This window comes from Catenulispora sp. GP43, from assembly GCF_041260665.1.
In the GTDB taxonomy this organism is placed as follows: Bacteria; Actinomycetota; Actinomycetes; order Streptomycetales; family Catenulisporaceae; genus Catenulispora.
Genome location: NZ_JBGCCT010000022.1, coordinates 1 through 56,368, shown reverse-complemented (window position 1 = coordinate 56,368; position 56,368 = coordinate 1). Strand labels below are relative to the sequence as shown.

The 56,368-nt window shown below is 69.3% G+C and carries 53 protein-coding genes and 3 pseudogenes (1 of these 56 cut by a window edge); 23 read left to right on the top strand and 33 right to left on the bottom strand.

Annotation, left to right across the window (positions count from 1 at the left end):
• The 3 genes and pseudogenes from ABH926_RS35675 to ABH926_RS35665 form a co-directional block, all read right to left on the bottom strand.
• Positions 1–90 carry the start of a type III PLP-dependent enzyme gene (locus tag ABH926_RS35675; protein ID WP_370370375.1) on the bottom strand. Its footprint begins 1,155 nt before the window's first position, so 90 of the gene's 1,245 nt are visible here — the first part of the coding sequence; its start codon is at positions 88–90; its stop codon lies beyond the left edge, outside the window.
• Positions 87–1,622: an AMP-binding protein gene (locus tag ABH926_RS35670; RefSeq protein WP_370370445.1), complete on the bottom strand. Its 1,536-nt coding sequence runs from the start codon at positions 1,620–1,622 to the stop codon at positions 87–89. The genes ABH926_RS35675 and ABH926_RS35670 overlap by 4 nt, the downstream gene beginning before the upstream one ends.
• A 450-nt stretch (positions 1,623–2,072) precedes the next feature.
• A pseudogene (locus ABH926_RS35665) lies at positions 2,073–3,146 on the bottom strand (AMP-binding protein); the annotation flags it as partial.
• 76 nt (positions 3,147–3,222) lie between these two features.
• On the opposite strand from ABH926_RS35665, the gene ABH926_RS35660 reads away from it, so the two are divergent.
• Positions 3,223–3,474, top strand: coding sequence for an acyl carrier protein (locus tag ABH926_RS35660; protein ID WP_370370374.1), 252 nt, complete (start codon positions 3,223–3,225; stop codon positions 3,472–3,474).
• Here the strand turns inward: ABH926_RS35660 and ABH926_RS35655 are convergent.
• The 5 genes and pseudogenes from ABH926_RS35655 to ABH926_RS35635 all read right to left on the bottom strand — a co-directional run bounded on the left by ABH926_RS35655 (position 3,457) and on the right by ABH926_RS35635 (position 9,556).
• Complete coding sequence (locus tag ABH926_RS35655; RefSeq protein WP_370370373.1) at positions 3,457–4,434, bottom strand: ACP S-malonyltransferase; 978 nt, start codon at positions 4,432–4,434, stop codon at positions 3,457–3,459. The genes ABH926_RS35660 and ABH926_RS35655 overlap by 18 nt on opposite strands.
• The gene (locus ABH926_RS35650) at positions 4,431–5,342 is read right to left on the bottom strand and encodes a proline iminopeptidase-family hydrolase (protein WP_370370372.1); all 912 of its coding nucleotides are present in this window, start codon (positions 5,340–5,342) and stop codon (positions 4,431–4,433) included. The genes ABH926_RS35655 and ABH926_RS35650 overlap by 4 nt, the downstream gene beginning before the upstream one ends.
• 296 nt (positions 5,343–5,638) lie before the next feature.
• Positions 5,639–5,833 (bottom strand): annotated as a pseudogene (locus tag ABH926_RS35645) (thioesterase II family protein); the annotation flags it as partial.
• Between the two features lie 32 nt (positions 5,834–5,865).
• Entirely contained in the window at positions 5,866–9,009 is a 3,144-nt protein-coding gene (locus ABH926_RS35640) for an amino acid adenylation domain-containing protein (RefSeq protein WP_370370371.1), read from the bottom strand.
• A gap of 130 nt (positions 9,010–9,139) precedes the next feature.
• Positions 9,140–9,556 carry a hypothetical protein gene (locus ABH926_RS35635; RefSeq protein WP_370370370.1) on the bottom strand — a complete coding sequence of 139 codons (417 nt, stop codon included), beginning with the start codon at positions 9,554–9,556 and terminating at the stop codon, positions 9,140–9,142.
• A 483-nt stretch (positions 9,557–10,039) separates the two neighbouring features.
• Here ABH926_RS35635 and nhaA point away from each other — a divergent pair, with 483 nt between their 5' ends.
• On the top strand, positions 10,040–11,971 hold the full coding sequence (nhaA, locus tag ABH926_RS35630; RefSeq protein ID WP_370370369.1) for a Na+/H+ antiporter NhaA: 1,932 nt from the start codon (positions 10,040–10,042) through the stop codon (positions 11,969–11,971).
• A 199-nt stretch (positions 11,972–12,170) separates the two neighbouring features.
• Here the strand turns inward: nhaA and ABH926_RS35625 are convergent, their stop codons facing one another.
• Genes ABH926_RS35625 through ABH926_RS35615 form a run of 3 tightly spaced genes read right to left on the bottom strand, consistent with a single transcriptional unit; the run spans position 12,171 to position 13,464 of the window.
• Positions 12,171–12,368 carry a hypothetical protein gene (locus ABH926_RS35625; protein WP_370370368.1) on the bottom strand — a complete coding sequence of 66 codons (198 nt, stop codon included), beginning with the start codon at positions 12,366–12,368 and terminating at the stop codon, positions 12,171–12,173.
• Positions 12,361–13,056 (bottom strand): winged helix-turn-helix transcriptional regulator, encoded by a 696-nt coding sequence (locus tag ABH926_RS35620; protein WP_370370367.1) that lies wholly within the window; start codon positions 13,054–13,056, stop codon positions 12,361–12,363. The genes ABH926_RS35625 and ABH926_RS35620 overlap by 8 nt, the downstream gene beginning before the upstream one ends.
• A 45-nt stretch (positions 13,057–13,101) precedes the next feature.
• Positions 13,102–13,464 carry a nuclear transport factor 2 family protein gene (locus tag ABH926_RS35615; RefSeq protein WP_370370366.1) on the bottom strand — a complete coding sequence of 121 codons (363 nt, stop codon included), beginning with the start codon at positions 13,462–13,464 and terminating at the stop codon, positions 13,102–13,104.
• A 131-nt stretch (positions 13,465–13,595) separates the two neighbouring features.
• On the opposite strand from ABH926_RS35615, the gene ABH926_RS35610 reads away from it, so the two are divergent.
• A complete protein-coding gene (locus ABH926_RS35610; protein WP_370370365.1) occupies positions 13,596–13,982 on the top strand; it encodes a YciI family protein in 387 nt (128 codons plus the stop codon).
• Between the two features lie 5 nt (positions 13,983–13,987).
• Complete coding sequence (locus ABH926_RS35605) at positions 13,988–14,134, top strand: hypothetical protein (RefSeq protein ID WP_370370364.1); 147 nt, start codon at positions 13,988–13,990, stop codon at positions 14,132–14,134.
• A gap of 77 nt (positions 14,135–14,211) precedes the next feature.
• On the opposite strand, the gene ABH926_RS35600 is transcribed toward ABH926_RS35605, so the two are convergent.
• The 5 genes from ABH926_RS35600 to ABH926_RS35580 all read right to left on the bottom strand — a co-directional run bounded on the left by ABH926_RS35600 (position 14,212) and on the right by ABH926_RS35580 (position 18,099).
• Positions 14,212–14,820, bottom strand: a complete 609-nt coding sequence (locus ABH926_RS35600; RefSeq protein WP_370370363.1) for a hypothetical protein — start codon at positions 14,818–14,820, stop codon at positions 14,212–14,214.
• A 44-nt stretch (positions 14,821–14,864) separates the two neighbouring features.
• Positions 14,865–15,224, bottom strand: a complete 360-nt coding sequence (locus ABH926_RS35595) for a hypothetical protein (protein ID WP_370370362.1) — start codon at positions 15,222–15,224, stop codon at positions 14,865–14,867.
• Positions 15,225–15,341: 117 nt separating this feature from the next.
• Entirely contained in the window at positions 15,342–16,064 is a 723-nt protein-coding gene (locus ABH926_RS35590; protein WP_370370444.1) for a response regulator, read from the bottom strand.
• A 131-nt stretch (positions 16,065–16,195) separates the two neighbouring features.
• Complete coding sequence (locus ABH926_RS35585; RefSeq protein WP_370370361.1) at positions 16,196–16,540, bottom strand: hypothetical protein; 345 nt, start codon at positions 16,538–16,540, stop codon at positions 16,196–16,198.
• A 92-nt stretch (positions 16,541–16,632) separates the two neighbouring features.
• Positions 16,633–18,099: a hypothetical protein gene (locus ABH926_RS35580; RefSeq protein WP_370370360.1), complete on the bottom strand. Its 1,467-nt coding sequence runs from the start codon at positions 18,097–18,099 to the stop codon at positions 16,633–16,635.
• A gap of 124 nt (positions 18,100–18,223) precedes the next feature.
• Here ABH926_RS35580 and ABH926_RS35575 point away from each other — a divergent pair, with 124 nt between their 5' ends.
• A complete protein-coding gene (locus ABH926_RS35575) occupies positions 18,224–18,463 on the top strand; it encodes a hypothetical protein (RefSeq protein WP_370370359.1) in 240 nt (79 codons plus the stop codon).
• 62 nt (positions 18,464–18,525) lie between these two features.
• On the opposite strand, the gene ABH926_RS35570 is transcribed toward ABH926_RS35575, so the two are convergent.
• Together ABH926_RS35570 and ABH926_RS35565 are read right to left on the bottom strand one after the other, a co-directional pair.
• Positions 18,526–19,347: an SDR family NAD(P)-dependent oxidoreductase gene (locus tag ABH926_RS35570; protein ID WP_370370358.1), complete on the bottom strand. Its 822-nt coding sequence runs from the start codon at positions 19,345–19,347 to the stop codon at positions 18,526–18,528.
• A 413-nt stretch (positions 19,348–19,760) separates the two neighbouring features.
• Positions 19,761–20,435 carry a hypothetical protein gene (locus ABH926_RS35565; protein WP_370370357.1) on the bottom strand — a complete coding sequence of 225 codons (675 nt, stop codon included), beginning with the start codon at positions 20,433–20,435 and terminating at the stop codon, positions 19,761–19,763.
• Positions 20,436–20,751: 316 nt separating this feature from the next.
• Between ABH926_RS35565 and ABH926_RS35560 the strand changes: the two genes are divergently transcribed.
• A complete protein-coding gene (locus ABH926_RS35560; protein ID WP_370370356.1) occupies positions 20,752–22,290 on the top strand; it encodes a Na+/H+ antiporter in 1,539 nt (512 codons plus the stop codon).
• 55 nt (positions 22,291–22,345) lie between these two features.
• Here the strand turns inward: ABH926_RS35560 and kdpC are convergent, their stop codons facing one another.
• Genes kdpC through kdpF form a run of 4 tightly spaced genes read right to left on the bottom strand, consistent with a single transcriptional unit; the run spans position 22,346 to position 26,898 of the window.
• On the bottom strand, positions 22,346–22,990 hold the full coding sequence (kdpC, locus tag ABH926_RS35555) for a K(+)-transporting ATPase subunit C (RefSeq protein WP_370370355.1): 645 nt from the start codon (positions 22,988–22,990) through the stop codon (positions 22,346–22,348).
• 13 nt (positions 22,991–23,003) lie between these two features.
• A complete protein-coding gene (kdpB, locus tag ABH926_RS35550) occupies positions 23,004–25,124 on the bottom strand; it encodes a potassium-transporting ATPase subunit KdpB (protein ID WP_370370354.1) in 2,121 nt (706 codons plus the stop codon).
• A complete protein-coding gene (kdpA, locus tag ABH926_RS35545) occupies positions 25,124–26,809 on the bottom strand; it encodes a potassium-transporting ATPase subunit KdpA (RefSeq protein WP_370370353.1) in 1,686 nt (561 codons plus the stop codon). The genes kdpB and kdpA overlap by 1 nt, the downstream gene beginning before the upstream one ends.
• On the bottom strand, positions 26,809–26,898 hold the full coding sequence (gene kdpF / locus ABH926_RS35540; RefSeq protein ID WP_370370352.1) for a K(+)-transporting ATPase subunit F: 90 nt from the start codon (positions 26,896–26,898) through the stop codon (positions 26,809–26,811). The genes kdpA and kdpF overlap by 1 nt, the downstream gene beginning before the upstream one ends.
• Before the next feature lie 259 nt (positions 26,899–27,157).
• Here kdpF and ABH926_RS35535 point away from each other — a divergent pair, with 259 nt between their 5' ends.
• Positions 27,158–29,737, top strand: a complete 2,580-nt coding sequence (locus ABH926_RS35535; protein WP_370370351.1) for an ATP-binding protein — start codon at positions 27,158–27,160, stop codon at positions 29,735–29,737.
• Positions 29,738–29,820: 83 nt separating this feature from the next.
• Positions 29,821–30,579 (top strand): DUF4118 domain-containing protein, encoded by a 759-nt coding sequence (locus ABH926_RS35530; RefSeq protein ID WP_370370350.1) that lies wholly within the window; start codon positions 29,821–29,823, stop codon positions 30,577–30,579.
• Between the two features lie 669 nt (positions 30,580–31,248).
• Here the strand turns inward: ABH926_RS35530 and ABH926_RS35525 are convergent.
• The 5 genes and pseudogenes from ABH926_RS35525 to ABH926_RS35505 form a co-directional block, all read right to left on the bottom strand.
• A pseudogene (locus ABH926_RS35525) lies at positions 31,249–31,437 on the bottom strand (Fe-Mn family superoxide dismutase); the annotation flags it as partial.
• 111 nt (positions 31,438–31,548) lie between these two features.
• The gene (locus ABH926_RS35520) at positions 31,549–32,079 is read right to left on the bottom strand and encodes a DUF4232 domain-containing protein (RefSeq protein ID WP_370370349.1); all 531 of its coding nucleotides are present in this window, start codon (positions 32,077–32,079) and stop codon (positions 31,549–31,551) included.
• Between the two features lie 33 nt (positions 32,080–32,112).
• On the bottom strand, positions 32,113–32,550 hold the full coding sequence (locus ABH926_RS35515) for a hypothetical protein (RefSeq protein WP_370370348.1): 438 nt from the start codon (positions 32,548–32,550) through the stop codon (positions 32,113–32,115).
• 69 nt (positions 32,551–32,619) lie between these two features.
• Complete coding sequence (locus ABH926_RS35510; protein WP_370370347.1) at positions 32,620–33,318, bottom strand: hypothetical protein; 699 nt, start codon at positions 33,316–33,318, stop codon at positions 32,620–32,622.
• Positions 33,319–33,402: 84 nt separating this feature from the next.
• Positions 33,403–33,813, bottom strand: a complete 411-nt coding sequence (locus ABH926_RS35505) for a peptidoglycan-binding protein (RefSeq protein WP_370370346.1) — start codon at positions 33,811–33,813, stop codon at positions 33,403–33,405.
• Positions 33,814–34,142: 329 nt separating this feature from the next.
• On the opposite strand from ABH926_RS35505, the gene ABH926_RS35500 reads away from it, so the two are divergent.
• Together ABH926_RS35500 and ABH926_RS35495 are read left to right on the top strand one after the other, a co-directional pair.
• The gene (locus tag ABH926_RS35500) at positions 34,143–34,556 is read left to right on the top strand and encodes a peptidoglycan-binding protein (protein WP_370370345.1); all 414 of its coding nucleotides are present in this window, start codon (positions 34,143–34,145) and stop codon (positions 34,554–34,556) included.
• Between the two features lie 8 nt (positions 34,557–34,564).
• Positions 34,565–38,665: a hypothetical protein gene (locus ABH926_RS35495; protein WP_370370344.1), complete on the top strand. Its 4,101-nt coding sequence runs from the start codon at positions 34,565–34,567 to the stop codon at positions 38,663–38,665.
• Between the two features lie 121 nt (positions 38,666–38,786).
• Here the strand turns inward: ABH926_RS35495 and ABH926_RS35490 are convergent, their stop codons facing one another.
• From ABH926_RS35490 to ABH926_RS35475, 4 genes are all read right to left on the bottom strand, one after another.
• A complete protein-coding gene (locus tag ABH926_RS35490) occupies positions 38,787–41,741 on the bottom strand; it encodes a BTAD domain-containing putative transcriptional regulator (RefSeq protein ID WP_370370343.1) in 2,955 nt (984 codons plus the stop codon).
• A 653-nt stretch (positions 41,742–42,394) separates the two neighbouring features.
• A complete protein-coding gene (locus ABH926_RS35485) occupies positions 42,395–42,763 on the bottom strand; it encodes a nuclear transport factor 2 family protein (protein WP_370370342.1) in 369 nt (122 codons plus the stop codon).
• 34 nt (positions 42,764–42,797) lie between these two features.
• Positions 42,798–43,073 (bottom strand): hypothetical protein, encoded by a 276-nt coding sequence (locus tag ABH926_RS35480; protein WP_370370341.1) that lies wholly within the window; start codon positions 43,071–43,073, stop codon positions 42,798–42,800.
• Positions 43,074–43,138: 65 nt separating this feature from the next.
• A complete protein-coding gene (locus ABH926_RS35475; protein ID WP_370370340.1) occupies positions 43,139–45,826 on the bottom strand; it encodes a LuxR C-terminal-related transcriptional regulator in 2,688 nt (895 codons plus the stop codon).
• Between the two features lie 184 nt (positions 45,827–46,010).
• Between ABH926_RS35475 and ABH926_RS35470 the strand changes: the two genes are divergently transcribed.
• The 13 genes from ABH926_RS35470 to ABH926_RS35410 all read left to right on the top strand — a co-directional run bounded on the left by ABH926_RS35470 (position 46,011) and on the right by ABH926_RS35410 (position 55,645).
• A complete protein-coding gene (locus ABH926_RS35470) occupies positions 46,011–47,627 on the top strand; it encodes a PQQ-binding-like beta-propeller repeat protein (protein WP_370370339.1) in 1,617 nt (538 codons plus the stop codon).
• A gap of 19 nt (positions 47,628–47,646) precedes the next feature.
• Complete coding sequence (locus tag ABH926_RS35465) at positions 47,647–48,660, top strand: hypothetical protein (RefSeq protein WP_370370338.1); 1,014 nt, start codon at positions 47,647–47,649, stop codon at positions 48,658–48,660.
• A gap of 53 nt (positions 48,661–48,713) precedes the next feature.
• A complete protein-coding gene (locus ABH926_RS35460) occupies positions 48,714–49,202 on the top strand; it encodes a nuclear transport factor 2 family protein (RefSeq protein WP_370370337.1) in 489 nt (162 codons plus the stop codon).
• Between the two features lie 75 nt (positions 49,203–49,277).
• Positions 49,278–50,252: an amidohydrolase family protein gene (locus ABH926_RS35455; protein WP_370370336.1), complete on the top strand. Its 975-nt coding sequence runs from the start codon at positions 49,278–49,280 to the stop codon at positions 50,250–50,252.
• Between the two features lie 38 nt (positions 50,253–50,290).
• Positions 50,291–51,562 (top strand): LuxR C-terminal-related transcriptional regulator, encoded by a 1,272-nt coding sequence (locus ABH926_RS35450; protein ID WP_370370335.1) that lies wholly within the window; start codon positions 50,291–50,293, stop codon positions 51,560–51,562.
• A gap of 81 nt (positions 51,563–51,643) precedes the next feature.
• Complete coding sequence (locus ABH926_RS35445) at positions 51,644–51,883, top strand: hypothetical protein (protein WP_370370334.1); 240 nt, start codon at positions 51,644–51,646, stop codon at positions 51,881–51,883.
• Positions 51,884–52,186: 303 nt separating this feature from the next.
• Complete coding sequence (locus ABH926_RS35440) at positions 52,187–52,678, top strand: RNA polymerase sigma factor (RefSeq protein WP_370370333.1); 492 nt, start codon at positions 52,187–52,189, stop codon at positions 52,676–52,678.
• Positions 52,679–52,737: 59 nt separating this feature from the next.
• Positions 52,738–53,289 carry a methylated-DNA--[protein]-cysteine S-methyltransferase gene (locus tag ABH926_RS35435; RefSeq protein WP_370370443.1) on the top strand — a complete coding sequence of 184 codons (552 nt, stop codon included), beginning with the start codon at positions 52,738–52,740 and terminating at the stop codon, positions 53,287–53,289.
• Positions 53,286–53,426 (top strand): hypothetical protein, encoded by a 141-nt coding sequence (locus ABH926_RS35430; RefSeq protein WP_370370450.1) that lies wholly within the window; start codon positions 53,286–53,288, stop codon positions 53,424–53,426. Before ABH926_RS35435 ends, ABH926_RS35430 begins: the two co-directional genes overlap by 4 nt.
• Positions 53,426–53,722, top strand: a complete 297-nt coding sequence (locus ABH926_RS35425; RefSeq protein WP_370370442.1) for an Ada metal-binding domain-containing protein — start codon at positions 53,426–53,428, stop codon at positions 53,720–53,722. Before ABH926_RS35430 ends, ABH926_RS35425 begins: the two co-directional genes overlap by 1 nt.
• Positions 53,710–54,225, top strand: coding sequence for a hypothetical protein (locus ABH926_RS35420; RefSeq protein ID WP_370370332.1), 516 nt, complete (start codon positions 53,710–53,712; stop codon positions 54,223–54,225). The genes ABH926_RS35425 and ABH926_RS35420 overlap by 13 nt, the downstream gene beginning before the upstream one ends.
• Positions 54,225–54,917: an alpha-ketoglutarate-dependent dioxygenase AlkB gene (locus ABH926_RS35415; protein WP_370370331.1), complete on the top strand. Its 693-nt coding sequence runs from the start codon at positions 54,225–54,227 to the stop codon at positions 54,915–54,917. Before ABH926_RS35420 ends, ABH926_RS35415 begins: the two co-directional genes overlap by 1 nt.
• A 278-nt stretch (positions 54,918–55,195) precedes the next feature.
• Positions 55,196–55,645 carry an ester cyclase gene (locus tag ABH926_RS35410; protein ID WP_370370330.1) on the top strand — a complete coding sequence of 150 codons (450 nt, stop codon included), beginning with the start codon at positions 55,196–55,198 and terminating at the stop codon, positions 55,643–55,645.
• 136 nt (positions 55,646–55,781) lie between these two features.
• Here ABH926_RS35410 and ABH926_RS35405 read toward each other — a convergent pair whose 3' ends face one another.
• Positions 55,782–56,144, bottom strand: a complete 363-nt coding sequence (locus ABH926_RS35405) for a GNAT family N-acetyltransferase (RefSeq protein WP_370370329.1) — start codon at positions 56,142–56,144, stop codon at positions 55,782–55,784.
• Between the two features lie 47 nt (positions 56,145–56,191).
• A partial coding sequence (locus ABH926_RS35400; protein WP_370370441.1) for a pirin-like C-terminal cupin domain-containing protein occupies positions 56,192–56,368 on the bottom strand: 177 nt, incomplete at its 5' end.

The window sequence follows — 56,368 nt, the reverse complement described above, 5'->3', positions numbered from 1 at the left end:
GTCGCGCGCCGTGGTCACCTCGTCGAGGTCGTAGACGTACAACGGGGTGCCATAGCGCTCAGCCAGCTCGGCAACGTCGGGCGCGGTCATCGGCGGGCCCGGTCCGCGGTCACGTGCGCCGCGTCGATCAGGCGGGCCAGTTCGGCGGTCGCGTTCTTTCCGTGCGCGGTCAACGGGAACTCGGCCACGACATGGCAGATCGCGGGCACCTTGGCCGGCTCCAGACGGCGCGCAAGTTCGCGGAGCACTGTGTGCCCGGGCAGGTCGGCTTCCACACACAGCGCAAGGTCGCGCTCCCCGTCCGGCGGGACCGCGCCGGCCGCGCGGACGCCGGGGATGTCCATCGCGGCGGCCTCGATCTCCAAGGTGCTCATCCGGATTCCCCTGCGTTTGAACATGTCGTCGCGGCGGCCCTCGAAGTAGAGGTAGCCGTCCTCGTCGAGGCGGCCGTAGTCGCCGGTGTGCAGCCGGGGCTCGCCGGTGGCCGGATCGCGGCGGAAGGCGCGGGCGGTCAGTTCCGCGGACCGCCAGTAGCCGGGCATCACGTGCCGGCCGGCCGCGACGATCTCCCCGGTCTGCCCGGGCGGCAGCTCGCGCCCGGCGTCGTCGAGGATCAGCACTCTGGTACCGGGCAGCGGCAGGCCCACCGAGTCGGGCCGTTGGTCGTCCTGGTCCGGGGGCATGATCGAGATGCGCTTGCACTCGGTCTGCCCGAACTGCCGCACCACGCGTGTCCCGGGGAACGCCGCCCGCAGCGCCTCCGTCGTGGACGCGGGCAGCGCGGCGCCGGTGTTGGTGAACAGGCGGACCGGGGCGCGGCCGGCGGACGGGTCCTCGCGGGCGGCGAGCGTGGTCAGCATCGCGGCGAGTGAGGGCACGATCGGCACGATCGTCGCTCCGACCTCGCGCATCCGGCGCAGCAGGGCGAGGTCGGACTCCTCTCCCGCGAGCACGATCTGCGACCGGCCCAGGCAGGCCAGCAGGACCTTGTAGAGGCCGTAGTCCCAGGACAGCGGGAAGCGGCAGAAGACCACGTCGTCCGGCCGGTAGCCGAGCACCGCCTGAATGGCGCGGGAGGCGAAGGTGATCTGGGCGTGCGGTTCGATCACGCCTTTGGGCTCCGCGGTGCTGCCCGAGGTGTAGACGAGTACTGCGACATCCTCCGGGTGCGCCCCGGCGGCCTTGGCCCGCGCGCCTTGCTCGCGCAGCGACTCGACTTCGTGCCAGACGCCGTCGAAGCCGTGTACCGGTGTGTCGGTGAGCTCGCGCAGGCGCGGCGTCTCGGCGTCGGCGGCAACGATCAGCCGGGGCTCGGCGCTGTCGATGACCGATCCGAGATGGAAGGGCTTCATCGCCGGGTTGATCGGGACGAACACCGCGCCGTGCCGGGAGGTCCCGTAGAACATCGCGGTCTGCGGGCACGCGGTGGGCAACTGGACGAGGATCCGGTCACCGGGGCCGACACCGTGCCCGGCCAGCCAGGCGGCGAAGGCGTGGCTGTGCTCGTCGAGTTCGCGGTAGGTCCACGCGCCGACCGCGTCGCGCACCGCCGTGGCGTCGGGGACCTCGCCCGCGGCTTCGTCGAGCACTGTGTGGACGAAAGCGGCCGGACCGTTCGCCACGAAAGGGGCCTCCGGCACGGCCGGGTGCAGCGCGAGCGCGTGTTCGGTCAGCCGGGCGCGGTCGATCTTCCGGTTGGCGTTCACAGGGAATTCCTCCACGTGGTGGAAGTGACGCGGCACCACGGTCTCGGGCAGCGTTTCGCGCAGTCGTACGGCGAGCTCGACGGGGCGCACGGCCTCGCCGGTGTAGAACACGACGAGTTCGGTGGTGCCGTGTTTCGGGACGCCGACCACGACCGCGTCGCGCACCGGGGTCCCGGTGCGCAGCGCGTGCTCGACCTCGGCGGGTTCGATACGCCAGCCGTGCACCTGGACCTGGGAGTCCGCACGGCCCAGGTAGGCCAGTTCGCCCCCTTCGATCCGGCGCACACGGTCGCCGGTGCGGTACCAGCGCCGGCCCTCGCGGTGCACGAACCGGCCGGTCTCGTCGGCCGGGTCGAGGTAGCCGGGGCTCAGCTGCGGCCCGGTGACGCAGAGCTCGCCCTCGTCCTCGACGACCTGGCCGCTCTCGTCAAGCAGGACATGGTCGTGTCCGCCGTGCACGCTCCCGATGGGCACGACGCCGTTGACGGCCAGCGCCGCCGAACGCGGCTCCGACCACCGGTGTACGGCAACGGTCACGGTCAGCTCGGTGGGCCCGTAGAGGTTCTCAAGGGTCGAATTCGACGCGGCGCGCTGCCAGTCGGCGGCGTCGCGGCACAGCAGCGCCTCGCCGGCGAACAGGGACCAGCGCAGGCCCGGCAGGGAACCGGGGAACAGTCCGCTGGTGCGCCGGGCCAGCGCGATCGCTCCGGGAGTGGAGAACCACACGGTGACCCGCCGCTCGTTCAGGAACGCGGGCAGATCGCGGTAGGCGTACGGCGGCACGGTCTGCAGGCTCGCCCCCGCACCCCACGCGGTGAACAGATCGAAGACGGCGCAGTCGAAGTTCAGGTCGAAGGACTGCGAGAAGACGTCGCCGGGGCCGAAGTCGTAGCGGGCGTCGAGCAGCCCGAAGTAGTGCCCGGTCGCGCCGTGCGTGACAGCCACGCCCTTGGGACGCCCGGTTGATCCCGAGGTGAACAGGATGAAGGCGGGATCCTCGGGGCGGACGCCGCGGGGCTCGTCGAGCGCGGTCGACGCGGGAGTGGATCGGGGCCCGAACACGGCGACATCCGCGCGTTCGCCGAGCAGTTCGGATGTGAGCGCCGCACCCCACTCGTCGACGATGAGCGCGGTGGCGCCGGATGCTTCGAGCATCCGCCGGGTTCGGGCCGCGGGGAAGTCGGGGCGGAGCGGCACGACCGCGGCCCCGGCGTACAGACCGGCGAGGATGCCCGCGTAAGCAACCGGCTCCTTGTCCGCGAGGACCGCAACGGTGCGGGCGCCGGTCTCGGCAAGGGCCCCGGCCTGCCGCAGTGCCCTGTCATGCAGCTCTTCGTAGGTGGCGGACGCACCGGCGCAGCACACAGCCGGGCCGCGCGGGGTCAGCGCGAGCCCGCGCAGAAAGCGCTCATGCACAGCGCCCGCGACTACCCTTTCCATGTTCTCCTCTCTACCGCGAAGGGAATTCCTACGGGGCTATGTTGCGTCAGACACACTTCTCGGTATGCTCCGGCTCATGTGGGATTCGCAATTCGAGCAACTCATCCGCAGCTACCTGCCGTTTCTCCCGGAACGCGAACCGCTTGAGGAGAACACCTCACTCCGGGAATACGGACTTGATTCCTTGGGCACGGTGGAACTCCTCTCGGTACTGGAATCCGAATACCAAATGCGTTTCCCGGAAGAGTCTCTGACTATGGAGACCTTTGCGACCCCGGCCGTTCTGTGGCTGGCGCTCGCGGCGGTGCGCTCAACGACCACCACCTGATCCGCCGGGTGCCGGGCCGGCCCGGCGGCGCGGCTGCAGGGCGAGCCAAGGGGTGGCCGAGACCACCTCGAAGGCCCTCGTCGTGCAGCCGACCCGGCCGAACAGGCTGTCCGGCCCGGCCACGCAGACCCGCTCGACACCGAGGCCGCGCAGCCCGGCGACGGCCTCGGGCCAGCGCAGCGGGCGGACGAAGCTGTCGAGCAGCATGGCCCGCGCTCCCGTACCGTCCTTCACCACGGATCCGTCCTGGTCGGCGATCAGCGGCAGGAGCGGGTCGGCGAATGCGAGTTCTGCGAGAACCTCCTCGGCGACCATGCGGCGCAGCCCGTCGAACGCGGAGGAGTGCATCGGCGGGCGCATCGTGTAGAGGGAGAGGCCACCCAGCGAGCGCACGGAGCGCTCCAGCCACTCCAGATCCGTCTCCCGCAGCGAGACCATGAACAGGTCACGATCGATGTAGCAGGAGATGTCCGACCAGCCGCCACGCGCGGCGTGCCCGTCAAGCAGCTCCCTGACCCGCTCCTCGGGAACCCGGGCGAACGAGTGGGTCACCACGTCGCAGTGCTCGACGGCGAAGTACTCCTGAAGGCAGCGCGCGATCCGGGCCGTCATCCACACCCCGTCCTCGAAGGACAGCGCCCCGACGCGCACGGCGGCCGGCTTCTCGCCGAAGCTCGGCCCGACGCAGGCGATCGGCTCGATGCCGAGCTCGTCCTCGGCCCACTCGGCGAGCGCGAGGCAGGCCACGAAGAAGGACACCTGCGCGTACTCGGAATAGTCGCCTTCGGCGGCGGCGAAGCGGTCCGTCAGCGGGTAGCCGAGGCGGGCGTCGGCGGTGGCGGTCAGGCGCCGGGCGCGCCGGTCGAGCAGCAGGAACCTGCCGAGGTCGGCGAACCGGGTCGGCCCCATGCCGGGGAAGACCAGGGCGGTGCCCGGGCCGGGCAGGTCGTCGTCGCTCATCGGGATCGCGTCTCCAGGCCGGAGAGGAAACCGGAGACCACCGCGTGGAAACGCTCGGGCTCCTCCAGATGGGGCACGTGGCTGGAGTCCTCGAAGATCTCCCAGCGGGCATCCGGGATCAGCTCGTCGAACGGACGGACCGTCACCGGGGTGGCCTCGTCGTACCGGCCGGACAGGACCAGCGTCGGCACGGAGATCTCGGGCAGCCGGTCCTCGACCGACCAGTCCCGCAACGTGCCGATGACGTGGAACTCGCTCGGGCCGTTCATCGTCCGGTAGACCGTCGGGTTGTCGGCCGTCTCCATGAAGGAGGCGAGGTAGTCCCGGGGCCACGGTTCGATGCGGCAGACATGCCGGCCGTAGAACACCCGCATCGCCTCGAAGTACTCGTCGGAGTCCGTGGTGCCGGCTGCCTCGTGCCGCCGCAGTACCTCGTCCACGCCGTCGGGCAGAGCGGCGCGCAGCACCTCCATCTCGCTGCGCCACAACCGGTACGAGGCCGGGGCGTTGGCGATGATCAGACCCCGCAGTCCGGCGGGCCGGTCGGCGGCGTGCCGCGCGGCGAGCATGCCTCCCCAGGACTGCCCGAACAGCACGTAGCGCTCGGCGATGCCGAGCCCTTCCAGCAGGTTCGCCAGCTCGTCCAGGAACAGGCCGGGCGTCCAGAACTCCGCGCCGCGGTCGGGCAGTCGGGTGGATCCGCCGTTGCCGAGCTGGTCGTAGTGCACGACCGCCCGGCCGTCCTCGGCCATCGAGCTCAGCGCGAGGAGGTAGTCGTGGCTGCTGCCGGGACCACCGTGCACGACGACCAGCGGCGGCGCTTCGCCGTCCAGCCTTCCGGTGACCCGGTACCACGTCCGGAACTCTCCGAACGGCAGCCAACCTGTGGCGACTGAGGCCACCGCCATGTTCGCTCTCCTCGCACGCGGGACAACCTCGATCATGCCCTCGGCCGTCTGCCGTGGCAGCCCCTGAATGACATCCCGGGAACGGACAGAAATTAGGGGCCGAAGGCCGCTTTGTCCGAATCCGGGGTAGCTAGGGGTCGGCCCGGATTCGGCAGCACGGCTGCCGCCAAACCGGTTCACTCCGGCTTCGATCCCGGGGGAGGCGATCGAGTCGGTCCGCGATGTGCCGGACCACCTCGGGGGCGTGCTCGGCCAGGTAGAAGTGGCCGCCGGGAAAGACCCGCAGATCGAAGTCACGGTTCGCCGCGGCGGTCCTGGCGTCCGGGATATTGCACGGCGAGCACTTCGACCTTCGGCGCCAGGGCCTGCGACACCGGGCGGAAAAAGGACGCTGATCCGCCCGCGTGCGGAAGGCACAGTAGGCGGACGGGAGCGTCCGGCGACGGGTGGTACCTGCGGATCCACAGGTCACGGTCGATGGCTACAGGCATGGTGGGCACTCGGTATCCAGGTCGGGTCGTCGTCACAGCGCGCGCAGCCACGGGTCTGCCGACACCACCTCGTCCATCGGACGGTCGCCGTCCTGACCGCAGGCGACGATGATCTCCCGCATCCGCCGCAGCAGGCCGTCCACATAGTGCGCGGGGACGAACGACGTGTCGTGTTGGGCGACCAGCCGCAGCGCGGTTCCCTCCTGCCGGGCTATCACGTTCAGCTCCACCGGCTGCTGGTAGTCCAGTCCCTCGTAGCCGTCCTGGAACTGTTCTCGGCGCTGGATCGTGCAGTCTGCCAGCTTCAGGCCGGTCACCGGCGCGATCGCCTCGAAGGTCACCCACTGGTTCTGAGACATCAGGGTCAGCAGGTCCGGTACCGCCTCGCAGAGCGTGGATGTATCGGCGTTGGCATGCCGGTAAGTCGCGTTCAGCTCGTCGGCCGCGCACCGCAAGCTGTCCACGAAGGACATCCCGGCGCTAACCCGTTGCCGTAGCAGCACCACGTCGACGAACAGTCCGACCGTCCGTTCTTGCTCCGGAGTGCGCCGCGCCGCGTTGACGGTGTGCAGAAGCACCTCGGGATCACCGGTGTCGGCTGCTACGAGCGCGTGCATCATCGCGTAGAGCGCGGCTTGCAGTGTCACCCGGTTCGCCCTTACCAAGCTCAGGAACTCCGCTGCGGGCACGACGAGGTTGCTCGCTCTGGTGCCCCGGTCCGCCACCTCGTCCGGGATCAGTCTGGTGCGCTGGTCCGCCGTGGCGTTCTGTATCCGTTGTCTGGGGATGAGCTCGATGGGCTTCGCGCCTCTGCACTTCTCGGCCCAGTAGGCCAGATCGGCCGAAGTAGGCGCCGGTACGGGCTGCCCGATCACGGCGCGGTAGTCGGGCACCGCCTCCAGTCCGGAGTCGCGGCCGAGCCGGAAGCCCTCGTAGAGCTGGGTCAGCTCACGCTCGATCAGTGCGATCGACAAGTCGTCGGAGATCATGTGATGCGCTCGCAGGGACAACGTGTGTTCGAGGTCGGAGGCGCTGATCAGGTCGGCCGCGAACACCCGCCCGGACGCCGGTTCGAGCGGCTCGGTCCGCAGCAGATCCCCCGGCTCCGTCCCGGGCCCCGCCGTCCGCAGCAGCCCCGTCTTCGCCGGCCGGATTACCTGGTAGCCCTCGCCTGGCCGCATATGCAGCGATGACCGCAGCGCCGCGTGCCGACCGACTAGTTCGTCCACCGCGTCGCCGAGCGCGGCGACGTCGAGCGGTCCGCTGATCCGATAGGTGACCGACAGGGTGAAATCCGGGCCGGCGACGATGTTCCAGCCCGCCGCCTGGTCCTCTTCCCAGGTCGCGTACTGCAACGCGCTGAACGGGAGCCGGTCGCCGACGTCCGGCTCGGGCGGGTCGGCAACCTGGTGGCTCCGGAGCGGTGCGGTGACCAGCCAGGCGGCCAGGCGTCCCACCGTCGGGTGGTCGAAGACGACCCTGATCGGCGCGTCCACAGCGAACTCGTCGCCCAGGCGGTGCGCGGCGCGGGCAGCCAACAGCGAGTCGCCGCCCAGCTCGATGAAGTCGTCGTGCAGACCGGCCCGGTCCACGCCGAGCAGTTCGGCGAAGATCGCGGCGACCCGCAGCTCGTCCGGCCGCGTCGCCGGAACGTAGGCAGTGCTCAGCTCCGGTCGCCGGACCGGCGGCTCGGGCAGCGCCGTCCGGTCGATCTTGCCGTTGCTGTTCAGCGGCATCCGGGGCAGCACGACGTAGGTCGACGGACGCTCGTACTCGGGCAACGACTTCTCCGCGTGGCGCCGCACCTCGGCCCGCAGCGTCTCAGCCGCCGACGCGCCTTCGGACGCCGACGTGACATAAGCCACCAGACTCTCCGAATCACGCTTCACGACGACCGCTTCGCGGACTCCGGACGCACCGCGCAACACCGCGGCGACACCGTCGAGCTCGATCCGGTAGCCGCGCACCTTGACCTGGTCGTCGATGCGGCCCCGGACTTCAAGCAGGCCGTCCGCGCGCCACCGCCCCACGTCTCCGGTGCGGTAGACCCGGCGCGCGGGGTCCGCCGGATGCGGCACGAACTTGGCCCGGGTCAACTCCGGCTGCCCGAGATAGCCTTCCGCGAGGTTGGCCCCGCCGACGCACAGCTCACCGAACTCGCCCGGCGGCAGCACCCGCTGGTCGGCGTCCAACACCAGGACTTCCGTGTTCAGCACCGGAGTGCCGATGACCACATCCTCACCGGGACGCAGGGTGGCGCCGGCACACCACACCGCCGCCTCGGTCGGACCGTACTCGTTGACCAGCTCGACATCGGGCATCCGCCGGTAGTGTTCCTCGACCAACTCGGCGGGAACGCTCTCACCGCCCAGCACGACCATCCGCAGCGTCGGCGCCGGCTTGTCCACCGAGCATAGAACGGCTTGATACAGCGACGGCGTGATCTCCGTGTGCGTGGTGCCGCCGGTGGACAGTGCCTCCACGAGGTCGCCGAGGAGTCCGCCCGGGTCGGCCGCGAGCATCCTCAGCGTGCCGCCCATGGCGAAAGTCCACCAGACGACTGCGATGCATAGGTCGAAGGTCATCGCGTGGGCGTACGCGAACTCGCCGATCGGGCTGCCGTAGCGAAGCAGGCGGGCCTGGGTGGAGTTGGCGATGGCGCCGTGCGACACCGCCACCGGCTTCGGCCGTCCCGTGCTGCCCGACGTGTGGATCACGTACGCCAGCGCACCCGCGGCCGGCTCGGGCCACCCCGGCCACCCCGCGTCCGGCGACGCCCGGCCGATCGCCGCGTCGCCGAACAGAACCTGCCGGACGTCCCCGATGACGGTACGTTCCCGCTCCACAACAAGGAACCGGGCACCGACTCCGGCCAGCATCTGCCGGACCAGCGCGTCGGGATGCCCCGGATCGACGGGCACATGCACCGCGCCGGCGGTGAACACCGCGACCTGCGTCACCACCGCCGCGACACCGCGCGGCAGGCAACTGGCCACCAGCGCGCCAGGCCGGACACCGAGGCTCCGCAAATGCGAGGCGAGAAGGTGCACCTCGTCGAGGAGCTCCTCGTAGGTCAGCTCTCTACTCGCGTCTTTGACAGCGACGACCTTTGGGCGCTGCGCAGCACTACGGCGCAACATGGCGAGCACCGACGGAGCCTCGGCAGTAGGGATCACGTCGCCAGTGTGCTCACACTGCCGCTGCCTTGCGAGACCCGGAATCCGCCCAGAACCATTCCTCACAACACACATGCGCCGTGCCATGAACTCGCACACGTTTGCCAGCCGGACGTGGCTTTGCCAGGTATCAGTTTCCGCAGACGCTCTTCACTGCCGCCGAATCCGACGTGACCTTCGCCGAGATGGTGGTGACGTCCGCTGCCGCCGCCTTGTCGCCGGCGTCAGCCTTTCCGATGGCCGAGACGAGTGACGTGTAGTCGGCGGCGAACGCGGTCATGGCCGCCTTGGCGCTCGGATCGGTCGCAGCGGCGGCCTCCTGGGTGAGGCTCTGGGCCAGCGCCTGCCCGTTCTTGAGGGTCGTGGCCTGGTCCGTGGCGCCGTTGTTGCCGCTGACCGCGGCCGCGATCAGCGTGGCGAAGTCGGCACAGGACGTGGTCTTGGCCGACACCGCCGGCGTCGATGAGCACGCCGACACACCGATTGCCGCGGACGCGAGCACGAGAACGAGCGCCGCAGCTCGGACGGTCTTGGTGCGGTGGGCCACTGGTCTACTCCCGTTGCCGATCCGGTGATCATCACCGGCCCCTTCACAGTAGACGGCAGCACCGGGACATCAGCTCCCACCGGCTCAGCGTCGGGCAGCGCTCACGAAATCCAAACGCCGGCCGCGGGCTGGCCCATGACGTTCACACAACCGTGCCTCAGCGCGGTCACAGACGGTGCGGCAGGCACGGCGCCACCAGGCCACCTCATGTCTCCAAGCCTGCCCGATCGGAGACGGACCGCGACCACGGCGCCCGGGGCGGCCCGGTGACCAGCAGGACCGGCTCGCGCCCTGGCCGGGGCAAGTACTTCACCGGCAGGTACCAACCGACGGCGCTGCTGTATCTGGGCCCCATGACCGTCGCCGTCAGCGCGTCCGCGTCGGGCCTGGAGATCCTTATGGTGAGGCGGAACTCGAAGAATTCGCATATCTCTCGCCTGCCTCCCCGAGCGCGCGGTACCTCCGATTCGGCAGAATCCCGGTATGGCGATCTTGCGCTCCTCCGCGCCGGGCCCGGAAGCCGCGATGACCTCGGCCGACGACCGGAGCACCCCGCGGCGGCGGTTCCTGCGCACCGAGACCGGTAGCGCCGCGCTGCTGCTGGCCGCCGCTGTCGTGGCGCTGACCTGGGCGAACATCGCCCAGGCCGGGTACGACAGCGTGTGGGCGACCCGGGTGGCGGTCACGGTCGGGCGCCACGGGGTGGACCAGGACCTGCGCGGCTGGGTCAACTCCGGACTGATGACGTTCTTCTTCCTGGTCGTGGGACTGGAGGCGCGCCGGGAGTTCGACATGGGCGAGCTGCGCCGCCGCAGCCAGCTCGCACTGCCGCTGGCCGCCGGGATCGGCGGGGCCGTGGTGCCGGTCGCCATCTACCTGGCCGTCAACGCCGGGCACCCGTCTGCGCACGGCTGGGGCGCGGCGATGAGCACCGACACCGCGTTCGCGCTGGGCGCGCTGGCGCTGGTCGGGCGGGGTCTGCCGCTGCGGGTGCGCACCTATCTGCTGACCGTGTCGGTCGTCGACGACATAGTCGGCATCCTGGTGATCGCCTTCGTCTACAACAGCCAGGTCGAGCTGGTGGCGCTGCTGGTCGGGCTGGTGCTGCTCGGCCTGGTCCTGGTGCTGCGGCAGCGGGGCGTGCGCTATGGGCCGCCGTACTTCGTGATCGGGCTCGCGGCCTGGGTCGCGTTCTTCAAGTCCGGCGTGGACCCGGTGGCCGTCGGGCTGGTGATGGGGTTGCTGACGTTCGCCCATCCCGCAGCCCGCGATGATCTACAGCAGGCCAGCGAGCGGTTCCGGAGCTTCCGCGAGCAGCCGACCGCCGAGCTGGCGCAGAGCGCGCGGCTGGGGGTGTCGGCCGCGATCTCGCCGAACGAGCGGCTGCAGAGCTGGTACCACCCCTGGACCAGCTATGCGATCGTGCCGCTGTTCGCGCTGGCCAACACCGGTATCCCCATCGACGCGCGCTTCCTGGCCGACGCCTACACCTCTCCGATCACCCTGGGCATCCTGATCGCGTACGTGGTCGGCAAGCCGGCCGGCACACTGGGCGCCGCATGGCTGCTCACCCGGGCCAGCCGCGGCCGGGTCCGGCTGCCGGTCGGCTGGGCCGGGGCCGCCGGGGCCGGGGCGGCCGCCGGCATCGGGTTCACCGTGTCGCTGCTGATCGCCACCCTGGCCTTCCACGGCGTGCAGCTGGAGCAGGCCAAGCTCGGCGTGCTCACCGCGGCGCTGGCGTCCTCGGCGCTGGCCTGGGCGGTCTTCCGGATCACGGCACTGCTGCCCAAGCCAGCGCGCCAGCGCGCACTGCTGGGCACCACCGAGTCGATCATCGACCTGGCGGTCCCGGTCGACGCACACCGCGACCACGTACGCGGCCCGGCCCAGGCGCCGGTCACGATCGTCGAATACGGGGACTTCGAGTGCCCCTACTGCGGCCAGGCCGAGCCAGTGGTGCGGGCCCTCCTGGCAGAGTTCGGCGACGTGCGCTACGTCTGGCGGCACCTCCCGCTCGACGACGTCCACCCGCGCGCCCGCCTGGCCGCCGAGGCCGCCGAGGCCGCGGCCCGCCAGGACGCCTTCTGGCCGATGCACGACCTGATGATGGCGCACCAGGACGCCCTGACCCCGGCCGACCTGCGACGCTACGCGACCGAACTGGCCCTGGACGTGGCACGCTTCACCGAGGACCTGCACAGCCACGTCCACGCCACCCGCGTCGCCGAGGACGTCGACTCCGCCGACCTGAGCGGCGTGTCCGGCACGCCGTCGTTCTTCATCAACGGCAGGCGCCACCACGGCGCATACGACATCGAGACACTCAAGACCGCGGTCAGGGCCGCCTATGCCAGGGCGCGGATCGTGGGGGCGTCGAGCCGAGGGAAGGCACGCGAGGACAGAGGACAGCTGTGAAGTTTCGGCGCGCCCACTCGATGTGTCGTGGATGCCCGTGTCGGGCGGGTTGCGGTTGGTGCGTGGTCAGGTAGTGCGACGTCTCCCGACGGTGTAGTCGGCATATCTGTTTCCAGAAGATGGTGGTAGCACGCGCACCGCTGTCGGCAGCGCGGCAGATACGCGGCACAGCCCATCCGCACGCCACCCGCGGAAATACTTAGCCGCAGCTCAAAGGCGGCATTCTACCGGCGTACACAAGGGACTCATAATCCCTTGTGCGGTGGTCGCAGGAGGCGAAGAACGCGCCGGCGACACGCAGGCACGGGAAGCCCATCATCGTGCCGGTCGCCACGTCGGGGTGGGCCAGCGCGGTGGCGCTGACCTGCGTGAAGAAATCGGTGGGCTGTTCAGCCATGGCTGTCTTCCTCCGTCGCGGGATCGTGGTCCGGGGCCGTCAGGACCTGCAGCAGGTAGCCGGTGACGGCCAGCCAGCGCGGCCACGCCGCCGCTGGGCCTTCGGTGACGACCTCGCCGCTGGCGCGGCCGGCGTCCCAGTCGGCTTCGCCGGCGGCCCAGCGGTCCAGGAACACGGAGTCGGTGCGCACGATCAGCTCGGCTCCCGGTGCGGCGCCGGGTTCCTGCCGGAGCTGTCCGGCGGCGAAGTGCAAGGTGGTGGGCCGGCCGTCGACGACGAATTGGAACTGTCCGTCGGTGACCGCCTCGATGCCCTGGACGTAGGTGACGTCGAAGTCCTGCCGGGCCGAGCCGTCGGCGGTAGGGTCGGCCAGGAATCCCACGCCCCACCGCCGCAGGGCGCTGAGCGCCTCCTGCAGCTCCCGGCCGCGGTCGGTCAGGGTGTAGACGACGCCGGCGCCGACCGGGCCTGGTGTCCTGGCTACAACCCCGGCCTGTTCCAGGCGGCGCAGCCGGTCGGCCAGGACACTGGTGCTGATGCCGGGAAGCCGGTCCAACAGCGCGCCGTAGCGGTATGGCTGCTTGAGCAGCTCCTGGACGATCACCAACGTCCAGCGTTCGCCGATCACGTCCAGGCCGCGGGCCAGGGGGCAGAACCGCCGATAGCCGGTCCATGCTCTGGCGGGCATCTCAGGGTCCTTCCTGCGGTGCGGGTATCACGCGGTGGACAGGCATCACGTGGCGGGCATCAGGGCGGCCATCGCCGCGGTGTCGAAGATGAGGCGGGCCGAGGCGAGTTTGCCGTCGCGGACCGTGTTCCATTCGGCCATCGGGATGGATCCGGCCCCGGCTGGGGTTTGGATGTTGAAGTCGTAGAAGGAGCAGACCTGGTCCCCGTCCTGCCACTGCCGGTGCATCCGGAAGCCGCGCATGATCGGTCCCAGCTGCGCCGAGCCGGCCAGGAACGCCGCCTTGCCCTCGGAGGTGAGCATCGGTCCGTGGAACCGGAAGTCGTCGGTAAGCAGCTCAGCGGCTCCGGCGATGTCGCCGGAGGTGAAGCGGTCGAGGTAGGTACGGAAGAGGTCGGTGGCCTCCATGTCCTCGCTCTTTTCATAATAGGATTTTGCTTTCATAACGAGAGTATCGCGGGGTCGGCGAACCCGCCAGCGCACCACGAGCGTTTTCCCCGGCCGGGTGTCAATCTGGGCAGGACCCGTTCGTAGCAGGGGTGAGAGGCGGGAAACGCCCGCTGGTCGCGAGGAGGCCTGTTGTCGGTCCACAGCGTCGAGGGCGAGGCCCCCGAGCCGACGACCGACGAGGAGATGCAGCAGTCCTTCAAGCGGGTCATGGCATTCCAAGACGAGATGAAGTCCTCCGGCGCCTGGGTGTTCGGGGGCCGACTGACCGCGCCCGACCCGCGACCGTCGTCCACAGGGCCGGAGGTGAGACGCTCACCACCGGCGGACCGTTCGCCGAAGCCCGGGAGCACCTCGGCGGCTTCTACATCATCAACGCCGACGACCTGGACGCGGCCCTGGCCTGGGCGTCCAGGGTCGTCGACCTCATCGGCCAGCCGATCGAAGTACGGCCCTTCCAGGACGAGCCCGGAGCCTGAGGCCCGTGCCCGACCCCGGCGTCACCCACCACGTCGATCAGGCCGAGATCGGCCGGATCTTCCGCGAGGAGTCCGGCCGCTCGGTAGCCGCCCTGATCCACGCGTTCGGCGACATCGATGCCGCCGAGGACATCACCGGGATAGCGATATAGGGCACGAACATCGTTTGCGACCGGTGAGCGGGAGACGTGCGGGGCGAACGGTTCGCGTTTGATTCGTGCGCTGACTTCTACGCCGGCAGGGAGAGGCCCTTGGCCCAGGCGGTGACCATCTCGTCGAGCATGTCGGCGAGTGCTCCGGTAGTGGCGTGGCCCCGGATCACGAACTGGGTCCGGCCCGAGGGGCTCGATCCGCAGATCGTCATGCGCGGGTGGCGATGGACGATGGTGCCGTCCGGTTCCTGGGCCGTCGTCATCTGCAGCACGCGAAGGGCCGGCCCGCAGGGCAGCTCGATCTGGTCGGGTCCTTCGACCACGACGTCGGTTCGTGCCGGATCGAAGATTTCAGCGCTGAGGGTCTGAGCCGGGTTGAGGCTGGCTTGCCTGTTGTCGTAGACGGTGAATTCCAGCCGCAGATGGTCGGAGGTGCGCTTCGGATTCGGGAAGAACACCGCGGCGTAGCACGACTTCAGGTCGGCGGCCGCGGCCACGGCGTCGCGCAGTTCGTAGAGCGTTTCGGCGACCCTGCCCGGCTTGGGGCGGCGTCCCAGCCGCAGATGCTTCAGCGCCAACGCGGCGCCTGCCCGGCAATCGTCGCCGGGCTCGAAGCGGAGCGCGCTGAGGTCGATGCCGTAGCCCGGAAAGAGCCTCTCCCAGCTGACGTAGTCGTACTGGATCATGAGTGTCATCGGAAGCCGCCTCAAGCGCAGGTGTCATAGTGGGATCAGCGATGTGGGGGAACGGCTACGGCGAAACGGCTCACCCGGCTGACCAGAAGGGCGGCGGCCGCGCCGCCGACGATGAATCCGAGCCGCCAGCCGTCCACCGATCCATGCCAGGTGATGATGCCGTGGCGGCCGACCAGGAAGCCGTCATAGAACAGCCACAGAATCAGCGCGCCCGATAGCGCGGTCCACCAGCGGGTCCCGAGTCCGAGCACGGTGGCCAAGCAGATGTAGGCCACCAGGTCGGCGTCGACATGCCGGGTGCCGCCGGTCGCAGCGAGCAGCGACGTGGCGGCGATGGCGGCGACGAAAGCGGCCATAAGCGTGAACGCAGGTTCGCGACTCGATTCCAGACGCATCACACACTCCTCACACGCTCACCGTCTTCAAGCCCAGTTCAGACCCGTGCGACGGCTAGCGGTAGTGGCGGCAACACATCGCACACGCCGCCGCGGGCAACGCAAAGCCGCCGCTCACTAGCCCGGCGGCTCCGGCGCCGCGGGCGCTGCGGGCACGAACCGGTAGCCGGTGCCGAACTCGGTGATCAGATGAACGGGTCGCTGCGGGTCAACCTCGAGCTTGCGCCGCAGCCGGGCCACGTGGAAGCGCAGGTGTCCGCCGTCCCCGGTATTCCCCGGCCCCCACACCTCGGCCAGCAGGCGGTTGATGGTGACGAGTTGGTTCGGGTGGCGCATCAGCAGCTCGAGCACGGCCCATTCGGTTCGGGTGAGGCGGATGCTCTCCCCGTCCCGGGTCACGGTGTGCTTTGCCAGGTCCACGGTGCTCGATCCGAAGGTGTACTGTGCGCGGGCCGGTTCGGAGCCCGCGTCAGCCGTGAAATCGCGGCGGCGCAGCAGGGCACGCAGCCGCGCCAGCAGCTCTTCCATCGAGAACGGTTTGGTCACGTAGTCGTCCGCCCCGGCGTCGAGCACGCGCACCTTCTCCGCCTGCTCGGACCGGCCGGTAAGCACCATGATCGGCACATCGGTCCAGCCGCGCAGGCCCAGGACGACCTCGACTCCGTCCATGTCGGGAAGGCCGAGGTCCAGCAGAACGAGGTCGGGTAGGCGCCGCGCCACGGAGGCGAGGGCATCCACACCGCGCTCGGCGGTCTCCACCTCATACGAGCGGGCTTTGAGGTTGATGCGGAGGGCTCGCAGGAGCTGTGGCTCGTCATCCACGACAAGAATGTTCGTCATTGGCGCCGTTGCCTTCCGGTAGCGGGGCTTCGTTAGCAAGTGAACCCGCTGTCACCGGCTGCGATCATGTTTGCTCGCGCGATGCAAACGCCCTCCGCGGCGATGCAAACAACTCACCCGCGAGATGTTCCTCACCACTGGTCGAGGCGGAACCGCGGGCGGCACACGACGGCGTCGGTGTTCTTGCGGATCACCCGGTCAGGAACAGCGCCGCGCTGGTTGTGCAGCAGCCGATGCCAGACCTTGTGCGGCTGCGCCTCGGGGATCGGGACCGTGATCCGCTCGTGTCCGCCCGGCGCGGCCGGTGCCTCCCGCGCCAACTGGTTGAGGTACTGCACGATCGGCCGGGTCAGCGAGCGCTGGGCAGAGTGCAGGACGACCAGCGGCACAGCCGGCTGCCAGGCCCGCCGGCGCTCGGTCAGGGCCGCTTCCGCCGCCCCGTCGTCCTCGTCGGTGTGCACGACGGTGACCGCCATGACACCGTCGCCGAGCGACAGGGCCGCCCCGATCGCCTCCCGGGTCAGCCGCGCGGAAGGCCGACACGGCCATCCTGCGAGAATTCAGCCGGTCAGCGGTACTCGGCCAGCCGCGGCCTGGCCCCGGCGACCACCAGCACCACGACCAGGACCATGCCGCCGAGCGGAACCCAGGGCCACGGGCTCATACCGGACAGACCCTCGGCGATGCTGGAGTCGAAGGCCTTCTGGTTGATGTCGATGACGGATTGCAGCGCGCCGGAATAGGCGACGAAAGCGCCGTCGGAGTCGGAGGACGCCGGGCTGGTGTCGAACCGGATCGCTTCCGGCAGGTCGGTGGCGATCTTCTGCCGGAGTTTGCGGTCGTCGAGCTCGTAGGTCTGGTAGGTCCGCAACATCTGCTCGGCTGCGGCGCGCTCGCCGGCGAAGGTGATGTTCTTCAGCTCGGTGCCGAAGTAGCCTCCGAAGAGCACGGGGTGCTTGGCCGGGTCGCCGAAGTAGGCATCCAAAGAGGACTTCACTGCCGTGTCGTAGCTCTGCAGGGTCGCCCCGGAGCCGACGTCCATCAGCTGCTGGCTCTTGGCCAAGTACGAGTCCTGGTATTGGGCCGCGCGCGACGGGTCGACGATGATCCGGCTCTCGTCGGCGTTGGCGTCGGTGGACAGTGCCTTGGCCGCGGTGAGCGCGGCGACGGAGTCAAAGGCGTCCTTCTTCGCCCCGCGCAGATGTTCGGCGGCGGCGCTCATCGAGACGGCGCCCCACACGGTCAGGCCGAGCGTGAGCACCGTGGCCGCGGCCAGTGCCGGATTGATCAGCCGATGAGTACGCCGGGTCAGGAACAACTGCGTCCCGCCAAGCGCCGCCAACGCCACGACGCCCGCGCCGATGATCCACCACTGGGCAGCCTGTGCCGTGCCGTGACGGTTCTCGTAGGAGGATTCCAGCGCCTGTCCGTTGCTGGCGGCCACCGCCTTCGCGGCGGGGAGAACCGTCTGCCGCATCAGGTCGGTAGCTTTTGCGTACAGCGCCGCCTCGTCGGTGGGCACCTGCCCGGCCGCCCGGTCGGCGTGCCCGGAGTCCGAGTACTGCACCTGTGCGGCCAGCGCCTCGTAGGAACCGAGCGCGTCAAGGGCCTGCCCGACCTGCCGCGCCGCGTCACCGGTGTCGCCGGCGTGGATCGCTGCCAGTTGCAGGTCGTGGTCGGCGGCGGCCCGGTCCTGCTCGTACAGCTTGGTGAATGACGCCCGGTCGATGCCCGGGCCGAGCTGCTTGTCGCCGACCATGAGGATGTTCGCGAGGTTGGCGTCCATGTCGTTCAGCGAGTAGACGAGATCGTTGGTGGCCACCACCTGCGGCGCCTCGGTGTGCCCGATGGCGTCGAAGCCGGAGCGGACCTGCGAGGACGTGGCGGCGGCGACGGCCGCGAACACCACCGACACCAGGATCACCGCTGCGGCGCAGGCCTTGATCGTGGTCGGCGTGGACCAGCGGAGGCGGACCCGTGACGGCCGCCGGGAAACCGATTCCGGCGGTGCCGGCGACGGCGCGAGAGCAGTCATGGATCTGGAGTAAAACGTGTCACGACCTGTGAGAATACGATACTCGCGCGATGCATGCGCACGATGGTTCGAAGCAAACGGTCCACACACGAATTCGCGCCGACAGCTGTCCTACCGCGAGATCGTGACCGTCCTCGGCGTGGTGATCCTGCTCGGCGGACTACTCAGTCCGTACGCCGGATTCGCGCAGCTGCGCACCGAACGCCACCTGCTTGCCGACGGCAGCACCGCCTGGGCCTCGATCGTCCCCGCACCGAAGCACCCCGAGTACGAACCCGCCGCCTACAGGCCGATGCCGCGCTTCGACACCGGCGACGGCCGCCCTGTTGAGGTCGGCGCGATCACGCTCATGGCGGTGCTCTGAGACGCGCTGTGGTCCCGGACGCCCACCGCGTCCGGGACCACGCTCGCCCCGCGAGGACAGGCTCAGGCAGCCAGGCCCACCAGCCGCGCGCTCAGCTTCCACAGCCGGTCCACCGAGCTGTGGTCGTTCATCAGGGTGTTCGGCAGCGACGCCGCGACGCCCTCGTAGTAACCGCCGTCCTCGATCTGGGCGGTGGCCAGATGCAGCACCGCGGCCGCGCCCTCGGACACCGGGCGCCCGGCCTCGCGGGTGTAGTTGCGGATCATGTCGGTGGCCAGGAGTCCGGGGTGGACGCTGGCGGCGAGAAGATCCGCGCCGCCGCGCTCGGCGACGGCCTTCGTGAACAGATTCAGCGCCAGCTTCGACTGCGCGTACGCCGCAACCGCGGAGTACCGCTTCGTGGAGTCGACGTCGCCCCAGTGCAGCCGCCCGCCCCGGTGCAGAGCAGAGGAGACGTTGACGATGCGGCTGCCCGGCGTCATGGTCAGCGTCGGCCACAGCAGGCGCGTCAGCAGGTAGGGCGCGAGGTAGTTCACCTGGAAGGTGATCTCGTGGTCGTCGGCGGTCACGGTACGGGTCGGCGAGCCGAACACCGCCGCGTTGTTGACCAGCAGGTCCAGCTTGGCGTGGTCGGCGGCCACCTGCCGGGCCATCCGGGCCACCTGCCCGAGGTCGGCGAAGTCGGCGGTGACCACGAACAACCGCTCGGCCTGCGCGCCGCCGGTCACCAGGTTCTTCAGCGCGCGCTCGCCGAGCTCGGCGGTGCGCGCGTGCAGGATGACCCTCGCGCGCTGCGCGGCGAGTTGGCGTGCGACCTCCAGACCGAGGCCGCCGTCGGCGCCGGTGACGAGGGCGGTGCGGAAGGGGGCAGTCTTCTTCGACATGGTCCTGGTTTGCTTTCGATGATCGTGGGATGGCCGGCCCGCACCGCGCTGCACTGCGGTGAACGTGATGCGGGCGGCCGGCGGGGAAGGACGACACCGCGGACAATGCGCGCGAACGAATGTGGCGCGTAGCACGTCATCGGCGTCAGCGAGGCGGGCGCCGGAGTCGCCAGGAGTGAGACTCTCAGCGCCCGACCGGATGAGGCGGCCGGTCGTCATGACGGCAGCCCGGACCACCGGCCGCGCAAACGGCGACCCTGATCGCCCCGCCGCTCGCAGGGCGCTTGTCCGCGCCTCCGGTGATCACGGGGTCGAGTCAAACAGAGTGCGGACATAGAGGGCAAGAACCCACACACGGCTCAAGCGGCTGGCACATGAGACCCCCACAATCGGCTGGCATGCGGGGTGCGACTTCAGCCCGCTTGCGGCACGGAACCACGCCAGGCCATCGTGTCCACCACGGTTGCGGCCGCGGCGACTGCCGCGGCCAGGGACTCGGAGGAGGACCAGCCCTCCGCCCGCCACAACAGCACCTGCATTCCCTCTATCCGCATACTGAACGGTTCGGCCACGCGCTCCAAAGCCGTGACGCCGGCGCGGGCCAGCACCGCTGCCCCGCCGGTTTCCCGTGCCGGGGTGTAGAGCTCGAAATGGTCGTCGAACGGATGGCATCCGACCTGGACCCGGCCCGGCGGCGGCGTGTCGATGACCCACGCGGTGGCGAACGCCGCTCCGGCACGCACCTCAAGCCGCTCGGCCGGGTGCGCCAGCGTCAGCGAGGCGACGCCGTACAGGTGGGTCGAGCCGTTGTAGCGGCAGGTGAACGTCGCGGACGTCACGGGCATGTCGTGCATGGCTCCGGTAACCGCGTTGATGAGCCGATGTTCGGTGCCGTAGTGGAACGGCGGCTGCCGCGTGGGTTTCAGTACATGTTCGACGTCGGGGGCCTCTACGAACCCGTGGCGGTCTTTCAGGTCCCGCGCCAGGTCCGCAGCCCCACGCCTGCTGCGCCGGAACCGGTGCTGCGGAGACGCCAGCACCAAGGTGGCCAGGCACAGATATCCGATGATGGGGAAGACGATTTGCATGACGCCTCCAAGGACTCGGTGAGGCGGACGTTAACTGCGATTCAGTATGTCGGCAATCAATGCATGCAAGGCGTATGCGAGTGATGAGTTTGATGCGATGAGGATCCGCCATAGTCCGTTTTCATGACTCCATGCAGTTGCACCTCGCGCGCAGTGCCCGACCCGGTACGGACCGCGCACCGTCGCCCGCCCCTACTCAGGTGACGTCACCGCAGCTAGATCCATAGAATGAGCGCGGTGCGCCGGGAAGTCTGGTCGGCCCGGGAGCGATCGCCGAGCGTGGCGGACCCCGGCGAACGCCGATGGGGTGCGAACGATGCACGCGGTAGGAATCGTCCTGGCCTTGGTGGTGTTGGGCACCGCAGTCGCGACCTTCGCTCAACGCCTGCGTATTCCAGCCCCGTCGTTGCTGGTCCTGGCCGGTCTCGGGGTCGCGCTGCTCCCCGGCGTCCCGGCTGTCCGGGTCGCACCGGAGACCATCGCCCTACTGGTGCTCCCGCCGCTGTTGTTCGCCTCGGCCGAGGAGATGTCGCTGCGCGACCTGCGCGCGGTGTGGCGTCCGGTCACCGTGCTGGCCTTCGGGCTGGTTTTGGCCACCGCCGCGGCGGTCGCAGGGCTGGCCTGGCAGCTGACGGCGCTGTCAGCGTCGATGGCGTTCGTCCTGGGCGCGGTGCTGGCCTCCACCGACCCGGTCGCGGTCACCGCGCTGGGCCGCCGCCTCGCGCTGCCCGGACGCATTCAGACCCTCGTGCAAGCCGAGAGCCTGTTCAACGACGCCACCTCTCTGGTGCTGTTCAAAGTGGCCATCGGATTCGCCGTCAGCACCGGGACCTTGTCCTGGTTCGGGGCCGGCGGCAAGTTCCTGATGCTGGCCGGCGGCGGTGCGGGGATCGGCGCGGCGCTGTCGGCCCTGGTGGTCCTGCTGCGCTCACGCACCGCCGATCCAGTGCTCCAGACGGTCATCGCTCTGGTCACTCCCTACGCCGCCTACGTGCTTGCCGAAACCGCCGGCACCTCCGGGGTGACCGCGGTGGTCGTGGCCGGCGTGACCAGTGGCGGCACCGGCTACCGCACCAGCGACGCACGGATCCGGTTGCAGGTGCAGGCCGTGTACGCGGTCATCGTGTTCCTGCTGGAATCGGTGGTGTTCGCGCTCATCGGGCTGGAACTTCCGACCATGGTCCGCGACCTCCCCGCGCACACCGGCTGGTGGCCGCTGCAAGCAACCGCGCTGGCGGCGGTCATGATCGGCATCAGGGTGCTCTGGGTGTGGCCGACGGTGTCGGTCGCCAAACCCACCCGTGCCTTCCCGACCTGGGCCACCACGCGCGTGGTGACGTGGGCCGGCACCCGCGGGGTCATGCCTCTGGCCGCCGCGCTGACCATCCCGCTGGCGGCCGACAACGGCATGCCGCTGCCGGGCAGAGCCCTGATTCTCGTACTCACCACCAGCGTCGTCGCCGCGACCCTGACCCTGCAGGGTCTGAGTCTGGCAGGGGTGGTCACCGGCTCGGGCCTGGCGGTGGATCCGGCGCTGCGTGCGAGCAAGGAGACCGCCGCCCGCGCCGCCCTGGCCGAGGCCGCCGTGGACTACATCGACGGCCTGACCGAAACCGGGTCCGTCCCGGAGGCCGTGTTGGAGCGGGCCCGTCGCCGCTACACCGCGCGTCTGGGGAATCAGCCCGACGGCGCGTGGCCGGCGGCGAACTATGCAGCCCTGCAACGAGACGTCCTCGCCGTGCAGTCGGCCGAGCTGCGGCGGCTGTACGCCGGAGGGAAGGTCAGCGACGCGACCCGCCGCAGGCTTCAACTCGAGCTCGACCGCGCAGAAGCCGCCGTCACGTCAGAGGCCTGAAAAGCCGCGGGGCCGGCGCTCGTATTCCGGCGCCGGCCCCGCGGTTCGAAAGGTCTCAGCTGGTCGCCGCCACCGGGTGGGCCTTGTCCAGCGCCTGGTTCAGGGTCACCACGTTCACGTACTCCTCGCCCAGGAAACCCAGGGGGCGGCCGTGCGTGTTGTCCTTGACCAGCTTCTGCACCGTCGCCAGGTCCACGCCGCGGGCCTTGGCCACCGAGGCGGCCTGGTCATTGGCGTTCTGCACCGAGATGCCGGGGTCCATGCCGGAGGCCGAGGCGGTGACCGCGTCCTCGGGGACCTTTGTCGGGTCCACGTTGTAGGCCTTGGCGTAGGCCGTGATGCGGCCCTCGATGGTGTTCTTCAGCGTCGCGCTGTTGGCCCCCAGGTTCGATCCGGCCGAGTAGGAGTAGTCGCAGCCGGGGTCACTGGAGTTGGCCGAGTTGGTGGCGTCCGACGGCCGGGCCTGGAAGTACTGCGGCAGGGCGTTGCCGGACTTGTCGACGTACTGCTGGCACAGCAGGCTGGAGGCGACCACCTGGCCCTGCGCGTTCTTGATGAGTGAGCCGTTGGCCTTGTCCTTGAACGCCAGCTGCGCGATGCCGGTGACCAGCAGCGGGTAGGCGATTCCGAGGATCACCGTGAACACCAGCATGGCCCGGATGGCGGCGGTGTGCCGCCGGATTGCTGCTCCGAGTTTCATGGTCGGCTCCTTCCTACTTCAATCCGGGGATGAACTGGACGATCAGGTCGATCAGCTTGATGCCGACGAACGGCAGCGCCAGACCGCCGGCGCCATAGATGACCAGGTTTCGGCGCAGCAGTGCCGCGGCCGAGGACGGCTTGTAGCGCACGCCGCGCAGGGCCAGCGGGATCAGACCGATGATGATCAGGGCGTTGAAGATGATGGCGCTGGTGATCGCCGACTTCGGCGAGTGCAGGCCCATGATGTTCAGCACGTGCAGGCCCGGGTAGACCACCGAGAACATGGCCGGGATGATCGCGAAGTACTTCGCGACGTCGTTGGCGATGGAGAAGGTGGTCAGCGAGCCGCGGGTGATCAGCAGCTGCTTGCCGATCTCGACGATCTCGATCAGCTTGGTCGGGTTGGAGTCCAGGTCCACCATGTTCCCGGCCTCCTTGGCGGCCGAGGTGCCGGTGTTCATGGCCACGCCGACGTCGGCCTGCGCCAGGGCGGGGGCGTCGTTGGTGCCGTCGCCGGTCATCGCGACCAGCTTGCCGCCCTCCTGCTCCTTCTTGATCAGCGCCATCTTGTCCTCGGGCGTGGCCTCGGCCAGGAAGTCGTCGACCCCGGCCTCCTCGGCGATGGCCTTGGCGGTCAGCGGGTTGTCACCCGTGATCATGACCGTCTTGATGCCCATCTGCCGCAGCTCGGCGAACCGCTCGCGGATGCCTTCCTTGACGACGTCCTTCAGATGGATGACGCCCAGGGTGCGGGCGACACCGTCAGGAGTCTTCTCCGCCACCACCAGCGGCGTGCCACCGGCCGCGGAGATGCCGTCGACCAGCGAGCCGACCTCGTCGGTGGGGTGACCACCGTTGTCGCGGACCCACTTCATGACCGCGCTGCCGGCGCCCTTGCGGACCTCGTGCCCGTCGTGCAGGTTCACCCCGGACATACGGGTCTGCGCGGTGAACGGCACGAACTCCGCGCCGGCAAGCTCGCCCTCGTGCCGCTCGCGCAGACCATACGCGGTCTTGGCCAGCACCACGATCGAGCGGCCTTCCGGCGTCTCGTCAGCCAACGAAGACAGCTGCGCGGCGTCGGCCAGCACATCCTGCTCGACCCCTGCGACCGGCACGAACTCGCTGGCCTGGCGGTTCCCGAGCGTGATCGTGCCGGTCTTGTCCAGCAGCAGGGTGTTGATGTCACCGGCGGCCTCGACCGCGCGGCCGGACATGGCCAGCACGTTGCGCTGCACCAGCCGGTCCATGCCGGCGATGCCGATCGCGGAGAGCAGCGCGCCGATCGTGGTCGGGATCAGCGCCACCAGCAGCGACACCATCACGATCAACGACTGCGCCGCACCGGCCCAGGTGGCCATCGGCTGCAGGGTCACGACCGCGAGCAGGAACACGATGGTCAAGCTTGCGAGCAGCACGTTCAGTGCCATCTCGTTCGGCGTCTTCTGCCGGTTCGCGCCCTCGACCAGGCTGATCATCCGGTCGATGAAGGTCTCCCCCGGCTTGGAGGTGATCTTCACGACGATCCGGTCCGACAGCACCTTGGTCCCGCCGGTCACGGCCGACCGGTCGCCGCCGGATTCCCGGATGACCGGGGCCGACTCGCCGGTGATCGCCGACTCGTCCACCGAGGCCACACCCTCGACGACGTCACCGTCGCCCGGGATGACCTGCCCGGCCTCCACCACCACGAAGTCGCCGAGCTGCAACTCGGTACCCGGCACCTCGGACTCGGCGCCGGCTTTGCCGGGCGACCAGGAGGCGAGTCTGCGGGCCACCGAAGTGGTCTTGGCCTTGCGCAGCGTGGCGGCCTGCGCCTTGCCACGGCCCTCAGCCACCGCCTCGGCCAAGTTGGCGAAGACGACGGTGAGCCACAGCCAGACGGTGATCACCCAGGCGAACACCGACGGGTGCGCGATGGCCTGCCAGGTGGTCAGGACCGAGCCGGCCTCGACGACGAACATGACGGGGTTCTTGACCATGACCCGCGGGTCGAGCTTCTTCAGGGCGTCCGGAAGCGACTTCCAGAGCATCTTCGGGTCCAGGAACCCGCCGCCTATGCGGTGCGGCTCAGCACTCGCCTTCGGCTGCGACGCCTGCTCCGGCGCGTCGGAGTGAGTGGAGACAGACATCAGTGCAGTCCTTCAGCAAGCGGCCCGAGGGACAGGGCCGGGAAGTAGGTGAGACCGACGACCAGCAGCACGGTGCCCAGCAGCATGCCGGCGAACAGCGGGCTGGCGGTCTTCAACGTCCCGGACGACTCCGGGACCGGCTTCTGCTTGGCCAGCGAACCGGCCAGCGCCAGAACCCAGATCATCGGCAGGAACCGGCCGAACAACATCGCCAACGCCCCGGCGGTGTTCCACCAGTGGGTGTTGCCGGACAGGCCCGCGAAGGCCGAACCGTTGTTGTTGCCCATCGAGGTGAAGGCGTACAACACCTCGGAGAAACCGTGGGGAGCCGGACTGCCGTTGGGACCGAGGTTCCCGGAGTTGATCGAGGCGGTCTCGCCCTTCAGCGCCATCGCCAGACCGGTGAAGACCAGCACCACGGCCGGGGTGGTCAGGATGTACAGCGCCGCGTACTTCATCTCGGTCGGGCGGATCTTCTTGCCCAGGTACTCCGGCGTGCGGCCGACCATCAGACCGGCGATGAACACCGTGACGATGGCGAGGATCAGCATGCCGTAGAGCCCTGATCCGGTACCGCCGGGCGCGATCTCACCCAACATCATGTTGAACATGGCCGCACCGCCGCCGAACGGCGTGTACGAGTCATGCCAGGAGTTGATCGCACCTGTGGACGTCAACGTCGTGGACGTCATGAACAACGTCGAGGCCGGGATGCCGAACCTGGCCTCCTTGCCCTCCAACGCCGCATGCCCAGTGGCCAGATTGACACCGTGGTGGTGGGTCTCGGCGAAGGTCGAGAACGCCAGCGAACCGATCCAGATGATCGCCATCACCGACACGATGGTGTAGCCCTGCTTGTGCGAGCCGACCATCTTGCCGAACGTACGCGGCAGTGCGAAGCCGATCACCAGCAGCAGGTAGATCTCGATCAGGTTCGTGAACGCGTTGGGGTTCTCGAACGGATGGGAGCTGTTGGCGTTGAATATGCCGCCGCCGTTGGTACCGAGCTCCTTGATGGCCTCCTGGCTGGCGGTGGCACCCGTGTACAGGCTCTGGTCGCCGTTGAGGGTGTGCACCACGGTCAGGTGGCCGGACAGGTCCTGCACCACGCCGCCGGCCATCAGCACGATCGCAAAGATGATCGAGAACGGCAGCATCAGCCGGACGATGATCCTGGTCAGGTCCACCCAGAAGTTGCCCAGCCGGTCGGTCTTGGACCGGGTGAAGCCGCGGATCAGCGTCGCGACCACCGCGATGCCGACCGAGGCCGACACGAAGTTCTGCACCGCCAGACCGGACATCTGTGCGACGTAGCCCAGCGTGTTCTCGCCGGAATAGTTCTGCCAGTTGGTGTTGGTGACGAACGAGGCCGCCGTGTTGTAGGCCAGGTCCGCCTGCATCTTGGGCATGCCCAGCGCCAGCATCAAGTGGTTCTGGATGCGCAGGAGCAGGTACAGCAGCAGGACCCCGACTGCGGAGATGGCCAGCACCGAACGCAGGTACACGCCCCACGTCTGGTCCGCCTCGGGGTCCACGCCCATCGTCTTGTACAGGACCTTCTCACCGCGCCAGTGCTTGCGGCTGGTGAGGATGTGCGCCATGTAGTCGCCAAGCGGCCGGTAGGACACAGCCAGCAGGAGGACCAGGGCGGCGACTTGGAGCAGGCCGGCCCAGGTGTCCGACATCAGAACTTCTCCGGGAGGATCAGGGCCACTACGAGATAGCCGACCAGCAGGACCGACACGATCAGGCCGATGACGTTCTCAGCGCTCAAGACGCTCGACCCCCTTGACGATGAGGGCCAGCAGGCCGAAGAAGGCGATCGTGATCACGACGAAAACCACGTCGGCCATCAGATGCTCCTTGGTATCAGGGAAAGCTGTCGTGGCCAGTCAAGCCTGGGAAGGTTCCCTCCCAACCTGACGCAAGCGGGATGCAAACGCCCCTGGTGGGAACGCGCACGCCGTCCAAACGGCTGACGGGAAGGCGGGTCCTCGCGCGCGTGGAAGGATCGGCAGTGTGGTGATGAAACGATGACCGCCAGGGGCAAACTGCGGGTCTACCTGGGCGCGGCGCCCGGCGTCGGCAAGACCTATCACATGCTCGACGAAGGCCAGCGGCGCGCCAAGCGCGGCGCCGACGTGGTGGTCGGGTTCGTGGAGACCCACGACCGGCCGCTCACGGCGGCGATGCTGGACGACCTGGAGATCGTCCCCCGCCAGATCATCGAATACCGCGGCGGATCGTTCACCGAGATGGACGTCGACGCCATCCTGGAGCGCCACCCCAAGGTCGCGATCGTGGACGAGCTCGCCCACACCAACATCCCAGGCTCCCGCAACGCCAAGCGCTGGCAGGACGTCGAGGAACTGCTCGCGGCCGGCATCGACGTGATCACCACGGTCAACGTGCAGCATCTGGAGTCGCTGAACGACGCCGTCGCCAAGATCACCGGCGTGCCGCAGCGCGAGACCGTCCCCGACGAGGTGGTGCGCGCCGCCGACCAGATCGAACTGGTGGACCAGTCCCCGGAAGCGCTGCGGCGCCGGATGGCCCACGGCAACATCTACAAGCCCGAGAAGATCGACGCCGCGCTCAGCAACTACTTCCGGGTCGGGAACCTGTCCGCGCTGCGCGAATTGGCGCTGCTGTGGGTGGCCAACCGGGTCGACGAAGGCCTGCTGACGTACAAGGGCCAGCACGGCATCGACAAGGTCTGGGAGACCCGCGAACGCGTTGTGGTGGCCCTCACCGGCGGACCGGAAGGCTCCACCCTCATCCGGCGCGCCGCACGCATCGCCCAGCGCGTTGGGGCAAAGGGCTCGGACCTGTTGGCCGTGCACGTCGCCCGCTCCGACGGCCTGACCGGCGCCTCACCGGCGCTGTTGGCCGAACAACGAGCCCTCGTGGAGTCCCTGGGCGGCAGCTTCCACTCGGTGGTCGGTGACGACATCCCCACCGCACTGCTGCAGTTCGCGCGCGCCGAGAACGCCACCCAGCTGGTCCTGGGCACCTCCCGTCGAGGTCGGCTGGAGCGGTTCCTGGCCGGCTACGGCATCGGCGAGACCGTGGTGCAGGAGTCCGGCGACATCGACGTGCACATGGTCACGCACGAGAAGTCAGCGGCCGACAAGAGCCGCTGGGCCTGGCTGGGACAGCTGATCCGCACGCCGGAGTTCGGTCCGCGCTGGCTGCTGCCGGTGGCCGGCGTGGTGCTGCCGTTCCTGCTGACCCTGCTGCTGGCGAACATGCGCACCCGGCTGAACCTGGTCAGCGACGTCCTGGTCATGCTCATCGGCGTGGTGCTGGTGGCCCGGCTCGGCGGCCTGCTGTCGGCGCTGTTCACCGCGGTCACCGCCTCACTGTTGCTGAACTACTACTTCATCCCGCCCTTCCACCGGTTCACGATCACCGACAGCAACAACCTCATCGCCCTGGCGGTGTTCGCTGCGGTCGGGCTGGCCATGGCCTCGGTCGTCGACATCGTCGCGCGCCAGACCCGGCGCGCGGCCAACGCCTCGGCCCAGGCCGAGACGCTGAGCGAGCTGGCGGTGTCGGTCCTGCGCGGCGACGAGGCGATCGCCGCACTGCTGGCCCGTTTCCGGGAGACCTTCGGCATGGACTCGGTCGCGCTGCTGGAGCGCGTCGATCCCGACGCGCCGGTGCGCCCGGACGAGCAGGACGACCCAGCGGCGTGGCGGCTGGTCGCGGCGACTTCGGCCTCCGGCGCCATGCCGTGCCGGATGCCCGGCGAGGCCGACGTCCTGGCCGCGGCGGGACCGGACGCCATGCTCGTGCTGAAGGGACGCACCCTGCCGGCCTCCGACCAGGTGGTGCTTACCGCGTTCGCCGCCCAAGCGGCGGTCGCGCTTGAGCGTTCCCGGTTGGCCAGCAAGGCCGCCGAGGCCGGGCCGCTGGCCGAGGCCGACAAGATGCGCACCGCACTGCTGGCCGCCGTCTCGCATGACCTGCGCACCCCGCTGTCGGCGGCGCGGCTCGCCGTGGCTTCCCTGGAAGACACCAGCGTCGAGTGGTCGCCTCAGGACCGCGCGGATCTGCTGGCCGGGGCCCGGGAATCCCTGGACAAGCTCAACCGGCTGGTGGAGAACCTGCTGGACATGAGCCGCCTGCAGGCCGGAGCGCTGAGCCTGCACCTGGAGCCGGTCCGCGCCGAGGACGTCGTGGCCGCCGCCCTGGACAGCCTGCCCACCGACCGCGGCGACGTCCATACTGCCGACCTGGACGGCGTGCCGGAGATCGTCGCCGACCCGGCGCTGCTTGAGCGGGCCATCGCCAACCTCGTCGGCAACGCCCTGAACCACGGCGGCACCGAGGAGCCGGTCCTGGTGACCGCCAGCACCCTGGCCAACCGCGTCGAGCTGCGGGTGATCGACCGCGGGCCCGGGATCCCGCCCCAGGACTTCGGACGGATCTTCACCCCGTTCCAACGCTTCGGAGACCGGGACAACACCACCGGCGTCGGCCTGGGCCTGGCTCTGTCGCGAGGCCTGGTGGAGGCGATGGACGGGACGCTCACCCCGGAGGAAACGCCGGGCGGCGGGCTGACGATGGTCATCACCCTGTCGGCCGCCGAGGGCACCCGGCCCGAATAGGCCATGCCACGGTCCTCGGCCCACGGCGAAACGCACACAAGATACAAACGAGCACCCGCTCTGTACTGGGGTAGACCGGATGTATGAGGTCTTTCGGCCGGATCCACCGGGACCGTGTCGCGATGGTCGCAGCGTTGCTGTTGCCGCTCGCGATCGCCACGGTGTTGCTGCCGTGGCGCGGATCCATCGCCAACACCGACCTCGCGCTGCTTCTGGTCGTAGCCATCGTCGCCGTGGCCGCCAACGGCAACCGCACGGCCGGCATCCTGACGGCGATCTCGGCGGCGGCGTGGTTCGACTTCTTCTGGACAGTCCCCTACGAACGGTTCACCATCACCGGCCACACCGACATCGAGACCACGGTGCTCCTGCTGGCCGTCGGCGCGGCGGTGAGCGAGCTGGCCGCCCGCGGACGCCGGGCCCGCCGCGTCGTCGTCCGCGACACCTCCTACATGGAGGCCCTGAGCTCCACCTCCGCCCTGGTCGCCGAAGGCCACGACCCCCGCGAGATCATCGACCGAGTCCAGGCCCAGCTCGTCCCCCTCCTCGGCCTGCGCGCCGCCCGCTTCGAACAAGGACGACTCCTCGGCCACCCGCCGCGCCTCACCGACGACGGCACCCTCGTCTGGGGAAAGACCCACTGGAACATCGACGAGCACGGATTCCCCAACGAGGACATAGAACTCCTGACCCGCTCCGGCGGCCGCACCCGCGGACGGTTCCTGCTCACCCCGGTACCCGGCAGCGCACCATCAGCGGAGGCACGGCAGGTGGCGGTCATGCTCAGCAGTTTGGTGGGTACCGTCTTGGCTGGCGATGCGAGGCCGTCGACGCTTGTGTGATCCTTCCTAACTGCGTGCGCTACATCCCCACACGTAGATCGTCGCGACGTTGGCGAAGTCAACCAAGATCGACGATAGTGAGACGTGTGGTGTCAATGGAAGAACTCTTCGGGGCTCCCGTCTAAGCCCATGGCTTGGGGGCCGCTTGGGGGCCACACGGGATGCACGATCACGAGCGACCCGCCGGTGGACACCCGCCGTACCCGGCCAACCGAGGAGGCATAACGTGCGTGACGTGCAGAAACGATTGCCCCACGGACCTGGGGGTCAAGGGGTCGCAGGTTCAAATCCTGTCAGCCCGACGGTAACGTCGCAGGTCAGGGCCTCAATCCGAGGGATCGGATTGAGGCTTCTGATGTTTCTTGGGGGCCACTTGGGGTCCCGAAGCAAACGGCAGCGGACACGCAACGCGCGGCAGCGAACGGCATGCACGGCTTCGACAGCATTACGGGTCACCCGGCCACAGGCGTCTGACCTTGGGTTTCTCCGCAGCAAGGCTGACCTCATTGACCGCTGGTCAAGCGCGGCAGCTGTTGGGCCGAGGCGTGTCGCCGGCTTGTAGACGCCGGAACTACGCCGGGATGGCCGCGCCTGCGTAGCACGCTCTCGGTCGCAGCAGCCCGATGTGTCAGCAACCTCAGGTACGCGCCGTGTTTTTCGGCTCCACTGTCACAGCCGAGCCGGGCGGGCCGTCAACCACGGACCCCGCCGCCGGCGCCGCCAGGACCCACCGCGATCGCAAGCCCCTGGCGCCAGGAAAGCGGCATCCCGCAGGGGTTGCTCGGCGACGTAATCCGGGCGGACGTTGCGGTACTGAAGGTAGTAGGCGTGCTCCCAGGCGTCGAAGACGAGCAGTGGGTCATGCCGGTGGCGACGTCGCACACCCGCATCGACTTCCAGGCCGCTCAACCATCTGATCCGGTGCCATACTGCGCTGTACGGCACCGGATCAGACCTGACAAAGCACTCCTAGTAGTCCCCGCTCGTCCCCGGCACGACCGGGTGCACCTCGAAGTTCCCGCAGGGGGTGCCGACGGACAGGGTCGTCACCTTGCCCATCCCGGGCGGGGTGATCCGGAGGTTGGTCGAGATGCCGGAGTAGCACTGCTGGCCGGCGTTGACGATGTCCGTCCACTCAACGATGGCCGAGGCCTGCTGACCCGGGGCGAGGATGACGCCGGGCGCGGTGGTGCCCTGCGAGACGCCGCCGGTCCAGCCGAGGAGGGTCTTCGCCGCGGTCAGAGTGGTGCCGTCGGACAGGCCGTAGGAGGCGGTCGGGTAACCGTGCATCGCGCAGGTCACCGATGTGCTGGTGTTGGTGAACAGCAGGAAGACTCCGACGTGGCCCATGCCGGCGCCCTCGTGCCCGAGGGTGACGGCGACGTTGGCGGAGGTGCAGTTGGACACGGCCGTCGCCGGGGCGGCCCGGGCGATCGGAGCGGTGAGGGTCGCCAGTGCCGCGACGGCGACGCCGGCCAGGGATGTCAAGGCCTTTTTCATATCAGGTTCCTTATTGTCTTGTCTGGGGTCGGGTCAGTTGCGGTAGGTGAAGTCACCGGGGATGTAGTTCCAGCAGTAGCCCAGAGCACCGGGCCGGCCGTTGTAGTACGGGTCGCCCCACCAGATGAGGGTCGTGCCGGTGTCCGGACCCACGACCGCGTCCTGCGAGAAGTGCCACAGGCCTTGGATCCAGCGCACCGCGTCCGCGGTCTGCGGACCCCAGGTGCTGTCCTCGGAGATGGTGCCGTGGCCGGGTGCGCCGTTGGGGGCGAAGTCCTGAACGTAGCCATGGGTGATGAAGTAGTTGATGGAATGCTGCACGCACCACACGCCGGCACCGCTGGTGACGTAGCCGCTGCCGATGTACGGCGCGTTCGGGTTGGCGCTGGCGGATCCGGCGGTGCCGACGAGCGCCAGAGCGCTCGCCGCGACGGCGAGGCCGGCTCGGGTCGCGAGCTTCTTGACGAGCATGGTCGTTCTGCCTTTCTGAAGGGTTGGTGGCTGTGTTCATTCGTCGGGACGGTGGTCCGTCCCGAACGCTCAGTGGCCGGCCAGGTAGCCGTTGACGAGTTGCGCGTACGCGGCCTGGCCGGCGGCGGTCGGGTGGAAGCTGCTGGTGATGTCGGTCGCGACCAGCGCGTTAAGCCATGGCGCGGCGCCGCAGGCCGAGTGCCCGTTGGTGCCGACCCCGCCACACAGGGACAGCGGGACCGGCGGGAAGATGTGGGGATAGCCGAACACGACGATCTTCGCGTTGGGCGCGAGGCCGTGGATGGTGTCGTAGACCGCCTGCAGGTGCGAGGGCAGCAGGGTATTGATGACGTAGGGCTCGTACTGGACCAGCGGTTGCGGGTCGAGGTGGCCGTGGACGGTGAGTCGGTAGCCGGGGTTGGTGCAGTCCACAAGCGTCGCGACGCAGCCCTGCAGCACCGCGGCGAAGCGAGCGTCGTCACCGACCGAGACGGTGACCAACGTCGTCGTGGAGTCCAGGTAGCCCTGTTCCAGCTCCAGCGCCTCGTCGTGGTTGCCGCCGGCGCGCCCCAAGACCGTGGAGCCGGCCTGGTCGTCGGGAATGGGTGGATTGTCGACCGCGTTCGACGTCATGTCGATCGAGGTCGCGCCGGAGCAGGCCAGGAAGGCGAAGGACTCGGTGTTCCCGCGCGCTGACGCCTCCTGCCAGATCGACTGGCTGTGGCCCGGCAGGGTCACCTTCCGCGGGTAGGCGTTGTCCATGACCACGCGAGGCATCGTGAAGGCCGCCGACCCGCTGTACGCGCAAGGCCCCTGATGCCACGCGTGGTGCCAGCGGGTCGGACCGGTTCGTCAGGAATAGGTCGGGAGGTAGGTGGAGCAGTAACCATTCGCCGGCCAGGCCCCGTTGTAATAGGGGTCGCCTTCGACAAGGAGATCACCGCCGGTCAGCGGACCGACGATGCCGTCGACGGTGGAAGGCCCGAACCTTTCGTTCTGGTACCACCTGACCGCATTGTAGGTCTGCGGTCCCCATATGCCGTCCTCGGAAATGACGGGGATGGCTGAAGACCCTGCGTAGTGCGTGCTGAAGTAGTTGATGTCGTGCTGGACGCACCAGACCGCGTGCGTGTTGGTCGAGTAGCCGTAGCCGATCCATGGGGCGTTCACATTCGCGCTCGCCGTGGTGGTGGTGCCGGCGATGGCGACGCCGACAGCCACCGCGACCAGGCCGCCTCGAACAGCCACCTTCTTGGTGGGCATTCCACTGTGCCTTTCTTCGGGTGTGGTGAGGCCGACGGATTACCGGCCCCGCCGAGGAACCGTCCTGCTGCCACGGTCGCTCTGAGCATCGATCCTCCACGGGAACGTTCATGTCTGACCCACATCGAACCCACATGTAGCCGCGGGGCCACGGCCTGTCGGCGCGCCCACGGCGTGCCGGAGGTCTGTGAACCGTCAAGCGGCGAGCGTGCCGTGTGGACGCCTTGTGAACCGGATGTGAGGTGCATCCGCGACGGTTGCATCAGTTCCCTGGGCAGCCGGCCACCAGGCTGCCCGCCATGCACCGATCCTTCACAAGGGAGACCCCAATGCGCGCCCGTACTCGCCTCGCGGCCCTGGGCCTGAGCCTGACCTCGATCGTCGGCGTCGGCGTCGGCGCCGCCACGGCGGCCCACGCCAGTGGCATGACCTACCTCGACTACTGCCGCGGAATGTACGGGCAGTACGACGACAGTGGCCAGACCGTTGGCAAGGGCTCGGAAGACCTGAACGCGTTCGGCAACGTGGACAACTACGGTCCGGTCCACGAGGCCCAGTGCCTGCTCGACGCATATGACAACGCCTACTACCTCTCAATCGACGGCATCTACGGTCAGCACACCTGGAACGCGGTCTGGAACTTCCAAAGCGTCAACTCCAACGAGCTCAGCGTCGACGGCGTCGTGGGTCCGCAGACGTGGGCTTACCTGGCCATGTACGCCTCGAACGTGTCTTACAACTAGGGGTGTCGATGATCGCCCACGGATCCCGAGGCAGCCGGCGGGTACGCCGTCGGCTGCGGCTCGGCCTGACCATGACCGCTGCCGCCGCGACCGCGGTGAGTGTCCTCGGCGGGCCGGCCCAGGCTCGGCAGGCTCCGGCCGCCGACCGCACGCCGTCGTCCTCTTCGAGACAGGGTGCTGATGTCGGCGCCCCCAGCGCCGGTGCGCCTTCCGCCAAACTCTCCGACCCCGACACCGTCCTTGCGAAGGGCTGGCAGACCTCCGGCGACCGCGCCGTCACCACCAGCGGTGACGCCGACGGCTTCCACGTGCTGGTCGCCGATGCATCGGCCGGCTACCAGTGGCGCACGGCCGCGACGCTGTCCGAACCCGGCTTCGACACCGACCAGTGGATTGGCCAGTCCTGCCTCACCGCCTCCGGGAAACGCGCGGTCGTGGTCTACGCGCCGCGCCAGTTCACCAACCTGGGGCCGGTTCTGGACTCCGGCGCGTTCGTGGCGACGGTCGACCTGACCACGGGCCAGGTGACCAAACTGCCGTTCACCGCCTCACTCGCCTACTACGACCCGGGGTGCGGGACCGGGGAACTCGCGACGCTGTCGGCCACGAGCACCAAGAACGGTCGGACCGTCAGCACCGTGCGGGTCCTGGACACGGCCACCGGCAAGGTGGTGCGCCAGACCGACTCCACCGGCCAGCTGACCTCGGCCGTCCCCTACAACGGGGGAGTCGTCGCAGCCCTGGGCAGTACCCTGGTCTCTGTCGACGACAATGGAGGCACTCGGCTCCTGGCGTCCGAGAAGGCCGTGCCCTACCGCATCCATCCGGACTCCGCCGGCGGCCTGGCCTACCAGGTCACCGACAAGCAGAACACCGACATCCACCGCTTCGCCCAGGGCAAGTCCACCCTTGTGGGCAGCGGCAAGACCGGTGCCGTCCAGGTCGCCGCGAGCGCCGGCAACGTCTTCCTCACCGGCTCCGACGCCGCGAAGATCCCGGAGTCCCTGCTGAAGACGGGCGGCTGGCGCGCGTTGGCAGCGCCGGTGGACGCCGACGTCTCAACCACCGGAGCCCTCGCCGTCACCGGGGCCACCAACCACGTCAAGGGCACTGCCGGGCAGCAGGGCGCCGAGCCCACCGAGATCGCCGTCACCGCCGCGGTGACCGCCACCGGGAAGCAGGCCTCGTTCGCGCTGGAGCCCGCGGCCCTCGACCCCAAGGCCGGCAGCACCGCGTCCCCCGCGCTGACGGCGGTGGGCGTGACGACCGGTTCGACCGGGGCTGCGACGAAGAGCTCTGCGACGACCGCTACGAAGGGCTCCGCGAAGGCTTCGGCCGGGACGGCGAGCGGGACCGGCACCGTGGACCCCTCCACCGTCACCTGGGACCCGGACCGCGGTTGCGCGGTGCCGCGCAACGACCCGACGATCCAGACCTACCAGGCCAGCGCGCCCCAGGTGGAGTGGGCCGCCGACCTCGCCGTCCAGGGCCAGCTGACCCGGACCCGCGGCGCGAACTGGGAGGACTCCGGCATGCCGGTGTCCTGGTCCCCGCAGGACATGTTCCCGCTCCAGCAGATCAAGGGCGGCGGCCAGCTCCCGGCGCAGGTGCTCTTGGGCGTGCTGGCGCAGGAGTCGAACACCATGCAGGCCAGCCCGCACGCAGTGGACGGCGTCACCGGGAACGCCAACCAGGGCGGCTTCTACGGCAACGGCATCGACTGGGGCACCGTCGACTGCGGCTACGGCGTCGGTCAGATCACCACCGGCATGGCGATCAACACCCCGGCCGGTACCGCGATCGCCGACGGCAACATCGCCAAGTACACCACCGCCGAGATGCAGCAGGCCATCGCCACCGACTACGCCTCCAACATCGCGGCGTCGGCGAACATGCTGATCGACAAGTGGAACCAGCTCAAGGCCGCAGGGATCATCGCCGGCAACGGCGACCCTTCTGGTGTCGAGAACTGGTGGTTCGCGGTATGGGCGTACAACGCCGGTGTGGAGCCGGGCTCGCCCGCCTTCGGCAACACCACCGGGTGCACACCCAGCAACACCTGCACCGACAACGGCGGAGCGGGTGGGAACTGGGGACTGGGCTGGCTGAACAACCCCGCCAACCCGATCTACCCGGCCGACCGCGGCGTGTTCACCAACGACCCGGCCAAGACCAAGGTGCCGAACCACTGGACGTACCCGGAGCTGGTGATGGGCTGGGCCTACTCGCCGGTGTCCCGGTACAACTACACCACGAAGAACTGGGCTCCCGCCTACGCGACGCCGACCCACGTGTCGACGCCGTACGAGCCGTCGTTCATGGCCTTCTGCACCTCGGCCGACTCCTGTACGCCGAACGCGGCCCCCGACTCCAACGGGACGGCGAACAAGGCCGGGCTGTGCGGCCTGTCAAACCTGCACTGCTGGTGGAACCAGCCGGTGACCTGGGTCAACTGCTCGGTGAACGCGTGCGGTGGTACCAACCTCACGTACACCTCCAGCAGTTCGGTCCCGATGGTGACGAACCCCTATCCGGGCGACTGCCGTCCCGTGGGCGGGACCGCCGCCGCGACGGGTTCCGACTCCTCCGGTGTCACGCCCCCGACCGGCACGATCGTGGTCGGCAACACGTCGGTGCCGGGCGCGAGTTGTAGCGCGGCTTCGCAGCAGAGCGGGCAGTTCGGGGTGAAGTTCGACTACGCCTCGCCCTACTGCAACCCCTGTACATCGCCGATCGACTACCCAGGGAAGATCGACTTCCATCAGCTGGGAGTGGGTTACAACGGCCACATCTGGTTCACCCACACGGTGGCGGCCACGTTCGACAGTATCAACAAGGTCGTGGTCCCCTCCGATCCGGCCCACACGGTCGTGGGCACGTGGACACCTCCGGCGCTGAACGGCTGGGTCCGCGTGTTCGCGCACATCCCCGACAGCGGCGACACCACACAGCAGGCTCCGTACACGATCCAGTCCGGGACCACGACGGAGACCCGCTTCGTGAACACCGAGGCGAGCAAGAACAGGTGGGTCCCGCTGGGCGTCTTCGACTTCGATTCGTCGCAGTCGGAGTCGGTGTCCCTGACGAACGCGACGCCTGACGGTGCCGGAACGATGGACATCGCCTGGGACGCCGTCGGATTCCAGCCGCTGCCCACGAAGCCCTCGGACTTCGTGGTCCAGATGGGCGACTCCTACTCGTCCGGAGAGGGCAACGCTCCCTGGTATCCGGAGACCGACCACGGGCCCTACGCCGACCAGAACACGCAGAAGTCGTCCGGCGAGACCTGGAACGCGTGTCGACGCGGCCAGAACTCCTGGATCCGGCAGGCCACCTTGACCGGGCACAGTACGAGCATCGGATCCGAGACCGACGCGTCCGCGTCGGATCTGGACTTCCATTCGGTGGCCTGCTCCGGCGCATACACAGGCAACGTCGACGGCAACAACACACAGTGGGGGGAAAACGGACAGTTCCATGAGATGGACCAGGTCGACTCCGGCTATCTCGACGCCCACACCACGTTGGTGACGCTGACCGTCGGAGGCAACGACGCTGGCTTCTCCACCGCGGTGCAGGACTGCATCGAGTTCAGCTGCCAATCGAACAGCACTGTGGAAGGCAACATCAACAGCGCGGTGAGCTCCGCCGCCACCGTCATCCAGGCCATCCACGCGGCCGCGCCGCAGGCCCGGATCATCGTGCTCGGCTACCCCGACCTGTTCGATCCCAGCACGGTGACCAGCGGAGGCTGCAACATCACCAACGCCTTCGCGGCCTCGACGCTCAACGGCTGGGGGGACTACTTCCGCAGCACAGAAGGCGCCATGGTCGCCGAGGTGGCCGCCGGCACCTACCCGCAGGAGACGAGCGGGGCCGAGCCGGTGACCTTCGTCGACGCGAATCCGTTCTTCCAGGGTTACCAGGACTGCGGCCAGACGCCTGGCATCAACGACCTGGTGGCGGCGCCGAACGGCCCGGGCGACTTCGAACAGCCCGGTGCGGTGTTCAACCCGAAGAACTGGATCGAGATCAGCCGGTCCAGCTTCCACCCGAACGCAACCGGCCAGTACCGCTACATGCTGGCGCTGGAGTCCGCGCTCGGATAGCCGTACTGCCCCGCGCCGTCGGAATCCGGGAGCCGCCCGCCCGCCGGGGCGGCTCCCACCGAGCAGTTCATGAGGGCCCTGACAAGTGCCCGCATCCGCCGTCGGCCGCCATCAGCCACAATCAGCCCGGATCCGGCGAACAGGACGGGTCCAGGAGTGCGCGAATCGGATCGGTCCGCGGCACCGACAGACCGTCGACGATCGCGCGCGCCGCTGCGCACCGCGCCCCGGCCAGTTCTTCGTCACCCATCGAGCGATGCACCTCCGCCACCCGCAGGAGAGTCTGAGCGAGGTAGTAGCGCTCCCCGCCTTCCTCGAACCGCTCGGCGGCTTCGTTGTAGTACCGCACGGCATCCTCGTCCAGGCCGAGCCGTTGTGACGCCATCCCCATCGTGTCCAGCGCGTACGCCGCGCCGACGGGGTACCCGATCTCGTCATGGATGCGCACGGCCTCGCCGGCGTGCGTGAGCGCCGCCTGGTAGTCGCCGCACATCGCGCAGTGCCAGGCCACTGTCGCCAGCGCCATGCCCTTCTCGGCCGCGTCCCCGGCGGCGCGCGCGTGGCTGAGGGCACAGTAGGCGTGGGCCAGGGCCGCGGGGTAGTCCTGTTCGCTCTCGCAAACCAGCGACCAGGCCCGGTACACCCGCGCCAGGCCCGCGTGGTCGTCGAGCACGCACCACAGGTCGCGGGCCCCGGCCAGATGCTGCTTCGCGGCCGGCAGCCGGCCCAGCCGCCAGTGGGCCGTAGCCAACTCGCGGTGCGTCCAGGCCCGCAAGTCCGCGCGGTCCATGCGCTCGGCGGCCCGCAGCGCCCGCTCCTGCAACTCGACCTGGGCCTGCCAGTCGCCCCGGCGGTCGATGCTGACCGTCAGCGACCACGCCAGCCACCAGGCGGTCGCGTCCTCACCGGCCTCGTCGGCCTGGGCGCTGACCGCCACCAGCACGTCGCGTTCCCGATCCAGCCAGGCCGCGGCGCCCATGACGTCTTCGAAGACCTCGGCGGTGGCGTGCGCTCCGTGTCCGGTCCGGCCCGGGAAGGGAACCACCGACCGCGTCGGGTGGACCAACTGGTTGGCCGCGAAGACGCTGAGCGCGTAGTAGTCGAACATCCGTTGCCGGATCCCGCGCCGGTCCTCGTCGTCGAGTTCGGCGTCCGCGGACTCGGCGGCATACAGGTGGATCAGGTCGTGGAACAGGATCCGGCCATCGGCAGTAAGCAGCGCCAGGTGCGCGGCGGCCAGTTCGCGCGACGCCGTGTCCGCGGTATCCCGCGGCAGGTCCGCGAGCAGCGCGGCCAGGCGCATCGGCGCCGAGGTACCCGGATGCAGACCCAGCGTCAGGAACAGCCGGGCGGCGGCCGGACTCAGCTGCCGACGTGACCAGGAGAACACATCCCGCAGGTCGACCGCCGTCTCGGCGATGCCGAGCACGGACAGCCGTCTGCGATCGTCGCGGAGCTGGCGCGCCAGGTCGGCGGGCAGCAGGTCCGGCTCCAGGGCCAGGCGCGCCGCGATGAGAGCCAACGCCAACGGGAAGCCCGCACACGCCGCAGCGAGCGCGCAGAACGCGTCGGCGTCGTCCGCGACCCGTGCGGGCCCGAGCCGGGCCCGGAACAGTTCGCCCGCCTCGTCGGCGTCCAGCGGGTCCAGCCGGACCGGTTGGGCCCCGGCGGTCGCCACCAGAGCGGCCAGCCGATTCCGGCTGGTGACGACCGTCAAACAGCCGGAACCGCCGGGAAGCAGGGCTCTGACCTGCTCGCTGTCGGCGGCGTTGTCCAGCACGATCAGCAGTCGCCGGTCGGCCGCCAGGGTGCGGTACAGCGCCGCACGGGCGGCGAAGTCGGTGGGGATCGGGCCGTCCGCGCCGCCCAGCGCCTGCAGCAAGGCGGCGAGCGCGTCCGCGGGCGCCACCGGCCAACCGCCCGGGGAAAACCCGTGCAGATCCAGGTAGAGCTGGCCGTCCGGGAAGTCGGCGGCCATCCGGTGCGCCCAGGACAAGGCCAGCGCGGTCTTGCCGATGCCGCCGGCACCGACGACCGCGATCACCGCCTCGCCGCGGGCCGCGGCCTGGGACAACGCCTCGATGGGCTCGGCGCGGCCGACGAAGAACCGCGGCGCGGCCGGGAGTTGGCGCGGGACCGGCCGGCTCGGCTGTCTCAGCCGTGTCGGCACCATCGGTTCTTCCGGCGCGACCGATGCGGTGGTCAGGATGTGCCGCTGAAAGCCGTTCAGCGGCACCGAAGTGTCGATGACCTCTGATGCCGTCTCGGCCGGGCCGGGATGAGCTGGGCTCGTTCTGGGCCGCTCCTCATCCTCCGCCTCGTCGGCGGCGAGGATCCGCCGTTGAGCCTGCTGGGTGGCCGCGCTCGGCTCGATGCCCAACTCCTTGACGAGGGTCCGGCGCAGCCGCTGGAAGGCGTCCAGCGCCTGGGCCCGCCGTCCGGTGCGATGCAGGACCCGCATGTACTGGACCGTCAGCGTCTCGCTGAGCGGGTACTCCTCGACCAAGCCGGCCAGCCGGGACGCCAGGCCCTCCAGCCGGTCCAGCCGCAACGCGGCGTCGATGTGCCACTCCAGAGCCTCCACCCGGGTCGTGACGAGCTTCTGCACGTGCGGCGCGAGCACGTCGACCGGCTCCGCGGCCAGCGGCGTGCCCCGCCACAGGTCCTCGGCCGCCGCGGTGCGCCGGATCACCTCCGGCCAGTCCTGTCGGGCCCTGGCATCCTGTGCGGACCGCACGAACGCGGCGAACTCCGTGACATCGAGTTCGCCGTCGGCCACCTTGATCCGATAGCCCCCGCGCACCGTCTCGACCCGGTCGCCGTCGCGATCCCCGAGCAGCCTGCGCAACCGCGCGACGTGGTTCGGCAGCGACGTGCCGACGCTGCGCGGTGGATCGGTACCCCACAGCGCCGCCTGCAGCGTGCCGGGCGGGACCTGCTGGTTCGCATGCAAAAGCAGAACACTGAGAAGTGTTCTAAGCTTGGTGCCGGACACCTGGACCGGAACCGCCCCGTCGTGGACCTCCAAAGGCCCGAGCAGGCTGAAACGCAGCACCACCGCCACCTTTCCTAGCACGGCGGCTCCATGTGGACAAGATCTGGACGCCGTGTGGAGCAGATCCTAGTCGGCCGCGATCTTCCGCGCGCTGGTCATTTCAGGTACCTGATATCAGGTGAATCAAGCCCCTGAAAAGCCAGAACCCTGATGGCCACAGCCCGCCAGCACCGACCACGCGCCGGTGCCGAACCTGGACCGGCGCGCTTGGACCGAGGCGAGGCTCACGTCGACAAGCCCGACCTCGACGACCCAAGCTCTTGGCCCGCTGGATTGGAGCTCAGTCCATCTCACCGACCCCGGCGAGGAGGTCCGCCGGAGACGTGACCGGAATGGACGGTAGCCCTCGCGCCCCGACCTGAAGGTCGTTTTTTGGAGATCGCTGTCAAACGCTCCGACGGTGGATGGTGACAGCCACGGCCGCGGCGACCGCACTGCGACTCAACCCCCAGTAGAGCGCGAAGACGGCGAAGCCGCCCGGATGATCGTTCGGGAACACGTGCTCTGGCCTCACCGACATGCCGCACGGTCGAGTCATCCGCGCCGGTGAGGTCGACCGGCCGGCCACGATGGTCATGCGTGAAAACGCCGCCGATCTGTACCACTGTGGCCCAGCAAGCTCGACACTCCTCCCCAGCTCACACCCGCTGGCCGACGAATCGGGATCTCCGCCCTCATACCCCGGTCGCGGAGGCCGCGACCGCCGAGGCGTGGTCGGGCTCGACACCCATCTGCGCGACCATGCGCATCATGCCGATGTGGCAGTTGAAGGTCTCGATCTTGCCGTCCCTTGCGTACCAGAAGTCGGCGGCCGGGATGTCGACCCTGGCCCCGGTCGGCTGGATGATCCGGCCCATCCACGCGACCACGAAACGCAGTTGCTCGCCCCGGTAGCTCGTCTGGCCTTCAGAGCCGCCGATGCCGGTGAAGACGCCATCCTCGGTGAACAGATCCATGAAGCCCTGGACGTCCAGGACGTCGCCCTCCACCGTGTGGTGAGCGCGGCGCACGAGCGCTTCGATGTCGGCGGTCTCGGCAGTCATCGCAGTGTCCCATCCGGGTATCGATCAGGATGGGTCAAGGTTCGTCGACGAGAGGGTGAGAAGGCATCGCCGGATTCCAGTGAGCCCCGGTGGCCGAGGCCGGGCCGGCCACCCTGGTGACCGCGACAAGTTCGAGCCCGAGCATCTCCATCTGCGCCAGCACACCGTAAAGCGCCGAGCTATCCAGCATGCCGACGAGCACGGTCTGCGTCGCGTGCCGCTCAGCGGTGAGCGCCGGGAAGGCGGACAGGGCGGTGGCGCCGAGGTGGCCCTCGATCCGGAGCGTGTACAAGGCCGGTTCTGCCGTCATAGGCCCATGCTTGACGCCGCGATGGTGAACCCGCCTCACCAGATCCTGGTGAACACCGCCGCCGCCTAACGGGGGTTGCCGGTGGCCAGCAGGCGCAACTGCCTGGCACGGCGCACGGCCGAGGTCCGGTCAGTGGCCTGAAGCTTGGCGTAAATGTTGCGGACGTGTGTGTTGACCGTGTTGACCGAGATGGACAGCTCGTCGGCGATTTCGGGGCGGGACAGGTTGGTCGGCAGGTATCGCAGGACTCGGATTTCCGCCGGGCTGAGTTCGGGGGGCGCCGCCGTCGGTGCCGGGGCCGGGGTGGTCAACGACGTCCCGTGCGCGACGTCGAGGATGTCCGCTCGGAGCGCCGCGTGGGCGGTTCGGTGCGGTGGCAGGGCCTCCAGCACCGCGCCGGCACCGGCCATGACGAAGGGCAGGACCAGCCCCTGCGGCTCGGCCAGGGCCAGCGCGCACTCCAAGGCTTCGTGCGCCTCCTTGTGCGCGCCGAGTTCGTCGTGTGCCAGGGCCGCCAGGACGTTGGCTTCGACGACGGTGGCGACGTGAACCACCGGGGCACCGCGGTCGTTCACCGGGCCGACTGCGGCCAGCGCCGCATCCGGGTCGCCCTCGGCCAGGCAGACGACGGCCCGGGCCGTGCGAAGCTCACCGGAGTCGATCAGCGGGCTGTCGAGCGCTTCCAGGGCGTCGCGGGCGTCCTGGACGGCACCGAGGCGTGCGCGGGTGGCCAGCAGCCAGGCGATCACATAGCCGCCCAGGGCGTGCGGCTCGGGGAGCCGCGACTGGAACTCGGCGGCCCGGCCGAATGCGTCGGCGGCCTCTGCCAGCCGGAAGCGCCCGGCGTGCAGCATGCCCTTGACCAAGTGGGCCAGCGTGCTGATACCGGGTCCCTCATCGCCCCGCAGCGCCAGGTCCACGCGGTGCACCACGCCCTCGGCATCGTCGAACTCGCCCATCCACACCATCGTGCAGGCCAGGGAGATCAGGGCCGGGGCCAGAATGTGCGCCGTGCCCCAGCCGTGCTCCTCGGCCAGGGCGATCGCCTCTTCGCTGCGAATTCGTGCGGCGGTGAAGTCGGGGAGCTTCGTGGCGAACCCGAGTTGGGACAGGCATGCCACCTCCAGGTAGGGCCGGCCGATCTTCCGGGCCAAGGCGGCGCCCTCCCGCAAATGGCGAGGGCCGTCGGAGACCCCCAGCGCGAAGGCCTCCATCGCGCCGAGGTTCATCAGCGCCACCACGCGCAGCTCGGCACCGAGCGCTATCTCCTCGTCGGTCTGGCCGGCCGGCGGCTGGTCGAGGAAGACGGCGTGCCGCATGACCTCCGGAAGGCTCGCACGCCGTCTTCCCATGGAGAGATTCAGCGCGGCGACGGCGGCTTCCAGCCGGGGCCTTCGGTCCTCGGGCGCCGAAGCCGCATAGGCCGCGGTGACCGCCAGGTGGGCAGCGGCCTCCTCCAGTCGCCCGTGGACCATGTCGATCATGGTGCGCACGGCGCTGAGCTCCGGGAAGTTGACGCCGGTCCGCCCCGGGAAGGCCTCCAGCAGCGTCTGCATGGTCTCCTCCTGGCCGTCGAGCATCATGCCGAACGAGTAGTCGACCAGCAGCTCCGCGGCCTCGGACCAGTCGCCGGCGGCCTGCAGGTGCCGGACGGCCTCGACGTGGGCTCCGTGCACGGTGAACCACGCGGCGGCGGTGCGATGCAGGGCCTGGACCTCGCCGGGCAGGCTCCGGCGCAGTTCAAGGCGTAGCAGGTCGGTGAACATGTGGTGGTAGCGGAACCAGGTCCGCTGCGCGTCCAGGGAAACCACGAAAGCGTTGGCGTCTTCAAGGCCGAGCAGGATGCGCGTCGATCCGGGGCGGCCGGTGAGCAGGTCGGCCAGCTCTCCGTTGACACGTTGCAGGATCGACGTGCGCAGGAGCAGGTTCTGCACATCCTCGGGCTGGTGCTCGAGCATCTCGGCGATGAGGTATTCCGCGACGGCGCGGCCGCTGCCGGTGAACTCGGCGACGAACCGTTCCGGGTCGGGGTGTCCGGTCAAGGAGAGCACGGCGAGCCGCAGCCCGGCGGCCCAGCCCTCGGTGCGCTCGTGCAGCCGGGTCACGGCCGAATCCGACAGAGTGATGCCAGCGGCGGTGAGCAGGACGCGGGTCTCTTCCTCGGAGAAGCGGAGGTCTGCTGCCCGCAGCTCGGCCAGCTGCCCTTCCAGGCGCAGGTGATGGAGCCGCAACGGAAGGTCCCGGCGGGTCGCGAGAATCGCGTGGACGCCGTCCGGGAGGTTCGTGAGCAGCCGGGTCAGATGGGTGAACGCTTCTGCCGAACCCAGTTCGTGGACGTCGTCTATCAGCACCGTGACCCGTGCGCGTCTCCCGGCGAGTTCGGCCAGCACGCGGTCCACCATGGCCGCGCCGTCGAAATCCGGCGACGCCTTCGGCGGCTCGGCCCCGACGGGCTCGCCGGACAGGGCGCGCACCGCCTTCAGCATGGCGAGCCAGAACAGCTGGGCGTCCTGCTGGTCGCGCTGGACCTGGACGACCGCCAGACCGCGCCGCTCGTCCTGCCGTCCGGCCCAGGCCCGCAACAACGAGGTCTTCCCGCTCCCGGCGGGTGCGGCGACGACGGTCACCTTTCGGGAGGCGGCCTGGTCCAAAGCGGTCTGAAGCGTATCGCGGGCGATAAGCCGCAACGGACCCGGAACCCCAGCCTGCTTTCGGCGGGGTGTGTGCACCGGCTCACCTGCTATGGACGCCATGATCTACTCGGTATCAGGACTCTGTCACCCGTGTCAACGGCAGCCCGGGCCGGTGGGCCCACTGTTGCCGGGGAGCCCGCTCATCGGTGCGAATCACCCGGATCCGGTGATGGCCGCTCACCACGCCGGCGGTGAGCCTGGGCTTGTCAGCGCGACCCTTGGCCACTCCCCTTCGAGGAGCATCATGGCGATCCGAACATCCCGTCCGGCAGGAAAAGGCACGGCCCGTGGCAGAACCCTGATCGCGTTGGCGGCCGGCCTGCTCGCGCTCCCCGCCGCGGGGGCCGCGGCCGGTACCGGCGGGGCGCCGGGCGACTGGACGTCGGCCGGGCAGAACATCTTCGACACCCACAGCCAGCCGTTCGAGCACGTGATCTCTCCGGCTAACGTAAGTACCCTGGCTCCGCGCTGGACGCTGACCACGGCCGGTGCCGTGTCGGCGACCCCCACGGTCGCGGACGGTGTCGTCTACGTCCCGGACTTCGGCGGCAAACTCTGGGCAATCGCCGCGGGCAGCGGGACCGTCCTGTGGTCGCATGACATCTCCGGCTACACCGGTGTCGCCGGCGACGTGTCCCGCACCAGCCCGGCCGTGTACGGCGACGAGCTCATCCTCGGTGACGGCTGGCTCCTGCAGCCGGGCACGGCCGGGGCCAGGGAAATAGCGGTGAACCGCTTCACCGGCAATCTGATCTGGTCCTCTCCAGTGGACTCCGATCCCGACGCCGGGATCACCGGATCACCGGTGGTCTACAACGGTGTCATCTATCAGGGCGTCTCCTCGAAGGGCGAGGCGACGACCACCAGCACCTTCCGCGGAGCGATCGCGGCGATCGACGCGAAGACCGGCCGGACGCGCTGGAAGGTGTACACCGTGCCGTCGAACAACGGCGACAGCGACTCCAATCTGCCCGGCGGCTACACCGGCAACGCCGTGTGGGACTCCAGCCCGGTGATCGATCCGGTCCGCGGGCTGCTGTACACCGGCACCGGCAACAACTACAACGTGCCCGCGGGTGTCTGCGCGGCACCGGGCCAAACCGATTGCACCCCGGCGGCCGCGGACGACTACCTCGACTCGATCCTCGCGCTCCGTCTCGGTGACGGCTCCGTGGCCTGGGCCGACCACACGTTGTCGGCCGACCTGTGGACCATCCCCCAGCCCAGCGGTCCGGATTACGACTTCGGCTCTGGCCCGAACCTGTTCACCACGACGAACCCGCAGACCGGCCAGCCCGAGCAACTGCTGGGCATCGGCCAGAAGAGCGGCGTCTACTGGGCCGTCGACCCGGCCACCGGCAAGGTCGCCTGGCAGACCCCCGTCGGTCCCGGCACCGGGATCGAATGGGGCACGGCCAGCGACGGCAAGCGTGTCTACGTCCCCTTCGCCGACGTGGCTCACACCCCTTACACCCTCGGCGGATCCGGGCCCTACGCGGGCCAGACGGCCACCGCCGGATCGTGGACGGCGCTGGACCCGGCCACCGGGAAGATCCTCTGGCAGACCCCTGACCCCACCGGCGCGGCCGACGTCTCCTTCACGAACACCGCCAACGGCGTCGTCTACGCCGGATCGCTCGACGCCACGGGCACCGACATGTACGCCCTCGACGCCGCGTCCGGTCGGATCCTGTGGAGCTTCGCCAGCAGCGGATCGGTCAGCGGCGGAGCGGCGATCTCGAACGGGTCCGTCTACTGGGGCTCGGGCTACTGCGGCGTCTTCTGCCTTGGCTCCAGCACCCCGGTGCTCAACAACAACAAGCTCTACGCCTTCAGCCCTCAGCGCCAGCAAGACCAATAGTGACGAAGGGACAACGTCCATGAACAGCAGAAGTCTCAGTATCCGGGTCGCGGCGGCGCTGCTCGCCGTGCCGGCCGCTGTCGCCTTCGGCGCTCCGTCCGCGCTCGGAGCCACGACCGGCTCCGGTGCCACCAAACCCATCATCACGAACGTGAGCACGGTGGCGACGTTCGACTACGCCGCGGGCGGCCAGCCGGAGAACGTCACCGTCGACCCGGACGGCTCGCTGACCGTCTCCCTGCTCGGCTTCCTCACCGGCCAGCCGCCAGAGCTGCTGCGCATAAGCCCGACCGGACAGAGCACGGTCCTGGTCACCGGGCTGCCGGGAGAAGCGATCGGCGGCAACGCCCGCGATTGCGACGGCACCGTCTACTACAACGTCCTTTCCCAGGACCCGACGCGCTCCGGTATCTGGCGGCTGCCCCCCGGCGGCACCCCCGAGCGCTTCGGCGCGCTGCCGGCCGGCCAGTTCCTCAACGGACTGACGATCGACGCGGCGGGCCGGAACCTGTACGCCGCCGACAGCCTGACCGGGACGATCTGGACCGTTCCCAGCGCGGGCGGTCCGGTGACGGCCTGGCTCGTCGACCCCGCGCTCGCCCCGGCCGTGGCCGGTCCGGGACACTTCGGAGTCAACGGCGTCACCTACCACGACGGCACGGTGTGGGCTTCCAACACCGACCGGCAGACCCTGCTCCGGATACCCGTCACGGCCACCGGCGCCCCCGGGCCGATCAAGGTGGTCGCCGGCGATCTGGCGGGCATCGACGACTTCAAGTTCCCGTCCGTCTTCTCCGACGTGGCGTTCGTCGCCCTCAACGGCCAGGACGAGATCGCCGCGGTCTACCCGGACGGAACGTCGAAGGTCGTCCTGACCGCCGCCGACGGGCTGGACTCGCCCACCGACACCGCGGTCCGCGGAGACACGATCTACATCACCGACGGCGGCGACAGCGCGCCACACGACGCGAAGCTGCAGGCCGGGACGATCGACTTCGCGGCGTTGTCCGCCCGGGACAGCGCCACCTCCTAGCAGCTGCCACGGACGTTCGACCTGATTCACGGCACGACGACAAAGGAGCAAGCATGGCCCCGAGCACGTCAGCCACCGACACCACCGAGACCGAAGACCGCCTCGCGATCCTCGACCTGATCGGCCGCCTCGCGCCGCTGCTCGACGCGCGCGACTGGAACGCGCTCGAGCAGCTGTTCACCGACACGGTCCACAACGACCGGACCTCTCTCACCGGTGGTGAGCCCGTGAGTGTCAGCGCCGCCGAGTTCGTCGACGGATGGCGCCAGACTCTTCAGAACCTCAATGCGGTCCATCACCTGATCACCTCGCAGGTGATCAGGCTCGACGGCGACGAGGCGACGTGCGGGGCCAACATGCAGGGCACGCACGTGTTCGCCAACGCTTCGGGCGGCCCTGTCTGGACCGTCGGCGGCCGTCATGACTACCAGCTCAAGCGAACGCCCGACGGCTGGCGGATCGCCGGGCTGACGTTCACCGTCCAATGGGCGACCGGCAACGAGAGCGTCATCGCCCACGCGATGGCCGCCGGACGATCCTGACCCCCGCGTCAGCGCCGGACCACGACCGAGGCGACATTCGGCCGAGAGCCCCCGAAAACGCTAGGAGACACCTCCGTGACGTTCACGGTAGACATCCACCACCACATGCTGCCGGACTTCTTCTGGCAGGCCACCAACGAAGCCGACGATCCGGTCGGCGGCATCGCGCCGCCGCCGTGGTCGCTGACCGGTGCCCTGGACTTCCTCGACGAGGCGGGCATCGACGTGGCGGTCACCTCGATCAGCACTCCGGGCGTGCACACTGGCGACGACGCCGCGGCCGGCACCCTTGCGCGGCGGTGCAACGAACTGGCCGCGACCCAGATCCGAGAGCACCCCGAGCGGTTCGCCGCCTTCGCCGCTCTGCCGCTGCCCGACGTCGACGGCGCTCTGGCCGAACTCGAATACGCGCTCGACGAACTACACCTGGACGGTGTCGTTCTGTTCAGCAACGCGCGCGGCACGTATCTCGGCGACCGACGATTCGACCCGCTGTTCGACGAGCTGCAACGCCGCGCGGCTGTGGTCTTCATCCACCCGAACGCCTCGCCCGATCCCGCCGCGCACGCCCTCGGCCTGCCCGACTCACTGATCGACTTCACCGCGGACACCACCCGGGCTGTCGCCCACATGCACTACAGCAACACATTCGCCCGCACTCCGGACGTCAAGTACGTGATCTCCCACGCCGGCGGCACGGTACCGTATCTGGCAGGGCGGTTCGGCATCGTCGACGCGATGGACGTGATTCCGGGCGGCGCCGACCGCACCAGCGCGGCCGATACATTCCGGCGGCTGTATTGGGACACCGCGCTGTCCTGGACCGACCCGGTGCTGCGCCATCTGCGCTCGGTCGTGGGTATCGACCACGTCGTCTTCGGAACCGACTACCCGTACCTGCGCCACGACATGGCCGTGGACTGCCGCCGGCAGATCGAGCACAGCGAGGAACTCACCGACACCGAGCGCAGTGCGGTTCTCAGCGGCACCGCGCTGAAGCTCATCCCGCGCCTGGCCGACCTACGGTCCGCCGCCTCCAGCAGGACCTGAGGACCAGATCGATCGCCCCGAACAATCGGCCGCAAGGAATGTGGTTCCTTGCGGCCCCTGCACAAGAGAGGCAGTCCGACGAGGACATCGCCCTTGACAGCGACCTGCGCGCGGTGGCGCTGATGAACCTGGGGACCGCCGAGGCATGGTCCCTGGGGCTGCCGGACGCCGTACGCCACTTGAAGGAAGGCGCCGCGCTGGCCCGGGAGATCGGCCGGCCGTACCTGGAAGTCGGCTGCCTGGCGCAGCTCAGCTTCGCGCACATCTTCCACGGCGCCGACCTGCCGGACAGCGACTCGTTCGCCACCACCCAGCAGCGCTGCCGCGAGGCGATCGAGCTCGCCGAACGGTACGGCTGGGGATCAGAACCGGTGATCGCGCCCGCCTTGATGACGCTCGCCGGCTCGATGGTGCTGCTGGGCGAGTTCGACGAAGGCGAGCGGTGGTTGCTGCGCACCGAGCAGGCTCTGCAAACAGATACGGGGCCGGACATCAGGCTGCTGCTGCACCAGACGGCCGGGATGCTGCACGCCGGGCGCGGCCGCCTGCCCGCGGCGCTCGAGGAGTTCGGCACGGCCGGGCACCTGGCATCGCAGCTGGCGGGATCGCAAGCCCTGGCGAGCCAGATGACCGGCTGGCGGCTCGCCACGCAAGCCCGCCTCGGATCGCCGCGCGAAGCCCGCGCCGCCCTGGCAGCGCTCGATGACGAGCGGGCCGGCTCCGGTGAGATCCGTAACGCCCGCGCCGTGATCTGCCTCGTGGAAGGCGATCCGGCCGGAGCCCTGGACGCGGTGCATGATGTTCTCAGTGGTAAGGCACCGGTCCTCGGTTACGTCACGCTCGTTGAAGCACACCTGCTCGCCGGGCTCGCCCATCGTGCGATCGGCGACCGGCAAGCAGCGAACCACGCGGCGGAACGGGCGCTGGCCCTGGCGGAGTCCGACAGGCTCGTCCTGCCGTTCGCGATGACGGGCTCCCAGCAGTTGCTGGAGGAGCTCCCCGGGCACCAGACAGCACATGGGGCGCTCCTCGCCGACATCCTAGACATCCTGCGCGGCTCATCACCGGCGGCCAAAGAGCAGTCCGCACAACCGCCGGCGGAGGAAATCAGCCCAGGTGAGCTCAGGGTGCTGCGATATCTGCCGACGAACCTGTCCCGGCCCGAGATCGCCGGCGAACTGTCCGTCTCGCTGAACACCGTCGACACGCATCTGCGCAGCATCTACTCCAAGCTCCAGGTCCGTGACCGATCCTCGGCCGTGCGGCGCGCCCGGGAACTGCGACTGCTGGCCGCTCGCCGCTCGCGCTGACCTCCCAACGCTGACCTCCCAGCCCAGGGTCACCGGATTCCGGTGGTGCGGCGTCACCGGCCCACCGTTGATCATGGTGTCATGGACCCGACGCCCGCCGCATACCTGATCCGGATCAACGGACACCTCGGCGCCTCGGTACTGTCGGCGTTCCCGACACTGGCGCCCCGGCATCACGGCGCGCACACCGTACTCACCGGCCTGCTGGACCAGTCGGCACTCTACGGCGTGCTGGCCGAGATCGAGGCGCTCGGCCTGGACCTGCTCGAGATCCGAAAGCTCGACCCTGCGCAGCCGCGCAGCCAGGTCTGCGACCCATGACGAGCGGGGGCTTTGTCCAAGCCTCTCTTTTGGTGCCTCCTCGTTTCCTTTGGCTGATTAGGCCAGCGCCGTGTCGGAAAGCCGCATCTCACGTTTTCACCTTCGTGGCCGTCTTCAGAGCAGCAGATGACTCAGGGGAAGGCAAGATCGTGAACGTGCGGCATCCGGTGGTGGACACGACCGTGGGCGAGGTCACGATCGTGGCCGACCGCCAGGAAGCCGGCGCGGCATGGGCCAGGTTGATGCGGTCCTGAACTCTTCGAATACGTCAGGTCCGCGTACCGCGTCTGCGACAGGAACAGCATGAAGGAACCGTTCGAGAAGGCAGTCGAGCAGCACGGCGCCACTGTGCTGCGGGTGTGTCGGGCACTGCTGGGTACGCACGACGCCGACGACGCCTGGTCGGAGACGTTCCTGGCGGCGATGCGGGCCTGGCCGGAGCTGCCGGACACCGCGAACGTCGAGGCGTGGCTGGTGACGATCGCGCGGCACAAGGCGATCGACGTGCTGCGCGCCGCCGGTCGTCAGCCGCTGCCGGTCGAGGACTTGCCGGAGACAGTCAGTTCGCTGGGCGTGCCCGGGCACGCCGACGGGGAGTTGTGGGAGGCGGTGGGGCGCCTTCCGGACAAGCAGCGGCAGGCGGTGACGTTCCGCTACCTGGCGGGGATGCCGCACGACGAGATCGCGGCGATCATCGGCGGGACCGTCGCGGCGGCCCGCCGCGCCGTGGCGGACGGGTTGAAGAACCTGCGAAAACAGTTTCCGGGCGCGACCACGAGAGGAGCATCGAAATGAACGACATCCGGCGCGAAGACGTACTGAGCATGCTGTCGGCTCCCGTCGGCCCTGAGACTCTGGCCCGGCTGCACCGCCGGCTGGAGGCCGAGGCCCAGTCCGCGGCCCTGGTGGACGTCGCCTACACCATCGTCGACTCCCCGGTCGGGCGGCTGCTGCTGGCGGCCACCGACAGGGGCCTGATCCGCGTCGCCTACGCGATCGAGGACCACGACCTGGTCTTGCAGAGGCTGGCCGACAAGGTCAGCCCGCGTATCCTGTGCGCCCCCGGCCGGCTCGACGAGGCCGCCCGGGAGGTCGACGAATACTTCGACCGCCGACGTCGGACGTTCGACCTGCCGCTGGATCTGTCTTTGTCCAAGGGATTCCGGCAGCTGGTGCAACGGCACCTGCCGGACATCGGCTACGGCCGGACGCGCAGCTATCGCGAGGTCGCCGAGCTGGTCGGCAACCCCAATGCGGTGCGGGCGGTCGGCACCGCCTGCGCCACCAATCCGCTGCCGGTGGTCGTCCCCTGCCACCGCGTGCTGCGCACCGACGGCACCCTGGGAGGCTACATCGGCGGGCTGGAAGCCAAGAAGACCCTGCTGGAGCTGGAGACCGCAGCATGACCACCCGGACGATCACCACCCCAGGCCGCGCGTGGGCCGGGCGGGTCCAGGCCGCGGACTGGGCCGCGGTGGCCGCCGAGCTCGTCCGCACGGGCAGACGGCACACCCTGGCCCTGGTCTTTCACGACGCCACATAATCCCCGTCGTGATCACCACCGGTCCGTACACGCTCTTCGGCCCCGCTGGCAGCCCCCTTCGCTCGCTCGACAAGGCCAGCTGGGGCGGCCACCGCCGCTCCAAGATCTACGGACGGCTGGACTGCCCGTCAGCACTGCGGGCCATCGCCGCCGGCGGCTACGTCGCGTGGCGGGTGTTCTTCGCCGACGAGGCCACGGCGGTCGCCGCCGGGTATCGGCCGTGCGCCGTGTGCTGCCCGGAGCGGTATCAGGCGTGGAAGACTGCCCGAGAGGAAGACATCGCATGGACACCGTGACCAGTCCCCTGCTGGCCTGGCCGCCGCAGCTGGGTCCGGAGCCGGGTGTCACAGAGCTCGAGGTCAGCGCGCTCGTCGAGCTGGCCCGCGCGCGCGGGGCGCGAGCCATCGCGGTCGGTTCCGGCCGTACCCCGGCGGCCCTGGCCGCCGCGGACGCCATCGCGGACGCTTGGCAGGCCGTCGGCGGCACCGTCGCGGCCATGGTCAGCTGGCCGGAGACGGCGGCCTCCTGGCTGCGGCAGGCCCAACGCTTCGCCGAGGCCCCGGCCGACCTGTGGGTGGTGACCGGGCCGGAGACCGGCTGGGCGCAGATGACCCGGCGGCTGCTGTGGTCCACGGCCTGGCGTGCCGAGCGCACGCTGGCCACCGCCGCCGTCGGGCGCCCGTCCGCCTTGGCCCTGGTCGGCACGCACCACCTGCGCGGCCTGTCCGGAGCCGCCGCCGACGGCACCGGCTGGAGCGTCGCCGGCGACGGCCGGGTCGTCCTGACGCCGGAGCGGTGATGACAGCCCTCTTCGACCTGCCGGCCGAGCCACGCGACCCGATCAGCCCCGCTCCCGGCGCGCACCTGGTACCCGGCTGGCTGACCGGATCTCAGCAGGCGTGGATCGTCGGGCAGTTCCGCAAATGGGCCGCCGGGCCTGTTCCGATCCGCGCGGCTTCGGTCGGCGGACATCGGATGAGCGTGCGCACAGTATGCCTGGGCTGGCACTGGCAGCCCTACCGGTACAGCCGAACCGCCGACGACGTCAACGGCGCAGCCGTGCTCCCGCTCCCGGACTGGATGATCCGCCTGGGCCGCCGCGCCCTACACGACACCGGCCACCCCAACGACCTCGTAGCGCGCTACACCCCGGACGCGGCGCTGGTGAACTTCTACGACACCGACGCCCGCCTCGGCATGCACCAGGATAAGGACGAAGCCAGCCTCGCACCGGTGGTGTCGCTGTCCATCGGCGACACCTGCACGTTCCGCTTCGGCAACACCACCACCCGCACCAAGCCGTACACCGACCTGGACCTGCGCTCCGGCGACCTGTTCGTCTTCGGCGGCGAATCCCGCCTCGCCTATCACGGCGTCCCCAAGATCCACGCCGGCACCGCCCCCGACGACTGCGGCCTGACCGAAGGCCGCATCAACATCACCATGCGCACAACCGGACTGACCGACCCACCGCCCCGCACCTTCGCCTAGACCCCCACCCGCTCCACCGCGCTCCGCAACCGGCACCACCCACGATCCAGGGTCGTGGGTGCTGCCTCACGTTCGAGCCTTGCGCAACGTCTTCCAGGTATCCGGGACCCCGGCCCGGACGATGCCCGCGGCTGACCGCGCCCGGAGGCCGCGGGCATCAGGTCCCTTCCAACAATCTTCGAATCCGATCTCACGCGACGACGTTCGGCACCGTCTTCCCAGTGACAACCGATGCGGGAGCCCACCGGCCACCGCCAAGCAAAGAACGGAACAACACCATGTCGGTCGAGGAGAACAAGAACATCGTCGGGCGCTGGTTCACCGAGTTCTGGGGCAACCCCTGGAACCCGAAGGTCATCGACGAGCTCGCGCACCCCGACATCCGCTTTGAATATTCCCTGCACCAGCCGATGCGCGGGCGCGACCAGGTCCGCGATTTCGCAACCAAGTTCCGCACCGCCTTCCCGGACCTGAACTTCTGGGGCACCGCCGACCTCATCGGCGAAGGCGACTACATCGTCGGCCAGTGGGAAGGCGGCGGCACCCACACCGGCGCCATCGTCTTCGACGACCTCCCCATCGGCTCGGTGCCCACCGCCTCCGGCAAGACCTTGCGCTTCACCGGCACCACCGTCCTGAAGGTCCAGAACGGCCTCATCGTCGAGGAGCTCGGCCTCGACGACGGCGTCAAGGTCCTCCAGCAGCTGGGCATCATCGCCACCGCCTGACAGCCCCCGCACAACCGGCGGCGGGCCGGACCGGGTGGCCCGGCCCACCGCCCAGAGATCACCAGCGCCGACGGTTGGACCTCCAGCCACCGATGGCCATTGCAAGCCGCCTCGGAGCTGATCCTGACGTCGTCCGTCAAACGCCGTCGGAGCCCACCGGGTCGCTCAAGAAATGGTCGCCGGCGATCCAGCGATCGGCGTCGTCCCAGCTGACTTTGCCTTCGAACTCAGGATGCTTACGCAGCCACGACGCGATGAACGGACAGACGGGAACGATCGTGGCGCCGGTGGCGGCGACGGCGTCGAGGGCCTGGCGGGCCAGGATGCCGGCCAGGCCCTGGCCGGCGAAGGCGTCGTCGATCTCAGTGTGGATGAACACGACGCGGTTTCCGCGCACCCGGTACTCGGTGAAGCCCGCGAGTGCTCCATCGCGGAGGATCTCGTAGCGGTGCTCGTGGCTGTTGTTCACTACCTCGATCGCGGGGACGTCGGCACTCATGGTCCTGTCTTCCTATTTTGCGTCGGGGTTTGGTTCGTCGGTGCTGCTCAGTCCGGCTGTCCCGCCGGGGGCGGTGTGTCGCCGGGCTGGATGTGCGGGATGGGGTCGGTCGGTTCCACGCCCATTTTGCCGGCGCGGAAGTCGGCGAGGGCCTGGCGGATTTCGTCTTCGGTGTTCATGACGAACGGGCCGTAGTGCACTACTGGTTCGCGGATGGGCTCACC

What these genes read in the sequence shown, in the direction of transcription:
- ABH926_RS35660 (WP_370370374.1), top strand. Translation starts at nt 3,223, where the DNA reads ATGTGGGATTCGCAATTCGAGCAACTCATCCGCAGCTACCTGCCGTTT.
- ABH926_RS35655 (WP_370370373.1), bottom strand. Translation starts at nt 4,434, where the DNA reads ATGAGCGACGACGACCTGCCCGGCCCGGGCACCGCCCTGGTCTTCCCC.
- ABH926_RS35650 (WP_370370372.1), bottom strand. Translation starts at nt 5,342, where the DNA reads ATGGCGGTGGCCTCAGTCGCCACAGGTTGGCTGCCGTTCGGAGAGTTC.
- nhaA (WP_370370369.1), top strand. Translation starts at nt 10,040, where the DNA reads ATGGCGATCTTGCGCTCCTCCGCGCCGGGCCCGGAAGCCGCGATGACC.
- ABH926_RS35625 (WP_370370368.1), bottom strand. Translation starts at nt 12,368, where the DNA reads ATGGCTGAACAGCCCACCGATTTCTTCACGCAGGTCAGCGCCACCGCG.
- ABH926_RS35620 (WP_370370367.1), bottom strand. Translation starts at nt 13,056, where the DNA reads ATGCCCGCCAGAGCATGGACCGGCTATCGGCGGTTCTGCCCCCTGGCC.
- ABH926_RS35615 (WP_370370366.1), bottom strand. Translation starts at nt 13,464, where the DNA reads ATGGAGGCCACCGACCTCTTCCGTACCTACCTCGACCGCTTCACCTCC.
- ABH926_RS35600 (WP_370370363.1), bottom strand. Translation starts at nt 14,820, where the DNA reads ATGATCCAGTACGACTACGTCAGCTGGGAGAGGCTCTTTCCGGGCTAC.
- ABH926_RS35595 (WP_370370362.1), bottom strand. Translation starts at nt 15,224, where the DNA reads ATGCGTCTGGAATCGAGTCGCGAACCTGCGTTCACGCTTATGGCCGCT.
- ABH926_RS35590 (WP_370370444.1), bottom strand. Translation starts at nt 16,064, where the DNA reads ATGACGAACATTCTTGTCGTGGATGACGAGCCACAGCTCCTGCGAGCC.
- ABH926_RS35585 (WP_370370361.1), bottom strand. Translation starts at nt 16,540, where the DNA reads ATGGCGGTCACCGTCGTGCACACCGACGAGGACGACGGGGCGGCGGAA.
- ABH926_RS35580 (WP_370370360.1), bottom strand. Translation starts at nt 18,099, where the DNA reads ATGACTGCTCTCGCGCCGTCGCCGGCACCGCCGGAATCGGTTTCCCGG.
- ABH926_RS35570 (WP_370370358.1), bottom strand. Translation starts at nt 19,347, where the DNA reads ATGTCGAAGAAGACTGCCCCCTTCCGCACCGCCCTCGTCACCGGCGCC.
- ABH926_RS35565 (WP_370370357.1), bottom strand. Translation starts at nt 20,435, where the DNA reads ATGCAAATCGTCTTCCCCATCATCGGATATCTGTGCCTGGCCACCTTG.
- ABH926_RS35560 (WP_370370356.1), top strand. Translation starts at nt 20,752, where the DNA reads ATGCACGCGGTAGGAATCGTCCTGGCCTTGGTGGTGTTGGGCACCGCA.
- kdpC (WP_370370355.1), bottom strand. Translation starts at nt 22,990, where the DNA reads ATGAAACTCGGAGCAGCAATCCGGCGGCACACCGCCGCCATCCGGGCC.
- kdpB (WP_370370354.1), bottom strand. Translation starts at nt 25,124, where the DNA reads ATGTCTGTCTCCACTCACTCCGACGCGCCGGAGCAGGCGTCGCAGCCG.
- kdpA (WP_370370353.1), bottom strand. Translation starts at nt 26,809, where the DNA reads ATGTCGGACACCTGGGCCGGCCTGCTCCAAGTCGCCGCCCTGGTCCTC.
- ABH926_RS35535 (WP_370370351.1), top strand. Translation starts at nt 27,158, where the DNA reads ATGACCGCCAGGGGCAAACTGCGGGTCTACCTGGGCGCGGCGCCCGGC.
- ABH926_RS35530 (WP_370370350.1), top strand. Translation starts at nt 29,821, where the DNA reads ATGAGGTCTTTCGGCCGGATCCACCGGGACCGTGTCGCGATGGTCGCA.
- ABH926_RS35520 (WP_370370349.1), bottom strand. Translation starts at nt 32,079, where the DNA reads ATGAAAAAGGCCTTGACATCCCTGGCCGGCGTCGCCGTCGCGGCACTG.
- ABH926_RS35515 (WP_370370348.1), bottom strand. Translation starts at nt 32,550, where the DNA reads ATGCTCGTCAAGAAGCTCGCGACCCGAGCCGGCCTCGCCGTCGCGGCG.
- ABH926_RS35505 (WP_370370346.1), bottom strand. Translation starts at nt 33,813, where the DNA reads ATGCCCACCAAGAAGGTGGCTGTTCGAGGCGGCCTGGTCGCGGTGGCT.
- ABH926_RS35500 (WP_370370345.1), top strand. Translation starts at nt 34,143, where the DNA reads ATGCGCGCCCGTACTCGCCTCGCGGCCCTGGGCCTGAGCCTGACCTCG.
- ABH926_RS35495 (WP_370370344.1), top strand. Translation starts at nt 34,565, where the DNA reads ATGATCGCCCACGGATCCCGAGGCAGCCGGCGGGTACGCCGTCGGCTG.
- ABH926_RS35485 (WP_370370342.1), bottom strand. Translation starts at nt 42,763, where the DNA reads ATGACTGCCGAGACCGCCGACATCGAAGCGCTCGTGCGCCGCGCTCAC.
- ABH926_RS35480 (WP_370370341.1), bottom strand. Translation starts at nt 43,073, where the DNA reads ATGACGGCAGAACCGGCCTTGTACACGCTCCGGATCGAGGGCCACCTC.
- ABH926_RS35475 (WP_370370340.1), bottom strand. Translation starts at nt 45,826, where the DNA reads ATGGCGTCCATAGCAGGTGAGCCGGTGCACACACCCCGCCGAAAGCAG.
- ABH926_RS35470 (WP_370370339.1), top strand. Translation starts at nt 46,011, where the DNA reads ATGGCGATCCGAACATCCCGTCCGGCAGGAAAAGGCACGGCCCGTGGC.
- ABH926_RS35465 (WP_370370338.1), top strand. Translation starts at nt 47,647, where the DNA reads ATGAACAGCAGAAGTCTCAGTATCCGGGTCGCGGCGGCGCTGCTCGCC.
- ABH926_RS35460 (WP_370370337.1), top strand. Translation starts at nt 48,714, where the DNA reads ATGGCCCCGAGCACGTCAGCCACCGACACCACCGAGACCGAAGACCGC.
- ABH926_RS35450 (WP_370370335.1), top strand. Translation starts at nt 50,291, where the DNA reads ATGTGGTTCCTTGCGGCCCCTGCACAAGAGAGGCAGTCCGACGAGGAC.
- ABH926_RS35445 (WP_370370334.1), top strand. Translation starts at nt 51,644, where the DNA reads ATGGACCCGACGCCCGCCGCATACCTGATCCGGATCAACGGACACCTC.
- ABH926_RS35440 (WP_370370333.1), top strand. Translation starts at nt 52,187, where the DNA reads ATGAAGGAACCGTTCGAGAAGGCAGTCGAGCAGCACGGCGCCACTGTG.
- ABH926_RS35430 (WP_370370450.1), top strand. Translation starts at nt 53,286, where the DNA reads ATGACCACCCGGACGATCACCACCCCAGGCCGCGCGTGGGCCGGGCGG.
- ABH926_RS35420 (WP_370370332.1), top strand. Translation starts at nt 53,710, where the DNA reads ATGGACACCGTGACCAGTCCCCTGCTGGCCTGGCCGCCGCAGCTGGGT.
- ABH926_RS35415 (WP_370370331.1), top strand. Translation starts at nt 54,225, where the DNA reads ATGACAGCCCTCTTCGACCTGCCGGCCGAGCCACGCGACCCGATCAGC.
- ABH926_RS35410 (WP_370370330.1), top strand. Translation starts at nt 55,196, where the DNA reads ATGTCGGTCGAGGAGAACAAGAACATCGTCGGGCGCTGGTTCACCGAG.
- ABH926_RS35405 (WP_370370329.1), bottom strand. Translation starts at nt 56,144, where the DNA reads ATGAGTGCCGACGTCCCCGCGATCGAGGTAGTGAACAACAGCCACGAG.